Annotated in this window: 51 protein-coding genes and 2 other annotated features (1 of these 53 cut by a window edge); of the genes, 45 read left to right on the top strand and 6 right to left on the bottom strand. The window is 32.6% G+C overall.

Annotated elements, in window-relative coordinates:
• Positions 1 to 378 precede the first annotated feature (378 nt).
• The 4 genes from COC46_RS07775 (at position 379) to tlp (ending at position 1,700) form a co-directional block, all read left to right on the top strand.
• The gene (locus tag COC46_RS07775) at positions 379 to 930 is read left to right on the top strand and encodes a TlpA family protein disulfide reductase (protein ID WP_098809172.1); all 552 of its coding nucleotides are present in this window, start codon (positions 379 to 381) and stop codon (positions 928 to 930) included.
• Positions 931 to 1,001: 71 nt separating this feature from the next.
• On the top strand, positions 1,002 to 1,139 hold the full coding sequence (locus COC46_RS07770; protein WP_098809171.1) for an FbpB family small basic protein: 138 nt from the start codon (positions 1,002 to 1,004) through the stop codon (positions 1,137 to 1,139).
• A gap of 150 nt (positions 1,140 to 1,289) precedes the next feature.
• Positions 1,290 to 1,430, top strand: coding sequence for a small acid-soluble spore protein N (gene sspN / locus COC46_RS07765; RefSeq protein ID WP_098809170.1), 141 nt, complete (start codon positions 1,290 to 1,292; stop codon positions 1,428 to 1,430).
• A 39-nt stretch (positions 1,431 to 1,469) separates the two neighbouring features.
• The gene (gene tlp / locus COC46_RS07760; RefSeq protein WP_098809169.1) at positions 1,470 to 1,700 is read left to right on the top strand and encodes a small acid-soluble spore protein Tlp; all 231 of its coding nucleotides are present in this window, start codon (positions 1,470 to 1,472) and stop codon (positions 1,698 to 1,700) included.
• A 53-nt stretch (positions 1,701 to 1,753) separates the two neighbouring features.
• Here tlp and COC46_RS07755 read toward each other — a convergent pair whose 3' ends face one another.
• Positions 1,754 to 3,040: a glycosyl hydrolase family 18 protein gene (locus COC46_RS07755; protein WP_098809168.1), complete on the bottom strand. Its 1,287-nt coding sequence runs from the start codon at positions 3,038 to 3,040 to the stop codon at positions 1,754 to 1,756.
• Positions 3,041 to 3,186: 146 nt separating this feature from the next.
• Positions 3,187 to 4,080 carry a prohibitin family protein gene (locus COC46_RS07750; protein WP_098809167.1) on the bottom strand — a complete coding sequence of 298 codons (894 nt, stop codon included), beginning with the start codon at positions 4,078 to 4,080 and terminating at the stop codon, positions 3,187 to 3,189.
• Positions 4,081 to 4,363: 283 nt separating this feature from the next.
• Here COC46_RS07750 and COC46_RS07745 point away from each other — a divergent pair, with 283 nt between their 5' ends.
• Positions 4,364 to 4,786, top strand: a complete 423-nt coding sequence (locus COC46_RS07745) for an acyl-CoA thioesterase (protein WP_098809166.1) — start codon at positions 4,364 to 4,366, stop codon at positions 4,784 to 4,786.
• 94 nt (positions 4,787 to 4,880) lie between these two features.
• Here COC46_RS07745 and plsY read toward each other — a convergent pair whose 3' ends face one another.
• The gene (gene plsY / locus COC46_RS07740) at positions 4,881 to 5,483 is read right to left on the bottom strand and encodes a glycerol-3-phosphate 1-O-acyltransferase PlsY (RefSeq protein ID WP_098809165.1); all 603 of its coding nucleotides are present in this window, start codon (positions 5,481 to 5,483) and stop codon (positions 4,881 to 4,883) included.
• A gap of 196 nt (positions 5,484 to 5,679) precedes the next feature.
• Between plsY and COC46_RS07735 the strand changes: the two genes are divergently transcribed.
• From COC46_RS07735 to COC46_RS07685, 11 genes are all read left to right on the top strand, one after another.
• Entirely contained in the window at positions 5,680 to 6,354 is a 675-nt protein-coding gene (locus COC46_RS07735) for a response regulator transcription factor (RefSeq protein WP_098809164.1), read from the top strand.
• Positions 6,355 to 6,357: 3 nt separating this feature from the next.
• Positions 6,358 to 8,154 (top strand): sensor histidine kinase, encoded by a 1,797-nt coding sequence (locus COC46_RS07730; RefSeq protein WP_098809163.1) that lies wholly within the window; start codon positions 6,358 to 6,360, stop codon positions 8,152 to 8,154.
• 81 nt (positions 8,155 to 8,235) lie between these two features.
• The gene (locus COC46_RS07725) at positions 8,236 to 9,432 is read left to right on the top strand and encodes a S1C family serine protease (RefSeq protein WP_098809162.1); all 1,197 of its coding nucleotides are present in this window, start codon (positions 8,236 to 8,238) and stop codon (positions 9,430 to 9,432) included.
• A 104-nt stretch (positions 9,433 to 9,536) separates the two neighbouring features.
• Complete coding sequence (locus COC46_RS07720) at positions 9,537 to 9,947, top strand: CoA-binding protein (RefSeq protein ID WP_098809161.1); 411 nt, start codon at positions 9,537 to 9,539, stop codon at positions 9,945 to 9,947.
• A gap of 552 nt (positions 9,948 to 10,499) precedes the next feature.
• A complete protein-coding gene (parE, locus tag COC46_RS07715; RefSeq protein ID WP_098809160.1) occupies positions 10,500 to 12,473 on the top strand; it encodes a DNA topoisomerase IV subunit B in 1,974 nt (657 codons plus the stop codon).
• Positions 12,473 to 14,905, top strand: coding sequence for a DNA topoisomerase IV subunit A (gene parC, locus COC46_RS07710; protein WP_098809159.1), 2,433 nt, complete (start codon positions 12,473 to 12,475; stop codon positions 14,903 to 14,905). Before parE ends, parC begins: the two co-directional genes overlap by 1 nt.
• Before the next feature lie 318 nt (positions 14,906 to 15,223).
• Positions 15,224 to 16,402 (top strand): branched-chain amino acid ABC transporter substrate-binding protein, encoded by a 1,179-nt coding sequence (locus tag COC46_RS07705; protein WP_098809158.1) that lies wholly within the window; start codon positions 15,224 to 15,226, stop codon positions 16,400 to 16,402.
• 141 nt (positions 16,403 to 16,543) lie between these two features.
• Positions 16,544 to 17,527: a branched-chain amino acid ABC transporter permease gene (locus COC46_RS07700; RefSeq protein ID WP_098809157.1), complete on the top strand. Its 984-nt coding sequence runs from the start codon at positions 16,544 to 16,546 to the stop codon at positions 17,525 to 17,527.
• Between the two features lie 9 nt (positions 17,528 to 17,536).
• The gene (locus tag COC46_RS07695; RefSeq protein ID WP_098809156.1) at positions 17,537 to 18,805 is read left to right on the top strand and encodes an ABC transporter permease subunit; all 1,269 of its coding nucleotides are present in this window, start codon (positions 17,537 to 17,539) and stop codon (positions 18,803 to 18,805) included.
• A gap of 16 nt (positions 18,806 to 18,821) precedes the next feature.
• Entirely contained in the window at positions 18,822 to 19,592 is a 771-nt protein-coding gene (locus tag COC46_RS07690) for an ABC transporter ATP-binding protein (RefSeq protein ID WP_098809155.1), read from the top strand.
• An 18-nt stretch (positions 19,593 to 19,610) separates the two neighbouring features.
• Positions 19,611 to 20,318, top strand: a complete 708-nt coding sequence (locus COC46_RS07685) for an ABC transporter ATP-binding protein (protein WP_069032386.1) — start codon at positions 19,611 to 19,613, stop codon at positions 20,316 to 20,318.
• A 349-nt stretch (positions 20,319 to 20,667) separates the two neighbouring features.
• Here the strand turns inward: COC46_RS07685 and COC46_RS07680 are convergent, their stop codons facing one another.
• Complete coding sequence (locus COC46_RS07680; protein WP_098809154.1) at positions 20,668 to 21,096, bottom strand: hypothetical protein; 429 nt, start codon at positions 21,094 to 21,096, stop codon at positions 20,668 to 20,670.
• A 212-nt stretch (positions 21,097 to 21,308) separates the two neighbouring features.
• Positions 21,309 to 21,488, top strand: a binding site (T-box leader).
• An 81-nt stretch (positions 21,489 to 21,569) separates the two neighbouring features.
• Here COC46_RS07680 and COC46_RS07675 point away from each other — a divergent pair.
• From COC46_RS07675 to ileS, 5 genes are all read left to right on the top strand, one after another.
• Positions 21,570 to 22,955 carry a glycine--tRNA ligase gene (locus COC46_RS07675; protein ID WP_141550879.1) on the top strand — a complete coding sequence of 462 codons (1,386 nt, stop codon included), beginning with the start codon at positions 21,570 to 21,572 and terminating at the stop codon, positions 22,953 to 22,955.
• Between the two features lie 127 nt (positions 22,956 to 23,082).
• On the top strand, positions 23,083 to 23,805 hold the full coding sequence (locus tag COC46_RS07670; RefSeq protein WP_098809152.1) for a Bax inhibitor-1/YccA family protein: 723 nt from the start codon (positions 23,083 to 23,085) through the stop codon (positions 23,803 to 23,805).
• A gap of 103 nt (positions 23,806 to 23,908) precedes the next feature.
• Positions 23,909 to 24,103 (top strand): NETI motif-containing protein, encoded by a 195-nt coding sequence (locus COC46_RS07665; protein ID WP_098809151.1) that lies wholly within the window; start codon positions 23,909 to 23,911, stop codon positions 24,101 to 24,103.
• Between the two features lie 63 nt (positions 24,104 to 24,166).
• Positions 24,167 to 24,409, top strand: coding sequence for a DNA alkylation repair protein (locus COC46_RS07660; RefSeq protein ID WP_098809150.1), 243 nt, complete (start codon positions 24,167 to 24,169; stop codon positions 24,407 to 24,409).
• A gap of 120 nt (positions 24,410 to 24,529) precedes the next feature.
• Positions 24,530 to 24,774 (top strand) — a binding site (T-box leader).
• 53 nt (positions 24,775 to 24,827) lie between these two features.
• Positions 24,828 to 27,908, top strand: coding sequence for an isoleucine--tRNA ligase (gene ileS / locus COC46_RS07655; protein WP_098809176.1), 3,081 nt, complete (start codon positions 24,828 to 24,830; stop codon positions 27,906 to 27,908).
• A gap of 319 nt (positions 27,909 to 28,227) precedes the next feature.
• Here the strand turns inward: ileS and COC46_RS07650 are convergent, their stop codons facing one another.
• On the bottom strand, positions 28,228 to 29,433 hold the full coding sequence (locus tag COC46_RS07650) for a cytochrome P450 (protein WP_098809149.1): 1,206 nt from the start codon (positions 29,431 to 29,433) through the stop codon (positions 28,228 to 28,230).
• Positions 29,434 to 29,682: 249 nt separating this feature from the next.
• Here COC46_RS07650 and COC46_RS07645 point away from each other — a divergent pair, with 249 nt between their 5' ends.
• The 19 genes from COC46_RS07645 (at position 29,683) to COC46_RS07555 (ending at position 47,355) form a co-directional block, all read left to right on the top strand.
• A complete protein-coding gene (locus tag COC46_RS07645; protein WP_098809148.1) occupies positions 29,683 to 30,228 on the top strand; it encodes a GNAT family N-acetyltransferase in 546 nt (181 codons plus the stop codon).
• A 74-nt stretch (positions 30,229 to 30,302) separates the two neighbouring features.
• Entirely contained in the window at positions 30,303 to 30,953 is a 651-nt protein-coding gene (locus COC46_RS07640) for an HAD family hydrolase (RefSeq protein ID WP_098809147.1), read from the top strand.
• Between the two features lie 1,009 nt (positions 30,954 to 31,962).
• The gene (locus tag COC46_RS07635; RefSeq protein ID WP_098809146.1) at positions 31,963 to 32,736 is read left to right on the top strand and encodes an SDR family oxidoreductase; all 774 of its coding nucleotides are present in this window, start codon (positions 31,963 to 31,965) and stop codon (positions 32,734 to 32,736) included.
• 36 nt (positions 32,737 to 32,772) lie between these two features.
• Positions 32,773 to 33,522 carry a 2-phosphosulfolactate phosphatase gene (locus COC46_RS07630; protein ID WP_098809145.1) on the top strand — a complete coding sequence of 250 codons (750 nt, stop codon included), beginning with the start codon at positions 32,773 to 32,775 and terminating at the stop codon, positions 33,520 to 33,522.
• Between the two features lie 52 nt (positions 33,523 to 33,574).
• Positions 33,575 to 34,828, top strand: coding sequence for an acyl-CoA dehydrogenase (locus COC46_RS07625; protein WP_098809144.1), 1,254 nt, complete (start codon positions 33,575 to 33,577; stop codon positions 34,826 to 34,828).
• 99 nt (positions 34,829 to 34,927) lie between these two features.
• The gene (locus COC46_RS07620; RefSeq protein WP_098809143.1) at positions 34,928 to 36,544 is read left to right on the top strand and encodes a long-chain-fatty-acid--CoA ligase; all 1,617 of its coding nucleotides are present in this window, start codon (positions 34,928 to 34,930) and stop codon (positions 36,542 to 36,544) included.
• A 110-nt stretch (positions 36,545 to 36,654) separates the two neighbouring features.
• Positions 36,655 to 37,221: a TetR/AcrR family transcriptional regulator gene (locus tag COC46_RS07615; RefSeq protein ID WP_098809142.1), complete on the top strand. Its 567-nt coding sequence runs from the start codon at positions 36,655 to 36,657 to the stop codon at positions 37,219 to 37,221.
• An 89-nt stretch (positions 37,222 to 37,310) separates the two neighbouring features.
• Positions 37,311 to 37,712 (top strand): acyl-CoA thioesterase, encoded by a 402-nt coding sequence (locus COC46_RS07610; RefSeq protein ID WP_098809141.1) that lies wholly within the window; start codon positions 37,311 to 37,313, stop codon positions 37,710 to 37,712.
• Positions 37,713 to 37,742: 30 nt separating this feature from the next.
• Positions 37,743 to 38,810 (top strand): phosphotransferase family protein, encoded by a 1,068-nt coding sequence (locus tag COC46_RS07605; RefSeq protein ID WP_098809140.1) that lies wholly within the window; start codon positions 37,743 to 37,745, stop codon positions 38,808 to 38,810.
• Positions 38,811 to 38,834: 24 nt separating this feature from the next.
• Positions 38,835 to 39,614 carry an enoyl-CoA hydratase/isomerase family protein gene (locus COC46_RS07600; RefSeq protein WP_098809139.1) on the top strand — a complete coding sequence of 260 codons (780 nt, stop codon included), beginning with the start codon at positions 38,835 to 38,837 and terminating at the stop codon, positions 39,612 to 39,614.
• Between the two features lie 22 nt (positions 39,615 to 39,636).
• Positions 39,637 to 40,617: a quinone oxidoreductase family protein gene (locus tag COC46_RS07595; RefSeq protein ID WP_098809175.1), complete on the top strand. Its 981-nt coding sequence runs from the start codon at positions 39,637 to 39,639 to the stop codon at positions 40,615 to 40,617.
• 52 nt (positions 40,618 to 40,669) lie between these two features.
• Positions 40,670 to 41,848, top strand: coding sequence for an acyl-CoA dehydrogenase family protein (locus COC46_RS07590; RefSeq protein WP_098809138.1), 1,179 nt, complete (start codon positions 40,670 to 40,672; stop codon positions 41,846 to 41,848).
• A 28-nt stretch (positions 41,849 to 41,876) separates the two neighbouring features.
• Positions 41,877 to 42,635 carry a 3-oxoacyl-ACP reductase FabG gene (gene fabG, locus COC46_RS07585; protein WP_098809137.1) on the top strand — a complete coding sequence of 253 codons (759 nt, stop codon included), beginning with the start codon at positions 41,877 to 41,879 and terminating at the stop codon, positions 42,633 to 42,635.
• Between the two features lie 19 nt (positions 42,636 to 42,654).
• The gene (locus COC46_RS07580; RefSeq protein WP_098809136.1) at positions 42,655 to 43,104 is read left to right on the top strand and encodes a MaoC family dehydratase N-terminal domain-containing protein; all 450 of its coding nucleotides are present in this window, start codon (positions 42,655 to 42,657) and stop codon (positions 43,102 to 43,104) included.
• Positions 43,101 to 43,505 (top strand): MaoC/PaaZ C-terminal domain-containing protein, encoded by a 405-nt coding sequence (locus COC46_RS07575; protein WP_098809135.1) that lies wholly within the window; start codon positions 43,101 to 43,103, stop codon positions 43,503 to 43,505. Before COC46_RS07580 ends, COC46_RS07575 begins: the two co-directional genes overlap by 4 nt.
• A gap of 136 nt (positions 43,506 to 43,641) precedes the next feature.
• A complete protein-coding gene (locus tag COC46_RS07570) occupies positions 43,642 to 44,448 on the top strand; it encodes a hypothetical protein (RefSeq protein ID WP_098809134.1) in 807 nt (268 codons plus the stop codon).
• Positions 44,449 to 44,751: 303 nt separating this feature from the next.
• Positions 44,752 to 45,816, top strand: a complete 1,065-nt coding sequence (locus COC46_RS07565; protein WP_098809133.1) for an undecaprenyldiphospho-muramoylpentapeptide beta-N-acetylglucosaminyltransferase — start codon at positions 44,752 to 44,754, stop codon at positions 45,814 to 45,816.
• Positions 45,817 to 45,918: 102 nt separating this feature from the next.
• Positions 45,919 to 46,749, top strand: coding sequence for a GNAT family N-acetyltransferase (locus COC46_RS07560; RefSeq protein WP_098809132.1), 831 nt, complete (start codon positions 45,919 to 45,921; stop codon positions 46,747 to 46,749).
• Between the two features lie 153 nt (positions 46,750 to 46,902).
• Positions 46,903 to 47,355, top strand: coding sequence for a dCTP deaminase domain-containing protein (locus COC46_RS07555; protein ID WP_098809131.1), 453 nt, complete (start codon positions 46,903 to 46,905; stop codon positions 47,353 to 47,355).
• Positions 47,356 to 47,588: 233 nt separating this feature from the next.
• On the opposite strand, the gene COC46_RS07550 is transcribed toward COC46_RS07555, so the two are convergent.
• Entirely contained in the window at positions 47,589 to 48,986 is a 1,398-nt protein-coding gene (locus COC46_RS07550; RefSeq protein ID WP_098809130.1) for a peptide MFS transporter, read from the bottom strand.
• A 688-nt stretch (positions 48,987 to 49,674) separates the two neighbouring features.
• Here COC46_RS07550 and rsgA point away from each other — a divergent pair.
• The 5 genes from rsgA to COC46_RS07525 all read left to right on the top strand — a co-directional run.
• The gene (rsgA, locus tag COC46_RS07545) at positions 49,675 to 50,721 is read left to right on the top strand and encodes a ribosome small subunit-dependent GTPase A (RefSeq protein WP_098809129.1); all 1,047 of its coding nucleotides are present in this window, start codon (positions 49,675 to 49,677) and stop codon (positions 50,719 to 50,721) included.
• Positions 50,722 to 51,488: 767 nt separating this feature from the next.
• Positions 51,489 to 52,226: a cell wall-active antibiotics response protein LiaF gene (liaF, locus tag COC46_RS07540; protein ID WP_098809128.1), complete on the top strand. Its 738-nt coding sequence runs from the start codon at positions 51,489 to 51,491 to the stop codon at positions 52,224 to 52,226.
• Positions 52,223 to 53,239, top strand: coding sequence for a sensor histidine kinase (locus COC46_RS07535; protein WP_098809127.1), 1,017 nt, complete (start codon positions 52,223 to 52,225; stop codon positions 53,237 to 53,239). Before liaF ends, COC46_RS07535 begins: the two co-directional genes overlap by 4 nt.
• A gap of 11 nt (positions 53,240 to 53,250) precedes the next feature.
• Positions 53,251 to 53,889 carry a response regulator transcription factor gene (locus COC46_RS07530; protein ID WP_098809126.1) on the top strand — a complete coding sequence of 213 codons (639 nt, stop codon included), beginning with the start codon at positions 53,251 to 53,253 and terminating at the stop codon, positions 53,887 to 53,889.
• Positions 53,890 to 54,014: 125 nt separating this feature from the next.
• Positions 54,015 to 55,149, top strand: partial view of a DEAD/DEAH box helicase gene (locus COC46_RS07525; protein WP_098809125.1) — the 5' end (the start) only. Its footprint extends 2,066 nt past the window's final position; 1,135 of the gene's 3,201 nt are visible here — the first part of the coding sequence; its start codon is at positions 54,015 to 54,017; its stop codon lies beyond the right edge, outside the window.

The following is a 55,149-nucleotide window of genomic DNA, read 5'->3' as shown; positions in this document are numbered from 1 at the left end:
TCGCAAATAAAAATCGGTTATTGCAATTAAATCTGTGGAAACGTAAATAAAAATCGGTAATCGCAATTAAATTTGTGGAATCGCAAATAAAAATTGGTTACCGCAATTAAATTTAAAGAATCACAATAAAAATTCTGATAATCGCAATTAAACTGCCAAGAGCGATGAAATTTAATCAGAAAGGTAATAAGAATTTTAAATAAATCACGAATTAATAGAGCGTTCATGTAAAAAATATAAAAAGTGGAGCTAAATGGATTCTTTTAAAGAAAAAATAAGTAAACTAAGCAAGATTAACATAGAAGACATAAGCGAGCTTGTTCCACTTTTGTATTTATTATGGTTAAATAGAGATAGTTCATTAAAAGGGTGATTTGTATGAAAAAAGTAATTCCTTTGCTTATCCTTTTGGTTGCATTAGGATATTCAATTTTTCAATTATATGACAAAAAAGAAGAAGAGAAAAAAGTCAGTAATAAAAATGATGCGTATATAGCTTCAATTCAAAAATTAGGTGTTCAGGTTGGGCAGCAGGCACCTGATATACAATTGATGACTTTAGATGAGAAAAAGGTTAATTTATCTACGTTTAAAGGTAAAAAAGTAATCTTAAACTTCTGGGCAACTTGGTGTCCACCATGTCAAGACGAGATACCGGCATTAGAGAAATTTCATAAAGAGCATAAGGATATTGAAATGATCGGTGTAGCGGATTATATTGGTGAGAAGAAGGACTTAAATTATATTAAAAACTTCGTTAATAAAAACGGAATGAATTATCGAATTTTAATTGATGAAAACGGTGATAACTTTCGAAAATATGGTGTAATTTCAATACCTACTACATATTTTATTAACCCAAATGGTGAAGTAGTGTTTAAGCAAATTGGACCATTAACTGAAAAACAATTAAATGCATTTTTAAAATAAGAAAAATTTACTAAAATGTAAGAAAACTCTTTTTTTTGGCAATACTAACATAAAAAGAAGAGGTGATTGTTATGAGAAAGAAAAGACATAAATCGTTTCAGGAATTAATAATTGAAAATAAAAATTCTTTATTAAATGATGAAGAGGCTTTGAATAAAATATATGATCGTTTAGAAGAACGTTTAGAGAGAAAAGCTAAAGCAGAATAAAGTATTCAGACAGTTGAAAACTCAATTTTTGGGGGCTTTGTCTTACTTGTGAGAAGGAAATATTTCCTTCTTTTTTTTGCCATAATCTTTTTTATTTCCATTACATATTTAAAGCAACATAACCAATACTATCGCTAGGGGGGCGATAATATGGGAAATCCACAAAAACATCCTAAAGATTTTGTACCAAATCATGTTGGAACTCAAAACAAAGCAGCTGGTGGGAATAAAGGGAAACAAATGCAATATAAAGATCCTACTGGAAAACAACCGATCGTAGATAACGGGTAATATTCAAATTAAAACACAAATTTTGAATTGGAGTGATTAATGATGGAATACCAAGCTAAGCCAGATGATCGTAGTGATAATGCAGAAAAGATTCAAGATATGATTAATAATACGAGGGAAAATATGAAAGAAGCAGAGGCTTCGATGAAGTTTGGCAATGAACAGGATCGTCAAAATGCATTAGCGAAGAACCAACGTCGTGAAGAAGCTTTGTCAGCATTAGAAAGTGAACTAAAAGACGAGCAAGCATTTAGTAATACAACTGATTGATTAAAAAAGAAGCTAGGTATTCTGAGTTTGACTCATAAATACCTAGCTTTCTTTTATGCTCTTTTTACGATGTTAAAGTTAGCTTCAAGTAGCTCCCAATTTTGAATAAACGGTAAACCTAATTTCCAGTATGCGATACCTCGAATATTTTCTTCTTTTATTAAGTTAAATTTGGCTTGAATTGATCTTGCATCTTCGAACCAAACTTCATGTTTTTGACCATTTGATTCTGTATATCTGAAATGAGGAGCTCTAGCTTTGGTATCAAAAAGGATTTCGTTTGTCATTTGAATAGCTAAATTTGTAGCTGCTTCAGCACTTAATGCTTTTGCCATAGTTCCTTGCTTAAACGGTACTTTCCAGTCGAATCCGTATAAATTTTGTCCCATTATTATTTTGGGTACGGGGATTACTGACTTCGCATAGTTGATTACTTTACGGACTTGATCAATCGGTGATACGGCCATCGGTGGTCCGCCTTGCCATCCCCAGTCATATGTCATAATAACAACGAAGTCTACAACTTTACCTATGTTCGCGTAATCATGAGCTTCGTAAAATCTTCCTTTTTGAGTTGAACTTGTTTTAGGTATTAAAGTTGCACTCAATAAGAATCCTTGAGGAAGTCTTGATTTTAACTTGTTTAAAAAATTGATATAAGCTACACGGTCAGTTGAAGCAACGTCTTCAAAGTCTATATTTACTTCTCTAAAACCGTATTTATTAGCCGTACTTATAATTGTATTGATCAGTTTATCTTGAACTGCTGGACTTTGTAATATCGAAGTTGCGAGTGATGTTGAAAACTGCCCATTTTCAAGATTAGAGACAACCATCATATAAATACAGCGATTATCCTTTGCGATTTGAGGAATGTTTCCTAGAGGTGGTTCTGTTAGCGTACCATCACTTTTTGCATCAAAGCTAAAATGGGCTAAATAGGTTAAAAATTTACTTTCTTTCCGTGCGGATTCCTCAAGTGCTGGTTTAATTGGATCCGAAGTAGGTTGTAAATAACCAATGGATTCAATATTTCTTTTTTTTCTTGGTGGAAGATGAAGTTTTTGACCAATATTTAATGAAGCATATGGACTAATTCCACTTAAGGTTGCAATTTGACTACCTGACACACCATATGTTAAACCTAACTCAAATAAATTATCACCAGGTTGAACAAAATATTCGTTACCTGTAGTTGGTACAACAAGCGATTGACCCTTTATTATTTTATAAGGAGCTACTAGAGCATTAGAGTTAATGAGTGCTTGGCGTTCAACTCCATAAAAATCTGCAATACTCATTACTGTTTCTCCACTTTTTACAACATGAATTTGCATCAAGTCTATCTCCTTTCATTAAACGTTGATATTCGTCACTAATAAATATATGCCAAAGAGTTTGGATTAGAAGAGAATAGGTGGAAAAGCAAAGTGAAATCGATTTAAAAAGAAAAAACCTAGACATTGGCTAGATTTTTCCTGAAAATTTATTTTGTTGTTTCTTTGTTGTTATTTGGATCAAGTGGAAATTGAATAATATTTGAGTCGCTACCTGAGACAGTAGGAAGTTTTCCATCCCATTTTTCTGCCTTTTTATATTCAATTAAGTCTTTAGTTAAAGATTGCTGGATGACTTTGTTAGCTTTAGCTTGCCCTTGAGCACGGATTAGCTGTGAATCAGCATCAGCTTTAGCTTCAACTTTTTTCTTTTCTGCTTCTATTCTAGCTGTCTCAAGTTCTATTTTTTTACGGTCATATTCTTGGGCGGCTTGAACACGTGCATCAATTGCTTCCTGCGTTTTTGCATCAGGCTTTGGCGTTCCTAGTGTTAAGTTTTCAACAAAGAAACCAAGAACTTTTACATCATCTTTAAAAATTGTTTCAATATCTGCTGCGGCATTACTTGATTTCTCACCGTATAATTGTAAAACCGTATATTTTGATACAGCAATTCGTGCTGCATCTTGTAGACGTTTTTTCAAATATGTATCTTCAATTTCCTCAATTGAAATCGGTCCAAATTCGTTAAACATTGAAACTACTTTTGTAGGATCGATTTTATATGAATATGACAAATCCATTTCAATCCGTTTACCATCAGAAGTAGCCAAGGCAGCGTCTTTATATTCTACAGTGCGTAAGCGAATTGGATATTCAGTGACTTTATCAAACAGACCTACAAAATTCCATCCTTGTGACAATGTATTTTTTTGAATTCCGCCATTTGGAGAATAAACGACTCCAACATAACCAGGGGTAATCTTTTCAATAAAAAAAGTAGGGATTGTAACGATTAATATTAATGCGACTGCAGCAATAATACCCCCTATAACTTTACGACTAAAAAATGAATTCCTTTTTTCATTTGGAAGATTTTCCATTATTTTTGTCCTCCTTTTCCTTCATTATGTTTTTTACTTTTACAGATTTTTCACCGATTCTTTCAAAGGTAGGTGAAAGGAGTAGCCAAATTCCGAATAAAAAAAGAAGGATAATTATGATTGAACCGATTATTACCTTCAAGAACATCTACCTCCCAATGATAAAAAGTTAGAAGATTATTAAATCGTTATAAGAAAATTATAACATTTAGGATAAGTTAAAAAATAGAACAATTATTAATTTTTTGGTAAAGTATTCTGTAGAAGAATACGAGGTGAAATTATGTATATATCAGAGAAACTAGTAGAAGTAAGATATGCTGAAACAGATGCGATGGGTGTTGTGTACCATGCAAATTATTTAGTTTGGTTTGAAATAGGAAGGACTCAATTAATAAAAGATTTAGGCTTTAATTATGCAGAAATGGAATCACAAGGAGTAATTTCTCCGGTTATTGATTTAAATGTATCATACAAGAAAAGTCTGCGATACGGTCAGACTGCTAAAGTTAAAACGACAATTAAATCTCTCACACCACTTAAAGTGATTTATGAATATGAAATTGTTAATGAAGAAGGGGAAGTTTGCTGTATTGGAAATTCGACACATGTCCTTGTTCATAAAGAATCATTTAGACCGATTAAATTTAAGAAAATGTTCCCAGATTGGTATGAAGCATATGAGAAAGCGATGGAACAGGTTTAAGAGATTAAATTTAAGTTAACAAAAAATAGAATACATTAGAAAATAAAAAGATTAGAGATGGAAGATAGAATCTTTAATCTCTAATCTTTGATTTTTAAAATTTTACTTTTGGTTCTGTTTTATCTTTAATTCTTTTTATATTTGGACGATGTTTATATACTACAAAGATTGTTAGTACGATCAAAATATAGGTGAGTATGTAGCTATTATCTTTTATTAGTCCTGTGTATTCCATAATATAAGCTAATATTGTGCCAATAAAGGCCGTTAACATCGACGAAAGTGATACATATTTTGTAATTTTTAAAGTAATCGCAAAAACAATGATTAGGGCAACAAAAAGTAATGGAGATGCATATAACAGAATCCCAGCTGAAGTTGCGACCGCTTTACCACCTCTAAAACCGGCAAATATTGGATACATATGACCAATTACAGCAATTAAGCCGATGATTAAAGGATGAATTCCATTGTAATGGAATAATACTGGTAATGAAGCTGCTAATGTTCCTTTTAATATATCTCCTAGTGTAACAATAATACCTGCTTTTTTACCTAATGTGCGGAATGTATTTGTCGCACCTAGATTTCCGCTACCGTGTTGACGAATGTCTACTCCGTAAAATATTTTTCCAACCACTAAACCGAATGGAACAGATCCGATTAAATAGGCTAGTACTATAATGACCAAGCTCATGTTCTAGCTCCTTTTCAAACAATAATAAATTAGTGCAGTATCATACCATTTTAGCACAATTTTAAGCGAATATATAGATAGATAAGATAGAATATTGATCGATGTGCAGGTTAAGGACAAAGAAAGGTGAAAGAAGCTCTTTTTTTATATTCTATGCTAATCTCTTTATTATCATATTTAATGGAAGGAAAAAATTATGAATCCGACAGTTTTAATAATTGAAGATGAAAAAAGATTAAGAGAAATCGTGAAAGAATATTTTGAAAACGATAATTTTACTGTAATCGAAGCAGAGGATGGACAACAAGGTATAAATAAATTTAATGAAAATCAAGTCGATTTAATCATATTAGATTTAATGCTTCCAAAAATTGATGGATGGGAAGTATGTAAGTTAATTAGGGAGCAATCAAGTATTCCGATTATCATGATCACAGCCCGCTCAGAAGAAGAAGATCAATTACTTGGTTTTGATCTTGGAACTGATGAATATGTGACAAAGCCATTTAGCCCTAAAATTCTTGTTGCAAAGGCAAAAAGTGTACTTAGAAGAACAGTTGACCAGAAAGAAGACGATAAAGAATCTAAGACGATATGTGGAATAATGATTAACATGTCATCAAGGACAGCTATGATTAATAATGAAATATTACAATTGACTCATAAAGAATTCGAGTTATTGTGTTATTTAATTGATAATAAAGGCATCGTTTTAACGAGAGATCAATTATTGAATAATATTTGGGGCTTTGATTATTTTGGTGATGGTAGAACGGTTGATACTCATATTAAAAAACTTAGACATAAATTAGGAGACAAAGCAAAGCATATAGCAACGGTTATAAGAGTAGGCTATAAATTTGAGGAGTAGAAGATGAAAAAGAGTATAGTCCGTAAACTTTTTTTATCCATCACTTTATTATTAGTTATTTTTTTATTAATTGTATTTGTCGGTCAATCGATCTTCATGCAATCTTTCTATACGAATAAAAAAGTTAATATTGTAACAGACGAACTAACCCAATTTGCAAAAGGGTATAAAGCGGGTAAGTTTAATAAGAATCAGTTCCAAAAAGAACTACAAAAACTATATTCGAAGTACAATACAACTTTAGCAGTTTTAGATAGAAGAGGGGTATTAAAAGCTGAGAATAATTTTGATTTAACTGTACTTACAAATGAAGGAAAAAAGGTATATGTACCATTAAATAATCTATTATATTCAGATCAAATAGATAGTATTTTAAGACTGAATATTAAAGAAAATTCACGAATTACAATCCGTGGATATATTCAAGATGATTATTTTATTCCGCTCTATATAAAAACGAATATGGGAGTTTGGCAGGAGGAAAATCAACCTTCAAATCCAGTTCAATTATCAACTAAAAATAGTATTCAAGAAATGGTGAATATTGAAATTAAAGGTAAAGTAATTAATTTACATTTACCAATTGCTAACCAATATACTTATTCTGCTCAATTGAACTCACTTATGGGTGCTATAACGGATTGGACTAAAAGTAATGAAGATTTTTCAGAATATACCGAAGCGGATTTTCCACTAATTTATCGCTATTTTGATCGAGCAAATGGATTGGAAAATAAAGTTTTTATATACCCAATTAGTACAAATGATGGTTCTAAAGAAGTTATTTTTGCGATTACATCACTTCAACCAGTAAATGAAGCAATGTTTGTTTTAAAAGATTTTTATATTTACGCTTTTATCATTGCTTTATTACTAATCGTGATTGTTTCTTTTTATTATTCCAAAATGATATCTAAGCCATTATTGAAAATGAATGCTGTTACAAATCAATTAGCAAAGTTAAATTTTAACGAGAAAATCGATATTCAATCAGATGATGAAATTGGACAATTGTCTAATTCGATTAATTCCTTATCTGAAAATCTAGCTAGTACAATTGAAAATTTACAGCAAGTAAATTCAAAATTATTGAAGGATATTGAAAAAGAGAAACAATTAGAGCAAATAAGAAAAGAGTTCATCAGTGGGGTTTCTCATGAGCTAAAAACCCCATTAAGTATTGTACAAAGTTATGCAGAAGGATTAAAAGATGGATTAAATATTGAGAAAAATGGTTATTATGCAGATGTAATCCTTGAAGAAGTTGATCGAATGAACGGGTTAGTCGTAGATATGCTCGAGCTTTCTAAACTTCAATCAGGAACATACACACTTAGAAGTGAACCATTCTTAATCGTAGAGTGTATCGATCATGTAATGATCCGGATGTTTGAAAATAGTAGCAATAATAATCGTTGTAAGTTGAATTTTAATTTAGATGAAGATACGTTAGTAATTGGTGAGAAAAGAAAAATTGAACAAGTAATCATTAATATCCTTTCAAATGCAATTCATTATGGTAATCCGGGTAGTGTAGTAAAAATTAGTTTATTGGATAAAGGAGATCATGTAAATATTGCTATTTTTAATGAAGGAAATCCAATCCCAGATGATAAGATTGATAAAATTTGGAATCGCTTCTATCGTATTGATGAATCAAGGAATCGGCAAAATGGTGGAACTGGTTTAGGTTTATCAATCGTAAAAACTATTCTTGATTTACATCATTCAACTATTAAGGTTCATAATAAAGAAGATGGAGTCGAATTTATTTTTAATTTAAAAAAATATTTAAAATAGGTCTAAAAGTTCACAGCAAATACACATGAGTGGGTTAAATTAATATCAATAAAACATACCTACATATTGGAGGAAAGAATTATGGGATATTATGATGAAACAGATTTATATGATGAAAATCAAAATAATCATAAAAGACATAAGAGAAGTAGACGTGGAGGTTATCCGCTTGTAACAGGCTTTATTGGAGCAATTATCGGAGCAGTAACCATTTCAATCGTATCACCAGATATTTTTAACTTAACGAATAAGCCAAACTTATCGAATGAGACGACACCAGTGCCAACACAAGTAATAAATGTATCACGTGAAGACTTAACCACAACAATTCAAAATGCACGAAAGTTTGTAGTAGGTGTAAATAATTATCAATCTTCAAATCCATTTTCAATGGAAACAGAGGAAGCCGGATCAGGTTCAGGTGTTGTTTATAAAAAAGTAGGGAATAAAGCCTTAATAGCTACAAATAACCACGTAGTTGCTGGTGCAAAACAATTAAAAGTAAAAATGGCAGATGGTCAATTAATTGATGCTAAACTTGTAGGAACAGATGAATTATTAGATTTAGCTGTTGTCGTAATTGATGCGAAATATGTAGCGAATATCGCTAAATTAGGTGACTCAGAAAAAATTAATGTAGGTGAAACAGCTATTGCAATTGGAAATCCACTAGGGTTTTTAGAAAGTACTGTAACACAAGGTATTGTAAGTAGTAAAGCTCGAGAAATACCTCAAGATATCGATGGTGATGGTGTTGCTGATTATCAAACTCAAGTAATTCAAACAGATGCAGCGATTAATCCTGGTAATAGTGGTGGTGCATTAATTAATGCTAAAGGTGAAGTAATTGGCATTAACTCTAGTAAAATTGCTGAACAAGCTGTAGAAGGGATTGGATTTGCGATTCCAATGAATATTGCAAAACCTGCTTTAGATCAAATTGAGAAGTTTGGTGAAGTAACTAGACCAGTTATGGGTGTAGGTTTAAAATCACTTGAAGAAATTCCTCAATTTAATATCGAAGAAAACTTAAAATTACCTGGATCAGTTACGAAAGGTGCAGTTGTAACACATGTGGATCCAAATACACCTGCTGCTAAAGTTGGTATGAAACAACTTGATGTAATTGTAGCATTAGATGACAAACCTGTATCTAATGTAATTTCGATTAGAGAATACTTGTATTCAAACAAAAAAGTAGGAGATAAACTTAAGATTACTTACTACCGTGACGGTAAATTAAAGGATACAACATTAACATTAGCGTCTAGTCAATGATTGACAGGTAGCTGATTTTAGAAATATGATAAAAGAATAAAAATAAATAAGCGAAAAGTAAAAACTTTTCGCTTATTTATGTAAATTGAAAGGGTGATTAGTATATGAGTAAATACCCATCAAGAGAAGAAATTGGACAAATTTTAAAATCGAGTAAAGTAATCGCAGTTGTTGGCTTATCAGGTGACCTATCTAAAACGTCTTATATGGTAAGTAAAGCAATGCAAGATGCTGGTTATAAAATTATTCCAGTAAACCCAACAGTTGATACTGTATTAGGTGAAAAAGCTGTAGCAAGTTTAACAGAAATAAAAGAAAAAGTTGATATTGTAAATGTATTTAGAAGACCAGAACACCTATTAACTGTAGCACAAGAGTTTCTAAAAATTGATTGTGATGTATTCTTTGCCCAACTTGGTATTGAAAACGAAGAAGCATATCAATTGTTGAAAGAAAATGGTAAGACTGTCATTATGGATCGTTGTATTAAAGTAGAACATGCAATGACAAGATAGGCCGTTAAAAAAGCTCACTGTTTCAGACTGCCCGCCAAACGCTCGGTTTCTTTGTCGCTTAAAGAGACATGTGATGTTCATTACAGTTTAGGTAATTCTGCTTCTCACAAAGCTTTCGTGTAGCGAATGAAAAGCGCTTGCAATCAATTTGGAAATCAAATTTTTAAACTTACTTCTGGCTCACTGTTAATCAGTGAGTTTTTTTAACGGAAGAACTAAAAGGGGATAATTAAAATTAAGGAATGACGAGAAATTATGTAGATCTGCGTCAAATACAAACCAAAATAGAAGGAATAGAAACGCTTTATTGCGCGATTTTTTATATTTGAATTTTATCGAGATTATTTTATCGTTTTAACCTTGAATTTTACATTTCCTTGATTTGAAATTCCTGTTTTTTTATGACTATACCTTACTTTTTTTTCATGTTCGACTTGTAAGTTAGGAAAAAAACCATTAACATGAACGATTAGAAGAAACATTTTATTTATACTATGATATAATGGAACAAATGTTCTGATGTAAGTGTTTAGTTAGAAAGGAGAAATGGTGTTGGCAAAGAATGAAACAACATATAACGAAGATGCGATACAGGTACTAGAAGGTTTAGAAGCTGTACGTAAACGACCTGGAATGTATATTGGCAGCACAGATAGTAGAGGTCTGCACCATTTAGTTTATGAAATCGTAGATAATTCTGTAGATGAAGCATTAGCTGGTCACGGGACTCAAATAGATGTGATTATTCATAAAGATAATAGTTTAAGCGTAAAAGACCACGGTCGTGGGATGCCAACTGGAATGCACAAAATGGGAAAACCAACACCAGAAATTATCTTAACTGTATTACATGCAGGTGGTAAATTTGGACAAGGCGGCTACAAAACAAGTGGTGGTCTACATGGTGTTGGTGCATCAGTTGTAAATGCATTATCTGAATGGTTAACAGTTGAAATTCACCGTGAAGGAACGATTTATAAGCAACGTTTTGAAGAAGGTGGGAAACCAGTCACTTCATTAGAAATCGTTGGAAAAACTAGACGAACTGGTACAACGATTCATTTTAAACCAGATCCAACTATTTTTAGTACAACAAATTTTAACTTTGATACTTTAAGCGAAAGACTCAGAGAGTCTGCCTTTTTATTAAAAGGTTTAAAAATTACAATTAAAGATGAACGCCATGATGCTTTCGAAGAGTTTTATTATGAAAACGGTATCGAAGCATTTGTAGCGTATTTAAACGAAGAAAAAGAAGCATTACATCCAGTTGTCTTCTTTGAAGGACTACAAAATAATATTGAAGTTGAATTTTCGTTCCAATTTAATGACGGTTATTCAGAAACGATGCTTTCTTTCGTAAATAATGTTCGTACAAAAGACGGTGGTACGCATGAAGTTGGTGCAAAAACTGCTTTAACACGAGCATTTAATGAATATGCAAGAAAAGTAAATCTTTTAAAAGAAAAAGATAAAAATTTAGATGGAGCGGATATCCGTGAGGGTTTAGCTGCAATTGTATCTGTACGAATTCCTGAAGAGATACTTCAATTTGAAGGACAAACAAAAGGAAAATTAGGTACAAGTGAAGCAAGGTCAGCTGTTGATTCAGTTGTTTCTGATCAACTAGCTTATTTCCTAGAAGAAAATCCGGATATTGCAACTTCATTAGTTAAGAAATCTATAAAAGCATATCAAGCTAGAGAAGCTGCGAGAAAAGCACGTGAAGAAGCAAGAAGTGGTAAAAAGAGAAAGCGTTCAGAAACTTCATTAAGTGGTAAGCTGACTCCAGCACAGTCACGAAATCCGCAGAAAAATGAATTATACCTAGTTGAGGGTGATTCAGCCGGTGGTAGTGCAAAACAAGGTCGTGATCGACGTTTCCAAGCTATCTTGCCTTTACGTGGTAAGGTAATCAATACCGAAAAGGCTAAATTAGCGGACATAATGAAAAATGAAGAGATTAATACAATTATTCATGCAATTGGTGCAGGAGTAGGTAGTGATTTTGAAGTTGAAGATGTTAATTATGACAAAATTGTTATTATGACCGATGCGGATACAGATGGTGCGCATATTCAAGTGCTATTATTAACTTTCTTTTACCGCTACATGAAGCCATTAGTAGAGGCTGGTAAAGTTTATATCGCCTTACCTCCTTTATTCAAAGTAAGTAAAGGTACTGGGAAAAAAGAAGTAATTGAGTATGCTTGGTCAGAAGTAGACTTACAAGATGCAATCAAAAAAGTCGGTAAAGGATATATGATTCAGCGTTACAAAGGACTTGGTGAAATGAATGCTGACCAACTTTGGGATACAACAATGGATCCAGAAACTAGAACGCTTATTCGAGTGAAAATTGATGATGCTGCAAGAGCAGATCGTCGTGTAACTACTCTAATGGGTGATAAAGTTGAGCCTAGACGTAAATGGATCGAATCAAATGTAGTGTTTGATTTAGATGAAGAGGATAAAATTTTAAACAATGAACAAGTTGAAGTTGAAACAGAAGGGAGCGATATCTGATGCAATCATCGGAAAAGCTATATAATATCCCTTTAGAAGACATATTAGGTGACCGTTTCGGTCGTTATAGTAAATATATTATTCAAGAGAGAGCATTACCTGATGCTCGTGACGGTTTAAAGCCTGTACAACGACGTATTTTGTATTCTATGTATGTTGAAGGTAACGTCCAAGATAAGCCTTATCGTAAGTCTGCTAAAACAGTCGGAAATGTAATTGGTAATTATCATCCTCATGGTGATACTTCTGTTTATGATGCGATGGTACGTCTAAGTCAAGATTGGAAATTAAGAAATGTATTAATTCAAATGCATGGTAATAACGGTAGTATTGATGGCGATCCACCAGCAGCTATGCGTTATACCGAAGCACGATTATCAGCAATTGCTAATGAACTGTTAAGAGATATTGATAAAGAAACTGTTGATTTTGTGCCTAACTTTGATGATACAAGCATGGAACCAGTTGTTTTACCATCAATGTTCCCTAACTTACTAGTGAACGGTAGCACGGGAATTTCCGCAGGCTATGCAACTGATATCCCTTCGCACCACCTTGGAGAAGTCATCGATGCGACGATCATGCGTATTGAAAATAAAAACTGTACAGTGGATGATTTAATGACTGTAATCCATGGACCTGATTTCGCTACTGGTGGGATTATTCAAGGTGTAGATGGTATAAAAAAAGCATACGAAACGGGTAAAGGGAAAATTATTATTCGAAGTCGTGTTCATACTGAGGATTTACGTGGTGGGAAACAAGCTTTAATCATTACAGAAATTCCATCAGAAGTAAATAAAGCGAATTTAGTTAAGAAAATTGATGAAGTTCGTCTTGACCGAAAAGTAGATGGAATTACGGAAGTACGTGATGAAACAGATCGCACTGGGATGCGTATTGTTATCGAACTTAAAAAAGATGCAAATAACGAAGCAATTTTAAATTATTTGTATAAAAATACAGAGCTCCAAATACCTTATAACTTTAATATGGTTGCGATTTATAACCGTACACCAAAACAAATGTCTTTACCTGCAATTCTTGATGCTTATATTGAACATCAAAAAGAAGTGATTACAAATCGTTCAAATTTTGATTTAAGAAAAGCAAAAGCTCGCCAACATGTTGTAGAAGGATTAATGAAGGCTTTATCAATTTTAGATGAAGTGATCGCAACAATTCGTTCTGCAAACGATAAACGAGATGCGAAAGATAAGTTAATTGCTCAATTTGAATTTACTGAACAACAAGCTGAAGCGATTGTTATGTTACAGTTATATCGTTTAACAAATACAGATATTACTGCATTACAAGAAGAAGCAGATGAGTTAGATAAAAAAATTAAGCAACTTGAAGCAATCTTAAACAGCGAAGCAAAATTATTATCTGTTATTAAAACAGACTTAAAGAAACTCAAATTAAAGTATGCTGACGACCGACGCTCAACAATTCAGGCAGAGATTGAAGAAATTAAAATTGCACGAGAAGATATAATCGCTCAAGAAGATGTGATTGTGACTGTGACAAGTGAAGGCTACGTTAAACGTACAAGCCCGAGATCTTATTCAGCTTCAAATGGTAAAGATTACGGTATGAAGGAAGGCGACCGTTTAATTTATCAAATAGAAAGTACAACAACAGATACGCTCATTTTATTTACATCAAAAGGTAATTATTTATACTTACCAATTCATGAAATGCAAGATATCAGATGGAAAGATATGGGGCAACATGTTGCCAATATTATTCCAATTGAGCGAGACGAGGCAATACTTTCTGCTACAGTCGTAAATAATTTTGAAGAAAATAAAGATTATATTTTATTTGTAACTAAAAATGGCGTTGTAAAACGTACGAGTATTCAGCAATTAAAAGTACAACGATATTCTAAACCACTTGTAGGTATGTCAATTAAGTCAGATGATTCGTTAATTTTTGCTGGTGTCACTTCAGAATCTAGTCGTGTGTTGATGGCTACAAATTTAGGGTACACATTGTTGTTTAATATAGAAGAAATCAGTACTCAAGGTTTAAGAGCCGGTGGAGTTAAAGGAATTAACTTAAAAGATCATGATTTTGTTGTATCTGCTGACATTATTAGTGATGAAGTGAAAGAAATATTCTGTGCAACACATCGAGCAGCCATAAAGAAAATGAAAATTGATACAATCCCTCAAAGTTCTAGAGGTACACGTGGTGTTAAAGTGCTACGAGATTTAAAAAATAATCCTCATTTATTAATTGGTGTATACGCCGTAAATGAAAATGATATGTTTGCATTATTAAGTAAGTCCGGTCAATTTGAGACAGTCGATCCTGCTGGTTTAAGAAATAGTGACCAATATAGCAATGGCTCATTTATAATGGATACAGACGATTCCGGTGATATCAAAACAATTATTCGATACAAAAAAGAAGAAAATAATTAAAAAAAGACCTATTCCATGTATATTGGGATAGGTTTTTTTGTCGAATTTGTCGAAAAATGTACAAATGATACTAGAAAACTATTTTTTGGGGATTAACCAAGAAGAATACATTAAAATTTTCTAATTTTGTATTTTGAAAATAAGGAATAAATGCTTTTAATGATTTTTTTATGGTAATAATTACCTAAAATAAGAATTAATCGACAAAATTGTCGAAATATTTTGAATCAAAAGAACTTGTCTAACGAAAAAATATAGCTTACTATTTTCTTAAGAATTTTAAATTTTCAAAAAAATAAGTTTTTAGGGGGCGTACATATGGTTTTAAAGAAAGGGTTTGCAATTTTGGCTTCAGTCTCGTTAACAGCAGGTATATTAGCTGGCTGTGGTAATAGTTCAAAAGATGGCGATCAAGTCATCAAAATTGCGACTAATACACCATTATCTGGTAATAATGCAATTTTAGGTGAGTCCATTAAGCTTGGAGCTCAGCTTGCATTAGAGGATCAAAAAGCAGCATTCAAAAAACTAGGCTTTGACTTAAAACTTGTTCCTTATGATGATCAAGGGGATCCAAAGAAAGGTGTAGCAAATGCTGAACAATTAGCTGCAGACAATAAAATCCTTGGTGTTGTAGGACATTTAAATTCTGGTGTAGCAATTCCTTCTTCTGTAAAGTATGAGAAAGACCATATCGTAATGGTATCTCCTTCAAATACTGCAAATGAAGTAACTGATCGTGGCTTAGGAGTAGTAAACCGAATTTGTGCTCGTGATGACTTCCAAGGTCCAGCTGGTGCAAATTTTGCTATCAATACTTTAAAAGCTAAAAATATATTTATCATTCAAGATAAAACACCTTACGGAACTGGTTTAGCGAATGAATTCAAAGCAGCTGCTGAGAAATTAGGCGCTAAAATTTTAGGTGAAGAGGGGATCTCAATCGGAGATAAAGACTTTAACGGAGTATTAAATAATGCGATTGCGAAAAAGCCAGATTTAGTATTCTTTGGAGGTCTATATGCTGAAGGAGGAATGTTATTAAAGCAAGCTCGTGAAAAAGGATTAAACATCCCATTCATGGGTGGAGACGGAATGGACTCTTCAGGATTAGTTGATATCGCTGGAGATGCTGTTAAAAACTTCTACTACACTTCAGTAGCTGGTGATACTTTAAAAACAGATAAAGGTAAAGCTTTTGCTGATGCATACAAATCTAAATTTAATAAAAACATCGAATCTTTTTCATCTTACGGATATGATTCTGCTGGCGTATTATTAGAAGGATTAAAAAATGCAATTAATGAAAACGATGGTAAAAGTCCAACACGTGAACAAGTTGAAAAAGCAGTACGTGCGATCCAAGATTATGATGGTGTAGTAACTAAGGTTGGCTTCGACGATAAAGGGGACAACAAATACGCTAAAGTATTTATCTATACGTTTAAAGAAGCTAAATATCCTGGTACTCAAGAAGGCGAAGTTACTAAACCTTAATTAGTAAAAAAACCAACCAGAAAAAGAAAAGAGTATCCCGTATAACGTGATACTCTTTTTCTCTCAATAAAGTGAGAAAATTGTAAAATTTTGGAAGTTAGTAACAAATTAAACTTACAATCTTTATAGGAGGTCTTATACATGAATGAAGTAATCCAAACACTACCTCAAGTACTAATAGACGGTCTTGTATTAGGAGCAGTTTACGCAATCGTTGCACTAGGTTATACGATGGTATACGGGATATTGGAACTAATTAACTTTGCACATGGTGAAATATTCATGGCGGGTGCATTCATTGGTACTGCTGTATTAATTACTTTTACTGGTTTAGGTCTATTAAGTAGTTTACCAGCAATTATCGTGTTAGCAATCGTTTTAATTATAGCATCTTTAGCAACTGGTTTCCTCGGAATGGGGATTGAGCGAGTAGCTTATCGACCTTTGCGAAAGGCACCAAAGTTAATTACATTAATTACAGCAATCGGTATTTCATTTTTACTTCAAGATATCGTACGTTTTATTGCTGAATTAAAAGAAGGAAACTACATTATTACTGGCCCATCACTATTTTCAGGACAACACCAAATTAAAACTAGCTCAATTCTTTCTTCATTTGAAAATGCACAAATAAAATCAGCATCAATCATTATTTTAGTCGTTGCAGTTGTAATGATGATTTCATTAGATTACTTCATCAATAAAACAAAATGGGGTACAGCAATGCGTGCAGTAGCACAAGATCGTGAAACTGCATCATTAATGTCTGTAAACGTAAACAAAGTTATCTCATTAACATTCTTTTTAGGATCGGGATTAGGTGGTGCAACTGGAGTGTTATTCGCTTTACAGTACAACACAATTGATCCGTACATCGGTTTTATTTTAGGCTTAAAGGCATTTACAGCTGCAGTATTAGGTGGAATCGGAAATATCCGTGGTGCAATGTTTGGTGGTTTATTAATCGGTGTGATCGAAGTGTTTGCAGCAACAAATTTATCAACTTTAACACATGGTATTTTCCCATCAGAATATAAAGATGTATTTGCATTTGGTATTTTAATTCTAGTTCTAATATTCAAGCCAGAAGGTTTATTAGGTAAACCTGTAGCTGAGAAAGTGTAGGTGAATTAGATGAAGAATTTATTAATGGGTCTAAAACAATCAAACAAACTACAAGGAATTTTCTTAGGAGCCTATATAGTTGTTACATCATTAGGATTATTTCTTCTACAAGAATCCGTAACGGCATTTCTATTAATCCTGTTTTCTTTATACTTGTTATATAAAACTAATTTTCAAGTTAAATTAAAATGGAGCATTGCAATACTAGTTTTAACAGTCATTATGCCATATGTAGCATCACAAGGTACAGCATTTGAATCATATATGGGTGTAGCGACTTTAGTTGGAATCTATGTCGCAATGGCACTTGGATTAAATATAGTTGTTGGCTTAGCTGGTTTATTAGATTTAGGATTCGTAGCCTTCTTTGCAATCGGTTCATACACTTATGCAATTTTTTCTACTAAACAAGTAACGAATTTCTTACATTTTGATTTTCTTCCTTTTTCAGGAAACTCATTCTGGGCATTTATTATTATAGGTGGAATTATTGCAGCTATTGCTGGCGTATTATTAGGTATCCCAGTACTTCGAGTGAAAGGTGATTATTTAGCAATTGTAACACTTGGATTTGGAGAAATTATTCGTATTGTATTTAATAACTTAGATAAACCAGTAAATATTACTGGAGGAGCGCAAGGTATATCATCTATTCCAGCACCTACTATTTTTGGTTTAGAGATTAACAGTTCAGGGCATTTTTATTATGTGGTGCTAGTTGTATTAGCTATCGTTATTTTAGCAGTTACTAGATTACAAGATTCTAAGCTTGGACGATCTTGGAAGGCGGTACGTGAAAATGAAATCGCAGCACAAGCGTCTGGTATCCATTTAGTTCGTACGAAATTAATTGCATTTGCAATTGGCGCATCTTTCTCAGGAATGATGGGTGTAGTATTCTCTGCAAAGCAAATGTTCATTGACCCTACAAGCTTTACATTGCTTGAATCAATCACGATCCTAGTAATGGTAATTTTGGGCGGAATGGGTAGCGTTCCAGGCGTAATTCTTGGAGCAGCACTTGTTACAATTTTAAATTTACAAGTTTTAACAGAAATAACAAACTATTTAAACCAATTAACATTAGATGGAGTAATTAATTTACCACCAGCTCTATCACCTTCTAAAATGCAGCGAATGATTTTCGGGCTAATTTTAGTACTAGTAGCAATCTTCAGGCCTAAAGGATTAATGCCTGCCAAAAATAAGATTGTTCCAAAAGAAGACGTAATCGATCAAACAGTAGTCGACGAAAAAACACGCTCAGTTTCACTTTAGGAGAGGAGGTTAACAAATGTTAAAAACAACAAATTTAACGAAAAGCTTTGGTGGGTTAACAGCGGTTAATAATGTAAATATCGAAATTAAAGAAGGCTCAATTACAGCTGTAATTGGACCAAATGGTGCAGGAAAAACAACATTTTTTAATATGATTACGGGTGTATACACGCCTACAAGTGGTGAAATTTTGCTAGGTAATGAGAGTTTAGTAGGGTTAAAACCTCATACGGTAAATAAAAAGGGGATTGCGCGTACATTCCAAAATATTCGTTTATTTAGTAGTATGACTGCTTTAGAAAACGTAATGGTAGGGATGCATCAGCATTTAAAATATGGTATTTTTTCAACATTATTTCATTTACCTAGCTTTAAAAAAGTAGAAAAGTCAGCAATGAAGGAAGCATATCAATGGTTAGAATACGTTGGTTTAGCTGATGTTTATAATGAAGAAGCATCTAGTTTATCATACGGTGCACAAAGACGTCTTGAAATAGCACGTGCATTGGCCTCTAAACCAAGAATCTTGCTTTTAGATGAGCCAGCCGCAGGTATGAATCCGAAAGAAACGAAAGAATTGACCGATTTAATTTTTCAAATGAGAGATGACCTAAACTTAACGATCGTATTAATCGAGCATGATATGAAGCTTGTTATGGAAATTTCAGAGTATTTATTTGTACTAGATCACGGTGAAAAAATTGCAGAAGGTAAACCACTAGAAATTAGAAACAACCAAAAAGTAATTGAAGCATATTTAGGAAAAAGTGCAGTGACTACTGCATAGTGAAAGGAGTATGAAAAAATGACGCTATTACAATTAAAAGATATTAACTCTTTTTACGGTGGTATTCAAGCACTGAAAAATATAAACATAGAAGTAAATGAAGGTGAAATTGTAACCTTGATTGGTAGTAACGGTGCAGGAAAATCCACTACACTAAAAACGATTTGCGGCCAAGTTAAACCAAAATCGGGAACTTTAATTTATAAAGGTGAAGAAATTATAAAGCTTCAATCTCATGAAATCGCTTTAAAGGGGATTGCGCATGTACCAGAAGGAAGAAGAATCTTTTCTAAATTATCTGTAAAAGAAAATTTAGAAATGGGTGCTTTCTCAGTTAAAGATAAAAAACTAATCGCAGCTCGTATGGAAATGGTATTTGACTATTTTCCTAGACTGAAAGAGCGTTTAAGTCAAAAAGGTGGTACGATGAGTGGTGGAGAGCAACAAATGCTAGCAATCGGTAGGGGACTAATGATGGGACCATCGTTACTGATGCTAGATGAGCCATCAATGGGACTTGCACCAATTATCGTTGAACAAATTTTTGAAATCATTGAGCAACTAAACAAACAAGGAATGACAATCTTATTAGTAGAACAAAACGCATACCAAGCTTTACAAATTGCCCATCGTGGCTATGTTATTCAAACAGGTGAAATTCAAATGGTTGGTGAAGGTAAGACATTAATGAATAATGAAGAAGTGAAAAAAGCATATTTAGCTTAAATAAAAAGGGGGCTATCTCAAAGTCTGGAAATCTGACTGATGATAGTCCTTTTTTAGTTGGAAAAATACTGATTTAAAACGAATGCTCTAAAAATGCATAGGGTGAGGGGATGAAGAAGCTACTCTCTTATGTAGATGGTGGTCATTTTCGAAGGGAATTGGGAAATTTAATGTAATTTTTTATATGATTTAAAAAGCATTTAAGCAAATTTGCTAGTTACTTATCTGCAGTTCGCTGTTTATTTGCACCTCTTTGGGGCTTCATTACGGTTAGACGGATTTTACGATAAAAAAAGGAGGTTCCCAAAAAAGTAGGACTTTTAGGACAACCTCTTATACATATGAAATATTATTTATTAGAAATAAATTCCGAAATTTTTAATTGTTCTTCATTTGAAGCATTGTTAATTGAAGATTGAAGTGATTCCTCTAGTAAACTACGATTCTTGTAAAAATCTTCATGTTTACTATTATAATAGTACTTCACTGCTTCTAAATCTGAGAAAAACTCTTTTCCAAGCTTTAGAAGAAATGTTACTGGAAGTCCTTCGATCACTACATTACTTACATTTTCAGAAATTTCATTTACCGTACTGTTTGAAGTTGAAATCATTTCCTCGTTTAATTCTTTAACTAGTAATTGTTCGAACCCTTTTATTTTATTGTTTCTTTTGTTCACGATTCGTTTTTTGCTCGTCTTTAATAAACGAATGGAATGATGTTTATCAAGCAAAACTGCTGAACGTTTCTTTTTCTTTATAAAAATGCTGCTACTCAAAACTAGCACTCCCTTCTGGTAGTATAGGTATATTAATAAAACAACTTTTTTATCATACCAATTAATACTCATGCTGTAAAGGTTTTATCTTTACATAAGATCTTCTCAGAATTATTCGAAAAATTCGCCGTATTTTTTTAGTATAAATGACCATAATAATATTTGACTTAATAGCAGTCACTTTGTTAAAATAACAACATATTATTTTAATACATATAACGTTGACGGAAAGAAGTAACTAAAGATTATTTTGCTTAGCGAATTGAGGATAGTGTGAGCTCAATCAAAACCTTTAGCGAAAGGCATTCCTGAGTTAATTCTTAAAGAGGACAATTTTTTTAATTGTCAACTAGGGTGGAACCGCGGGTGCATATACAGCTCTCGTCCCTAGGCTGAAAATGCCTAAGGATGAGAGCTTTTTTATTTCATTCTTGCATTTTCAAAACACAATTGAAAATTGGAGGCGAATGAAAATGTCAGAAAAATCAATGGAAGTCGTTGTAAGTCATGCTAAACACAGAGGATTTGTATTCCCAGGTTCTGAAATTTATGGTGGTTTAGCAAACACGTGGGATTATGGTCCACTTGGTGTTGAATTAAAAAATAATGTGAAAAAAGCTTGGTGGAAAAAATTCGTACAGCAAAGTCCATATAATGTTGGTTTAGATGCTGCGATCTTAATGAATCCACGTACATGGGAAGCTTCAGGTCATATTGGTAACTTTAATGATCCAATGATCGACTGTAAAAATTGTAAAGCTCGTCATCGTGCAGATAAATTAATTGAAAATGCTTTAGAAGAAAAAGGAATGGAAATTATCGTTGATGGTCTTCCTTTCACAGAAATGGCTAAATTAATTGAGGAACATAAAATTGCTTGTCCTGATTGTGGAAGCCATGACTTTACAGAAATTCGTCAATTTAACTTAATGTTTAAAACATTCCAAGGTGTTACTGAATCAAGTACGAACGAAATTTTCTTACGTCCTGAAACAGCTCAAGGTATTTTTGTAAACTTTAAAAATGTTCAACGTACAATGAGAAAGAAAGTTCCATTTGGTATTGCGCAAATCGGTAAAAGCTTCCGTAACGAAATTACGCCAGGAAATTTCACGTTCCGTACTCGTGAATTTGAACAAATGGAGCTTGAATTCTTCTGTAAGCCTGGTGAAGAGCTAGAGTGGTATAACTATTGGAAAGAAACTGCAAATAAATGGCTTTTAGCTTTAGGTATGAATGAAGAAAATCTTCGTTTACGTGAGCATAGTGAGGATGAATTATCACACTATAGTAATGCGACAACTGACTTTGAATATAAATTCCCATTTGGTTGGGGCGAACTATGGGGCATCGCGTCTCGTACGGATTATGATTTAAAACAACATATGGAATATTCAACAGAAGATTTCACATATCATGATCCAATTACAAATGAAAAATATGTTCCATATTGTATCGAGCCATCATTAGGTGCAGACCGTGTTACATTAGCATTTTTAATTGATGCTTATGAAGAAGAGGCATTAGAAGATGGTACTTCTCGTACTGTAATGCGTCTACATCCTGCATTAGCACCGTATAAAGCAGCGATTTTACCATTATCTAAAAAATTATCTGAGAATGCACAAGAAGTATTCGCTGCTTTAGCAGAAGACTTCAATGTTGACTTTGATGAAACTGGTTCAATTGGAAAACGCTATAGACGTCAAGATGAAATTGGTACTCCTTTCTGTATCACATATGACTTCGAATCGATTGAAGATGGAAAAGTAACAGTTCGTGACCGTGACACAATGGAGCAAACTCGTGTTGCAATTACTGAACTTCAATCATTCTTAGCAAATAAAATTAAATTTTAATTTAATTATTTGAAATCAGGTGTCCTTTTGGGCATCTTTTTTCATATATTTTAGTAAAGCTTGTTTAAAGTTTAATAAATTTACTAAAAATGGTAAAATAAAGGTATAAAATAAAGGAGGACTTTAAATGAGGAGTTCAAATCCTATCTTAAATTCTGAACGATTAACGAAATCAAGTCATTCTGCAAAAACGATGACATTAGGTGGAACAATTGGTAAAACAATCATAGCTTTAATTTTACTTATCGCAACAGCAGGATACTCTTTTTATTTAACTGCTACTGGAACACTTAATTCCAAAGTGTTCATTGGATGTTTAATCATTGCATTAATTCTAGGTTTAGTAACATCTTTTTCTCCTAGAATTGCGCCCATTACAACGCCAATATACGCAGCAGTTGAAGGGATTTTAATTGGTAATATATCAGCTGTTTATGAAGCAACTTATGGGATGATTGTACTACAAGCGGTGCTATTAACAATTGCTATTATTGCAGGAACATTAATCTGTTATGCTACTGGACTTGTTAAAGTAACGCATCGTTTTAGATCGATTGTTTTAGGATTAACAATCGGTGTGTTTTTGTTTTATTTACTAACGATGGTCCTTCAGTTATTCCATGTTCCAATTCCATTTATGCATCAATCTGGTCCAATTGGAATCTTTGTAAGCTTGGCAATTCTAGTAATTGCTTCACTAAATTTATTCTTAGACTTTGATTTAATTACAACAAGTGTAAAACAAGGCGCACCAAAAGAATTCGAGTGGTATTGCGCATTTGGTTTATTAGTAACAGTCATTTGGGTTTATATAGAAGCACTTCGATTCCTATCAAAGCTTCGAGATTAAAAAATTTAGTCATTTTAACCTTACTCTCAAATGAAAGTAAGGTTTTTTACTATAATTTGATTATGATTAGCTAGAATATCATTTTTAGAAAGTAGGGAAATAGATGAGTAAGAAAAAATTTGAAGTTTTTGAACATGAAACAATTAATGACTGCTTAGAAAGAATGCAAAAAGAAGGTTATACACCTGTTAAAAGGATGGAAGTACCAATATTTTCAGAGCAGATGGTAAATGGTAAGGTTGAAATTGAACCGACCGGAAGAAAAATCGTATTTGAAGGAAAATTAAATTCAAATTAATATGAATAAAGATAGTAATTTAATGGAATAGTAACCTTATATGAATAATATGAGGTGAAAACTATGCATAAATTAGCATGTCCACGCTGCAAAACAAACAAAAGTAGATTTTATTTGATAGAACAAAATCCAAAAGCTGTTAAATTAAATGCTCAAAGCGGAGATGTTGAACTAGAAGAGTATGTCTCAGGTGGCCTAGATCCATTTTTTGTTCCTTATAAAGGTCCAGAATATTTAGTTCAATGTGGAGCATGTGGTTTAATTGAGCAAAGTGTAATGTTTGAAAAAACTGCTGATTCACTGTAATAATTGTACACATAGTTGTAAGATTTATCCATATTAGTGAATGGTTTAAATAAAAAAATTAAGATAACTTTGACTTTTTCAATGTCGATGGATATAATAATTAACAATTAAAGCACACAAATTAATTCAATGACGAGAAAAGTAATTTTCGATACTGTTCTACAGAGAGCCGGGGAAGCTGAAATCCGGTGAATAGTACTTAAATGAAGATCCTCTCCGAGAAGTCAAACTGAAACTAAAGTAGGTTTGAACGGGTGTCTACCGTTAAAAGGAACGCGTATGATTGTACGTGACTTAAGTGCTATTGAAGAACGGACTTTTTTCAATAGAATTAGGGTGGTATCGCGGTTAAACCCGTCCCTTATTATAGGGGCGGGTTTTTGTGTGCTTTAAAAAAATTAGAGAGGCGATATCAATTATGAAAGAATCTGTTCAAAATCGTGAAAAAAGAATCAGTGAATTTTGGTCAAAAAATAACACATTTTTAAAATCAATTGAACAAAGAGAAAATCATCAATCCTTTGTTTTTTATGAAGGCCCCCCAACTGCAAATGGACTGCCCCATGTTGGTCATGCATTAGGTCGCACAATAAAAGACGTTGTAGCGAGATATAAAACAATGGCTGGTTTCCAAGTTATTCGTAAAGCTGGATGGGACACACATGGTTTACCTGTAGAACTCGGTGTTGAAAAAACGCTAGGAATTTCAGGTAAAGCGGAAATTGAACGTTATGGTGTAAAAGCCTTTCTCGACAAATGTAAAGAAAGTGTTTTTACTTACGAGAAACAATGGCGAGATTTTACTGAGCAATTAGGTTATTGGGTTGATATGGATGATCCATATGTAACATTGGATAATTCTTATATTGAAAGTGTTTGGAATATTCTTGGGACAATTCACGAAAAAGGATTACTTGTAAAAGGACATCGTGTTTCACCATATTGCCCTAGCTGTCAAACTTCACTAAGCTCACATGAAGTAGCGCAAGGATATAAAGACGTTAAGGATTTATCAGCAACCGTTAAGTTTAAATTAAAAAATGAAGAAAATGTATCTCTACTTGGATGGACGACAACTCCGTGGACACTACCAGCTAATGTAGCGTTAGCTGTAAATCCAAAAATGGAATATGTTCGCGCAAAAAAAGGTGAGGAAGTATTTATACTTGCAAAAAGTTCATTAGATAGAGTATTAAAAACTGATTATGTCATATTATCTGAATTTCTCGGTGCTGATTTAATCGGGGTCAGCTATTTACCACCATTTAATTTTGTAACTGTTGAAGTTGGCCATAAAGTAGTTACCGCAGAATTTGTTACTGAAAATAGTGGTACTGGAATAGTTCATATTGCACCAGCGTATGGTGAAGATGACCATCGAGTTGTTCAAGAAAATGGTTTCTCTTTTGTGAATGTAGTAAATGAAAAGGGCCAATATACCGAAGAAGTGACAGATTTTCAAGGTCGATTTGTTAAAGAGTGTGATGTAGATATAGTAAGGTATTTAGCTGAAAATGAATTATTATTTAGTAAAGAAAAGTATGAGCACAGCTATCCTCACTGTTGGAGATGTGACTCACCTTTACTCTATTATGCAAATGAAAGTTGGTTTATCAAAACTACAGCATTAAAAGACCAATTTATTAAAAATAATAATGAAGTAACATGGCATCCAGACCATATTAAACATGGCCGGTTCGGTAATTTTTTAGAACAAATGGTTGATTGGAATATTAGTCGAAATAGATATTGGGGTACGCCATTAAATGTTTGGGAATGTGATACATGTAATCATCAATTAGCTCCAAAAAGTATAAAAGAATTATGTAGCCATTCGGATAAAGAAATTGCGGACTCAATTGAATTGCATAAACCTTTTGTTGATGAAGTCTATCTAAATTGTCCAAAATGTAATGGGAAGATGAAAAGGACTCTAGAAGTAATTGATGTCTGGTTCGATAGCGGCTCAATGCCATTTGCTCAGTATCATTATCCTTTTGAAAATAAAGGTAAATTTGAGAAACAATTCCCAGCTGATGTAGTAATAGAAGGGATCGATCAAACAAGAGGATGGTTCTATAGTTTACTTGCAGTATCTACTCTATTTACTGGAAAAGTACCATACAAGCGTGTATTATCTTTAGGTCATGTACTAGATGAAAATGGACAAAAAATGTCAAAGAGTAAAGGTAATGCACTTGATCCAGTAGAATTAATACAAGAATATGGTTCAGATTCATTAAGATGGGCTTTATTAGTAGACAGTGCACCTTGGAACCCTAAGCGTTTTTCTGAAAGGGCAGTTCAAGAGGCAAAATCAAAACTAATTGATACATTCGACAATGTTTATAGTTTCTACAGTTTATATGCAAATTTAGATGGATTTAACCATGAAAACCAATATGAGTACAAAGTAAATACGTTGGATAAATGGATTATTTCACGCTTGCATAGCACAATTAAAAATGTAGATAAATTTTTGGAGGAATATCAATTTACGAATGCCGCTAGAGACATCGCTAAAATAGTAGATGAAGTTAGTAATTGGTACGTAAGAAGGTCAAGAGAACGTTTTTGGTCAAATGGAATGAATCAAGAAAAGGCAGCGGCTTACTTCACACTGTATGAAGTTTTAACAAGGGTAAGTCAATTATTAGCACCGTTTACACCATTCATAGCAGAAGACGTATATATTAATTTAACAAACGAAAGTGTTCATTTATCTAATTTCCCAACTTGTAATGAAGCACTGATCGATAAGCAGTTAGAAAAAGAAATGGATGCAGTTCTAAAAGTTGTAGAGCTTGGAAGAAGCATCCGAAATGCCAATTCTTTAAAGATTAAACAGCCTTTAGCTAGCTTAACTCTAATTAGTAACAATGATGTATTCGATTGGGATCTATATAAAGAAATTGTTTTAGATGAGTTAAACGTAAAAGCATTCCAACAAAAAAATAACGAAAATGATTTTTCAATTTTAAAAATGAAATTAGATTTTAAAAAATCAGGAGCAAAATTTGGAAAGCTTTCAAATTTAGTTAATCAATCACTGCAAAAATTAACAAATGAAGAAGCGAATAAAGTTATTGAAACCGGATATGCTGAAATAACGCTTGATTCAGGTGAAACAGCAAAAGTAGATACCCAAGATATTTTAATCGAAAAAAGTGCAAAAGAAGGATTTGCAACTGCGACAAATGGTGAATTCATCGTTACACTTGATACATTACTAACCGAAGACCTTGTTCAAGAAGGTACCGTTAGAGAACTAATTAGATCAATTCAAGAATATCGAAAAGAATTAAATTTACCGATTAATATGCGTGTAGACATCGGAATTAAAGCCAATACAGAATTTATTGATATTATTGAAAAGTTTAAAGAAATGCTTGAGGAAAACTTATTAATGAGGAATCTCATAGTTAAGAATCAAGTCAATGGAAAAGAAATTCAATTTGGTGACTTTCAAGCTGAAATTGAATTATTTGCTTCAAATTAGAATAAGGTAAGAATTGATAGGTAGAGAGAAAGAAACCCCACAAAGTATGTAATTTACTTGTGGGGTTTTGTGTTTATAAAAGAGTTTGATTTAATTTCCGCTCGTTTCAAGAAAATGTTTTTCAGATTTAATCATCATATCGAATGGACTTGGCAAAAAAAGAATGCCAAATGACGCACTAAAGTACTTTATGAACAAATATAACTGTTTTATGAACGAAAAAATGTACTTTATGCACGAAAATTACTGTTATATGAACAAAATTCAGTACTTTACGTACGAATTTTATATTGAATAGTAAAAGTAGCTCTCTATTGAATCATTGAATACTCGCTTCAATATTTAAGCTTTCAAAACCACGAAAAGCAACATTTGCCCGACGAGTTGGCTCCTCTATGAGAACAGGATTATATAAATGTCTAGTCAGTTTTTCAATTGCGATTTGTCCTTCTAATCTAGCTAATGGGGCACCTAAGCAAAAATGTGGGCCAGTAGAAAAGGATAAATGTTTTATATTCTTTCGAGTAATATCAAATATTTCTGGGTTATTTGTGACACTCGGATCGTAATTGGCACCACCTAAGGAAACCATAAAGTAATCGCCTTTTTTTATTGAATTACCAGCAAATTCAAAATCCTCTCTAGCCCATCTGGATGTAAAAATAACTGGTGATTCGAATCTTAAAATTTCTTCGACCGCTGAAGGAATTAATGTTATGTCATTTTTTAAAAGTTCATATTGGTCCGGATGTTTTAATAATAAATAATATCCATTCGTAATTAAATTAACAGTTGTTTCATGACCGGCAATTAATAAAAGAAGACAACTTGCAATCATTTCATCTTCGCTTAATTTATCACCAGATTCCTCTGCAGCAATTAAATGACTAATTAAATCCTCTTTTGGTCTACTTCTTCTCTCAGTAATAAGACTTCTGAAATAATTAGAAGCATCAAGAATATCTTTAGTGACTAATTCTAAATCTTCAATTGTTGTGTTAAAATCAATAAATTTAATAAATGCATCTGACCAATTGCGAAATAAATCTCGATCATCCTGCGGTACACCTAATAAGTCAGTTATGACAAATACAGGTAATAAATATGAAAAGTCACTTATTAGTTCATGTGTTGATTTTCCCTTCATATTTGCAATTAAATAATCAGCAATTTCATTTACCGTACCGCGTAAATTTTCAACCATTCTTGGAGAAAAGGCTTTGTTCACAAGATTTCTTAATCTTGTATGATCAGGTGCGTCTCGAAAAAGCATCATTTTCTGATTTAATGAAATTGCTGGCATAACACTTTTTGGTACTTGTTCTGGTGGGGTAACTTTAGTTGCTTCTTTAATAAAACGAGGATCTTTTAAAACTTTCTCTACTTCTTTATAACCTGTTATTAGCCAACCAGTTCTTTGAAAAAGCTCTGTGTAAAGTACAGGACTTATTGTTCGAGCGTTTTTAAAATACGAATAGGGGTCTTTGTAAAAATCCTGTGGATTAACTTTTAATTGATTGTTCATTTAACTTTGCTCCCTTATTAGTGAATGAGTCTATTTATTTCTATTACTGTGAAATTGGATTATTCCCAATTTCTGGATATCATAAAAAAAGGATACTTTTGATTAGAATGACATACATGAGTCTATAGATATAAAAGTAAATGAGCTTAATTGAAAAAAATTAAGAAAAATAGATTATGACTATGGTAAAATAAGGTACTTTAAAAAATTAAGATGAGTTTAAGATAATGATTAGGGAGGGGTAACGTGATGGAATTTCCAGTTTTAGAAACAGAAAGATTATCTTTAAGACAAATTACACATAAAAATGTTGATGAGATTTTTTCAATCTTTTCAAATGAAGAGGTAATTAAGTACTATGGTATGGATCCCTTTACTGAAAAAGATCAAGCTGTCAAAATGATTGATTCTTTTCAAACTAGATTTGAAAATCTGCAAGGAATGCGCTTTGGAATCGTTGAAAAAGAATCAAAAAAATTAATCGGTACAATTGGTTTAAATAATTTAGTTTTACACTCCAGAAGAACTGAAATTGGATATGATTTATTACCTGAATTTTGGAGAAAAGGATATATGTCAGAAGCAATTAAGGAAATTACATCATATTGCTTTGAAAAACTAGGGATTTTTCGAATTGGAGCCAATATTTTTCCGGATAATACAGCCTCATCTACTCTAGTTGAGAAGGTAGGTTTTAAAAAAGAAGGATTGTTGAGAGGCTATTTAGTACAAAATGATCAGTCTTATGATTTAAACGTATTTTCTCTGATTAAACCTGATTGGGAAAAGTATTAATAGATTTATAGTGTTATTAACTAAAAAGAGTTAAGACTAGTATTTTAAGCACTTAAGAAAAAAGGAGAAATGAAATGATAAAAGCGGTAATATTTGATTTTGATGGGTTAATAGTTGATACTGAGTCTGTTTGGTTTGAAGCGTATAAAGAAGTCCTACTTCGATATGATGTAGAGTTAACACTTCAAAAATTTTCAGAGGTTGTAGGGACGAGTGATGAAGTTTTATTTAACTATATCGATTCGAATTTAAAAGAACCAATTGAAAAAGAAATGATCGAACAACTGGCTAAAGAACTAGTTGATGAGAAGCTCCTAGAACCAGTACTTAGAGAAAGTGTAGAGGACTATTTAATCGCAGCAAAAAACGCGGGATTACATATTGGTTTGGCTTCTAGCTCATCAAGAGAATGGGTAGAAAGCTTTTTGAAAAAATTAAATATATACGAGTACTTCTCTGTTATTAAGACAAAAGACGATGTAACAAAAGTAAAACCAGATCCAGAATTATATTTAAAGGCAATTGAGGAAATAGGAGTGCAAGTAACTAAAGCGATTGCATTTGAAGATTCGCTGAACGGATTAATCGCTGCAACGAAAGCAGGATTACATTGTGTAATTGTTCCAAATAGTGTTACTTCACATTTAGAGTTTGAGAATCATAGTTTAAGATTATCATCAATGGCTGAAAAATCACTAGTAGATGTTATTAAACATTTTAACTAAATAAGAGTGGTGTTTGAAGATTAAAGAGGGTGCCGTGTCTAACACTCTCTTTTTTTATGGGGAATTTGGTATAGTCAGAACTGCAAATAAGACTTAGAGAATCGCAAATAAATGAAGGTTTGGTGCAAATAAACAGTAAATTGCAATTAAAATCCGAAAATAGCAAATAAAATTGTCCCAATCGCAATTAAAATTTGATAATCGCAATTATTTTTGTAAAACAGCAATTAAAACCACGTGAATCGCAAATAAGATAGGAAATTACCCATACCTGTTACGGTATTAAGACGTAATAATTGTTCAACAATAAATACGATCAAATTGAAAACTAGCAAATTTGTTTTAAATCGAGAAAAAAATGATGAATTCACCTAAATATTCATAAAAAAGTTCGATTAAATCTACTTGAAATGAAAGAAGATGTTTAGATACCCTCCCTTAAATGTAGTTTTTAATACATGGATGAACGTTTATTAAGGGTTTTTCGAGAATCTTTTAAAAGTAATCGAACAAAAAACAATTTAGTTTAATTTTTTCAGTTATTCTGAAGTCTTGAATAACTGTCAATAGCCAAGCATCGTCATAATTTGTGTGAATAATTTATATCTTCATTTTATAGATCGCACTTTACCAAATTTCAAATCTTTAAAGAAATTTCAAGGTAATTAGCTAGATTAGTATTTTTTCTTCTATCTTAATTATTTCTTGACTCCATATAAAAATCCGTTTGGTTGTAAAAATCTTCATTGATTGTATGAAATATTTTAATGATTTTTCATGAGCAGATGTGGTGAAGGAAATCAATTAATCAACGAAATTCTATAATAGCAAATTAGTTTGATAAAAATTTGATGATGTTTATTATTGAATATTCAGAATTTATCCAGTATGATCAAATTAACAAACATACCGACTGGTTAGTATCTGAGTGTTTGTTTAAAAAGTAGTTAAAGTTCCTAGTAGATAGATAGTCCTGATCCATTCAATACATATTATAGGAGGACATGAGATGCACGTAAAAGAGTTATTTGATTTAACAGGCAAAGTAGCAATTGTAACTGGAGGTGGACGAGGTCTAGGTGAACAAATAGCCAAAGGATTCGCTGAAGCAGGTGCTAATATTGTTCTTTGTTCCAGAAATGTAGAAGCTTGTCAGGAAATAAGTGAAGAATTGAAAAGTCTAGGTGTTGAATCTTTAGCCATTAAATGTGATGTAACAAACAAAGAGGATGTACAAAGAGTAGTAGACGAAACGAAAGAGAAATTCGGTCGTATTGATATTTTAGTTAATAATAGTGGTGCCTCTTGGGGAGCTCCTGCCGAAGAAATGCCATTAGAAGCATGGAATAAAGTAATGAATGTAAATGTCACGGGTACATTTTTGATGTCCCAAGCAGTAGGAAAAATCATGTTAGAACAAAAGGCTGGAAAAATAATAAATATTGCTTCAATTGCTGGTTTAGTAGGTACGAATCCAAAAGTTATGAATGCTGTTGGTTATAGCGCAAGTAAAGGTGCCGTAATCAGTTTTACGAAAGATTTAGCAGCGAAGTGGGGTCCAAGTGGCATTTTTGTAAATGCAATAGCACCTGGATTTTTCCCGACAAAAATGTCTAAAGATGTAATTTCTCATGGAACTAGTGAAATACTAGAGTCTATTCCACTTAAGAAATTTGGAAATGAGGATGAGCTAAAAGGGGCAGCTTTATTTTTAGCAGCACCTGCCTCTAATTATGTTACAGGATCTGTTCTAGTAGTTGATGGTGGAGCATCAATTGTGTAATGTTTCAAACTTCATAATTAAAAAGGAGTTTTGTAAATGGGCAAGCTTCATCTTTTGATGAAAAAAGAGGAAATAGATGATCGAAAACTAAACGATGAAAAGTTAGTAGTCGTTTTTGATGTTTTACTTGCTACTTCAACGATCACAGCGGCATTAGCCTTTGGTGCTAAAGAGGTAATTCCTGTTATGAATGGACAAGAAGCCGTTCAATTCGCAAACAAAAATATGGGCAAAGAATTTATTTTAATTGGCGAATATGAGGGAAAGACAATTGAGGGGTTTTTAGCTCCAAATCCATTGGATTTAAAGGGAATTGTGACAGATCAATCAATTGTTTTATCAACAACAAATGGAACGGTTGCATTAAAAAAATCCCAAAATGCAAAGAGGGTATATGCTGCATCCATTTTGAATGCAAACGCAGTTGCAAACCATTTAAGTCTAACTTATAAAGATGAATCGATTATTTTAGTTTGTTCAGGAACGTCAGGACAATTTAATATGGAAGATTTTTATGGAGCCGGCTATTTTATCGATTGTTTATTAAATGAAACATGCCATTTAGATTTGTCTGATTCAGCTAAATCAGCACATTATCTTTATTTGGGGATGAAAGAAAAAAGTAATGAAATTTTTGCTGAGTCAAATGTAGGGAAACTGTTAATGCTTTATGGATTTGAAGAGGAAATAAAATTTGTAAGTAAAAAAAGTATTTTTAATGTTGTACCAATATTTGAAAATGGTAAAAGTGTTGTTAATGCCCAAACTTCAGAAAAAACTATCTAAATATTGATCTATCAAATTACGTAAAAACGAAATTAGTGAAAGGGATGATTAAATGGATTTTTCATATTCACCGAAAGTGCAAGAGCTTCGGTCAAAATTAACTAAGTTTATGGAAACATATGTTTATCCTAGTGAGCGAATATACGAGGAACAGTTAAATGCACAAGAATCTCGATGGAGTGATGTCCCCCCAATAATGGAGGAGTTAAAGCAAAAAGCAAAACAGGCAAACTTATGGAATTTATTCTTACCAGAGAGTGATCTAGGAGCAGGATTAACGAATTTAGAATACGCTCCATTATGTGAAATTATGGGACGATCAATGATTGGACCTGAAGTATTTAATTGTAGTGCTCCAGATACAGGGAATATGGAAGTATTAGAAAGATATGGTACGAAAGAGCAGAAAGAAAAATGGTTAGTACCACTTTTAAATGGTGAAATTCGCTCATGCTTTTCTATGACAGAGCCAGATGTCGCTTCTTCTGACGCTACAAATATTGAGGCTAGTATTAGAAAAGATGGTGAGTATTATATCATCAACGGTCGAAAATGGTGGTCATCAGGAGCAGGTGATCCTAGATGTAAGATTGCAATATTCATGGGTAAAACGAACCCGGATGCACCAAAATATGAACAACAATCTATGATTCTAGTACCGTTAAATACACCTGGTGTAAAAATTGAAAGAGTATTACCAGTTTTCGGTTATGATCATGCACCACATGGACATGCAGAAATTTCATTTACAAATGTCAGAGTACCCGCAAGTAATATTTTATGGGGAGAGAACAAAGGCTTTGCTATTGCACAAGGTAGATTAGGGCCAGGTCGGATCCATCATTGCATGAGATTAATAGGAGCTGCTGAAAGAGCACTTGAAGAAATGTGTAAGCGTGTTCAAATACGAGAAACATTTGGCAAACCGATTGCTAATCAAGGTGTGGTGCAAGAATGGATTGCTAATTCAAGAATAGAAATTGAACAAGCTAGATTACTTACATTAAAAGCTGCATATATGATGGATACTGTTGGTAACAAAGAAGCAAAAGCGGAAATTGCAATGATAAAAGTTGTTGCGCCTTCGATGGCTTTACGAGTGATTGATCGTGCAATTCAAGCTTTTGGAGCTGCCGGAGTATCGGATGATTATACTTTAGCTGCTCAATGGACAAATGCCCGAACGCTTAGACTAGCTGATGGTCCAGATGAAGTACATCGTGCACAGTTAGCAAGATTCGAATTAAAAAAACACGCTCCAGAAAAAAACTTCTCTTCAGTAAAAACGAAAGTAGATCAAACTTAAAGACAGAAAGAGTCGGTTTGAAATGAGACTAAAAGATAAGAACTTAATTTTAAAAAATAGTTTAAAACAATATATATGATAAGAAATGGAGAGTTAATGATGTCAACAAATAAAGTTTGGTTATCTCACTATCCAGAATATATTGCAAAAGAACTATTAATACCAGAAAAAACAATTCCTGAAATGTTTAATGAAACTGTCGAAAACTATCCTAATCATTCATGTCTATCATTTTATGGTAAAAGAAATACATATAAAGAAGTACACTCTGCAGTTATGTCCTTTGCGTCTGCTTTACAGAAAAACGAAGTTCAAAAAGGTGACCGTGTAGCAATCATGCTGCCAAATTGTCCTCAATATATTATTTCATATTATGGAATCCTTACTGTTGGTGGAATCGTAACGCAAATAAATCCAATGTCAGTTGAAAGAGAGTTAATGGAATTATTAAACGACTCCGGAGCTGAAACGATTGTTGTGTTAAACATCTTTTATCCGATCGTGAACTCTATAATGGACGAAACGAGTCTACGAAAAATTATTGTTGTGAATTTAGCAGATACAGAAGAAAGCGGTGACTCATGTATTACATTTGAAAAATTTTTAAAAAGTGGTGATCAAGACGTGATACCAGTCATGATTGATTCAAATGAAGATGTGGCAATTCTTCAATACACAGGCGGAACAACAGGTCGTTCAAAAGGAGTAATGTTAACCCACCGAAATCTATACGCAAATATTATGCAACAAAGTGAATTTTTTAAAGGTGCATTTGATCCAGGGCGTGAGCGGGTTTTGTCAATTATACCGTTTTTTCATGTTTATGGAATGAATGTATGTATTAATTTAAGTGTATTTATGGCAAATGAAATTATTATGTTACCGCGATTTGAAATACAAGAGGTTTTAAATACGATAAAAAATGAACAACCAACGCTGTTCCCAGGTGTTCCAACTATGTATGTTGCATTAATCAATCATCCAGAATCTGAAAAGTATGATATAGATGCAATAAAATTATGTAATAGCGGTAGTGCTCCTATGCCTGTAGAATTAATGAAACAATTTGAAAACAAGACGGGTGCGACAATTTTAGAAGGTTACGGTTTATCTGAAGCTTCTCCAACTACACATAGTAATCCAGCATTTGCTAAAAGAAAGCCTGGCACCGTGGGCATCCCATATCCATCAACTGATTCAAAAATCGTTGACTTAGCAACCGGTATAAATGAGGTTCCTGTTGGTGAAATTGGTGAACTCATTATTAAAGGTCCACAAGTAATGAAAGGGTACTGGAATTTGCCAGAGGAAACAGCCAATACACTTAGAGATGGCTGGTTATATACTGGTGATATTGCAAGCGTTGATGAAGATGGATATGTTACTATTTTAGATCGAAAAAAGGATATGATTATCGCAAGTGGCTTTAATGTCTATCCGCGAGAAATAGAGGAAGTAATTTATGAGCATCCTTGTGTAAAAGAGGCAGTTGTAATTGGTGTTCCTGACACTTATAGAGGTGAGACTGTTAAGGCAGTGATTGTATTAAAAGAAGGTAACCATCTTACTCTAGAAGAAATGAAGGAATACTGCAAAAGTAAATTAGCGACATATAAAGTACCTCGAATGATTGAGTTTCGAAATGAACTACCTAAAACGAATGTTGGAAAAATTTTAAGAAGAGCGATTAGAGAAACCGAGAGTTCGATCAAGTAAAGGTAAGGTTAATAAGAGATGCCCTTTTGTTTAATCAATTAGATTATTATAAAATTTTCCGTTTACTATGATATAATTCTATTGAATTTTTAAGATTGCGAGGACATCTAATGAAACAAAAAATAAAGGAACACTCAATACAGCTATTTGACAAAAAAGGATTTACAAGTACATCCATACAAGATATCGTCGAATCAATTGGAGTTACTAAAGGAACTTTTTACTATTATTACACAAGTAAAGAACAGCTTCTTATGGAAATCCACCTTCAATTTATTGATGAAGTATTAAATGAGCAGGAAGCAGTGATCAATGACTCTGAGAAAAGCTTTTCAGATAAACTTTTTGATGTAATTTATTTAAGTTTATTAGATATTAAAAAGCAAGGTCCAAGTGCAAAAGTGTTTTATAGAGAAATGAGACATTTAAATCCCGAAAGTTTAACTGAAATTAAGGCAAAGAGGGATTTATATCGATTTAATATTGAGAAGCTACTAAATGATGGAATTAAAAATGGTGATTTAAGAGCAGATTTAGACGTACCGATCGTTTCGTTCGGCATTTTAGGTGTAATGAACTGGAGCTATGAATGGTATAATCCAGAAGGTACCAAAAATGCATTTGAAATTGCGAAGTCATTCCAAGAAATGATATTAAAAGGGATTAATCTAAAATAAGGAGATTAATATGTATCTCCTTCTCCCCAACATACCGACCAGTTAGTATTGTGTTGTAACTAAATTATAGGATAAAGGCAGGTAGTTTTATGGAAAAATTTACAGTTACCCCAAGATTTTGTGAAACCGATGCACTTGGTCATATTAACAATACTAGTTACTTCATTTATTTAGAAGAGGCGCGAATTAAATTTTTCGAATCGCTTGGTTACTCTATGAATCTAAATGATTGGAAGTTTATATTAGCTTCTACAAAATGTGATTTTATTAATCAAGGTCATTTTAATCAAAAAATGTCTGTTTCAAGTTATATTTCTAAAATAGGAAATAAAAGCTTTCATCTTGAACATGAAATTCGTTGTGAAGAAACAAAAAAATTGATCGCTACCGGTAATGCAATCATTGTATTTTTTAATTTTAAAGAGCAACAAAGTGAAGTAATTCCTGAGTTATTTAGAGAACAGTTAGAGAAGCATTTAGTTATTAAATAAACTGAATTTTCTTAATAAAGGAGGGGTAAAATGACTGAAAAAGTAGAGTTAGAAACGATTCAAGTTCGGAAAGGTGAAGAGTTAGATCGTTTAGTTTTACGTGAGTTTTTAGATAAAAATATTGATGATCTTCCAGATGGAGAATTAACAATTCGTCAGTTTTCAGCAGGTCATTCAAATTTAACTTATTTACTTAAAATCGGTGAGTGGGAAGTTGTGTTAAGACGTCCACCACTTGGACCTGTTGCTCCAAAAGCGCATGATATGAAAAGAGAATTTCGTATTCTGTCAGAAATACATCCTCATTTTTCGGCTACACCTAAGCCAATTTTATATTCAGAAAACGAATCAATCATTGGTAGTCCATTTTTCATAATGGAAAGAAAAAATGGTCAAGTATTTGACTCATCGTTCCCCCCACATTTGAACGTAACAATTGAAGATCGTAAAACGATATCAAAAGTAATGGTAAATAAGCTAGTTGAGTTACACTCCATAGACTATACAAAAACAAAACTCCTAGAAATAAGTAAACCTGAGGATTTTATGGAAAGACAAGTTAACGGCTGGATTGGACGATATAACAGGGCAAAGACTAGTGAAATCGCCGAAGTTGATCTCCTAATGAGTTGGTTAATCAATCATGTACCAAAAAAACATGAATCAACAATTATTCATTATGATTTTAAATTAAATAATTCCATGTTTAGTCAGGATTTGAAAGAAATGATTGGACTATTCGATTGGGAAATGACAACAATCGGTGATCCATTAGCTGATTTAGGAGTAGCTTTATGCTATTGGATTCAAAATGATGATCCAGACTTATTAAAATATGGATTAGGTAAACCACCGGTTACGATTCAAGAAGGATTTATTTCTAGAAATCAATTCATTGAGGAATATGCTAAGAAAAGTGGTAGGGATTTATCAAACATTAATTACTATTTGGCTTTTGCGTATTTTAAATTAGCAGTTATTGTTCAACAAATTTACTATCGATTTAAAGCCGGACAAACAAATGACCAGCGTTTTGGAAAGTTTAATCAATTCGCAGAGAATTTAATTAGGATTGGGAATGATTTAGCAGTTAAATAGATTCATATTAAAGGAGTGTAGTATATGGGTAATCAACATTTATTAGTGGAAGTTCAGGATCGGATTTTAACTTTAACATTAAATAGACCAGAAAGCTTAAATTCTTTTAGTTATGAAATGTTGAACGGGATTACTGAAGCATTAAATCAAGCTAAAAATAATCCTGACATAAAAGTAATTGTACTATCTGGTGCTGGTCGATCATTTTCAGCAGGTGGAGATGTTAAAACGATGGGTAATGTCTCTCCGAATGCTGTATACGAGCATATTGGTATATTAAATACAGTTATTAAAACAATTCGTGAAATTGAAAAGCCAGTAATTGCGTCAGTTCATGGCTTTGCAGCTGGTGCTGGTTTTAACTTAGCTTTGGCATGCGATTTAATTATCGCAGCAGATAATAGTAAGTTTGCTTTAAGTTTTTCTCAAGTTGGATTAATTTCAGATGGTGGAGGTTCATATTTCCTACCAAGGTTAATTGGCCCATATTTAGCAAAACAGTTTTTCTTTACTGCAGAACCAGTTCCAGCAAAACGAATGTATCAGTTAGGTGTTGTAAACACAGTTGTGCCAGCTGAGAATTTGTCTGAAGAAACAGTTAAATTTGCAAATAAATTGGCCGCTGGACCTGGAAAAGCAAATGGCATGATGAAAAAACTGATTGATCAATCATTTACGTCAACGCTAGATGAAATGCTTGAACTTGAACGAATTACACAACCATTAATGGTAGCAACAGAAGACCACCAAGAAGGTGTTGTTGCATTTAAAGAAAAAAGAAAAGCAATTTTTACGGGGAAATAAAAACCTTAAAGGGGAGTTTACGATGCAATCAATTCAATTTAAACAATTTGGCGGGCCAGAAGTATTAGAAAAAGTTGAACTTGAAAGACCAGTCCCAAAAGGTAAAGAAGTATTAATTGAAGTGCATGCAGCAGGTGTTAACTATGCAGATACAGCACGAAGAGAAAACCAATATGTCGTTAAAACTACTTTGCCATATGTACCTGGTGCTGAAGTCGCGGGAGTCGTAGTAGAAATTGGAGACGAAGTGACTTCTGTTAAAATTGGTGATCGGGTTGTTTCAATGCTGGAATGTGGTGGTTATTCAGATTTCGCAATAACAGATGAACGTTCAATCATTCATTTACCGAACGAAATGGATTTTAAAATAGCTGTTGCTTTACCTGTACAAGGATTAAGTGCTTACCATATTTTAAAAACGATGGGTAAGTTAGAACCAGGTGAAACTGTGCTAGTTCATGCAGCGGCCGGAGGGCTAGGAACTTTAGCAGTGCAATTAGCGAAGCTTTTTGGAGCCAAAAAAGTGATCGCAACAGCAAGTACAAAAGAAAAATTACAATTAGCAAAAGAGATGGGTGCGGATGTATTAATCAATTATACAGAAGAAGGATGGGATCAAAAAGTACTTGAAGCTACAAATGGAAAAGGTGTAGATGTTGCACTTGAGATGGCTGGTGGGGATGTATTTTATAAGACATTGAAATGTTTAGCTTACTTCGGTCGATTAGTCATTTATGGAGTAGCAAGTAATCAGCAAAGTAATTTTTATCCTTCATCTTTAATGGCAAAAAATCAATCTGTCATCGGATTTTTCTTACCTCCACTTTTAAAAAGGAAAGCGTTAATAAAACAAAGTCTAGATGAATTATTTACTTATTTAGCTGAAGGAAAACTAAAAATCACGATAGGTGAGGTATTTCCATTAAGTGATGCGGCAAATGTACATACAATACTACAATCAAGAAAAACTGTTGGAAAAGTTATTTTAGAACCAAGAAAATAATGCGTTTTTGCAACGAAACTATTTTGAACATAGCGAAACGGGGGAATTTTACATGCATTTACGCCTGACTGATGAACAAAAAATGATTCAAAAAACAATTCGGAAATTTGTTGAAAAAGAATTAATACCTTTAGAGAATGAGGTACTAAGAAATAAACGTGAAGGCAGACCCGGTTTAGATCCTGTTGTTGAAAAAGAGCTACAATTAAAAGCAAAAAAAGCTGGCTTTTGGGGAATAAACACACCTACAGAGTATGGTGGTGCTGATTTAGGCCAAATGATGCTTGCGATCATTTATATGGAAATATCAAAAACATTTGTTCCATTTAAATTTGGTGGTTTTGCAGATAATATTTTATTTTACACTAATGAGGAACAAAAAAAGAAGTATCTTATACCAACCATTAATGGTGAAAAAAAATCATGTTTTGCAATGACAGAACCTAATGCGGGGTCAGATACTCAAAATATTAAAATGACTGCCGTAAAAGATGGGAACGAATGGGTATTAAACGGTGAAAAAACATTTATTACAGGTGGAAACGAAGCAGATTTTGTAATGGTCATTGCGATTACGGATAAAAAAAGGCATCAACAAACTGCTGGTAGAGATGGTGTAACATGTTTTATTGTCGACCGAGATATGGGATGGAAGTCGGAGTTTATCCATACAATGGGCGAATGGGGACCAGCTGGATTAGTATTTGATAATGTCCGTGTCCCAGAAGAAAATATTTTAGGTGAATTAAATGGTGGATATAATTTAGGACTTGAATGGATTGGGTTTGCAAGATGGATCGTAGGGGCAAATGCGGTAGGGGCTACTGAACGATTATTACAAATGGCAATTGACTATTCAAAAGAAAGAGAAACATTTGGAAAACCAATTGCTGAGCGACAAGCGATTCAATGGCAAATAGCAGATTCAGCTGTTGAAATCGAAGCGGCAAAATGGCTAGTATTAAATGCAGCGTATACGCTCGATCAAGGTGAGGATAACAGACATTTAGCATCGATGGCAAAACTATATGGTTCAAATATGGGAAATCGTGTTGTTGACCGCGTACTACAAATACATGGTGGCATCGGTTATACAAAGGAGCTTCCAATTGAAAGATGGTACCGTGAAGCAAGGCTTTGGAGAATTTATGATGGTACCGACGAAATTCAGCGATTAATCATTTCGCGAAATTTATTAAAAGGACATGTTAAATTAGGACAATACGTATAAATTAGAAAAACGATAAGGAGTGAGGGGAATGGAAGGTAGATTTGAAGGAAGAGTAGCCTTTGTTACTGGAGGCAGTCGAGGAATTGGAAAAGGAATCGTAGAATTATTTGCAAAAGAAGGAGCAAAAGTCGCCATAATTGATGTGAATGAAGAAGCACTTTCACAAACAGCATTAGAATTCAAACAATATGAAATCTATACAAAAGTCGCAAATGTAACAAATGCTAATGAAGTTGCAACAGCTATGAAAGAAGTATGTGATACATTTGGTTCATTAGATATTGTCGTCAATAATGCAGGAGTTATTCGTGACAATTTATTATTTAAAATGACAGATTCAGATTGGGATACTGTGATGGATGTACATTTAAAAGGTTCTTTTAATGTCGTACGTGCTGCTCAGGCTTATATGGTGAAACAAAAATATGGAAGAATTATTAATATTTCTTCAACTTCAGCACTTGGAAATCGTGGTCAATCAAACTATGCTACTGCAAAAGCTGGTTTGCAAGGATTAACGAAAACACTAGCAATTGAACTTGGCAAATATGGAATAACATCAAATGCTGTAGCACCAGGGTTTATCGAAACTGAAATGACAAAAGAAACAGCACAACGGATCGGTATTACATTTGAACAACTCATTGAGGCAAGTTTAAGCCAAATTCCGGCTGGAAGAACAGGAAAACCAGAGGATATCGCGAATGCAGTTGCCTTCTTTGCGGATGAAAAATCTTCTTATGTAAATGGTCAGGTTTTATATGTTGCTGGAGGGCCTAAAGATTAATAAAAAAGAGGTGAATGATATGTTTAAAGCATTTATAGGCAAACGCTCTAAATCTGTAAAAAATACGGTGGAACGTGGTGCTGTAAAAAAATTCGCAGAGGCAATTGGTGATTTACATCCGATTTATGTTGACGAAGAATATGGAACTCAATCTAGATACGGACATAATATTGCTCCACCAACATTCCCAAGAGTATTTGATTATGGGAAAATTGACAATTTTAACTTACCTAATGTAGGGCTTATCCATGGCGAGCAAACATTTGAATACAAAAGGCCACTTTTAGTTGGCGAAACACTGAATTGTTATACGGAAATAAAGGACTATTACGAAAAACGTGGTGGTCATGGTTTTATGGGTTTTCTAGTCCTATCAGATAATGGCGAAGATCAGGCTGGTAATATCGTATTTACAACTAAATCAGTTGTTATTATAACGGAAGAGGTAAGGAAGGTGCTAAGTGTATGACAGTGTTATTAGATTTGCAAATTGGTGACTCATTAAAACCAGTCATGCTTGAACCGGTAACTCGTATTGATTTAATTAAATACGCAGGGGCCTCTGGTGATTTTAATCCTATTCATACAATTGATGAGGAAGCAGAAAAAGCTGGATTACCAGGAATAATTGCACATGGCATGTGGACGATGGGGAATTTGGTAAAGCTTTTTTCAGATTTTTATGAATTTGGCTATATTGAAAATTACTCGATTCGATTTAAAAATATGGTATTTCTAAATGACGTAATCACATTGAGTTCAATGCTTGAAAAAATTGATGTAAGCACTCTCCATTTTAAAGTAAATGCAAAAAATCAGAATGATGTAACTGTACTTACTGGTAAAATTTTATTTAAATTATATGAATGATAATGGTTGTGAAAGGGACTTCTAATAGATGTCCTTTTTGTTTTTTTAACAATATTAGGTATGTTAATTTTGCATTAAAGAGGATTTGGAACCAGTGGATTTACACATAATATTAAAAACGAGAGAGGTGAGATGAATGGATCTTTCATTTGATAAATTATTAGAGCAGTTTGATTTGAAAAGAAATGAACACCAAAAAAATATGCATAAAGTTAACAAAAGAATAGATGAAATAGAATCTCATATGGAAGAAATTAAAAAGCAGTTACATAATTTTGACCATCAAATCGTTCATTTAGATAAGGAATTAAAAAGCACTTTATCAATGATAAATAATGAAAACGAATCACAAACACATCATAATAAGGAACATGATAGAGGACATCACAAGCAAAACGAACACAACAAACAACATGAGGAGCATCAACATCAAAAGCACCTTCCTGATCATCCTAATTGGGCTCAAAATCTTATTCATAATGTAGAAGAATTTTCAGCAAGTATTTTTGAACCTAATCATAAAAAGCATAAAGAACATGACGAACAAAACCAACAAAACGAACCAAATCAACATAACCTACATGACGAGGAACATACAAATCACTCCAGAGTAGCTAATAGGAAAAAGTATAATAATCAAAATACACAAGATATTAATCAATATTCAGCAAGCACAATGGACGAAAGTCAATCGACTTATTCAACATTGGGCACGACGAGTTTAAATCAAAAGAATTATTCTGAATTAACCTCATCATATATTGATCACAATTTTGAACAAGATCAAAGTGAAAATAGTTATGAAAACAAATCTAGTCAAAAGACATCAGAACAATTATTAGAAACAAATTTTTCTGATTTATCCGTTGATGATTGGGAAGACTCGACCACCAATTTATCAATGTCAGAATGGTTTGAAGTAGATCCTAATAGTAAAAGATGAATATAATAAAAATGCGTTACTTCTTTACTATTGAAGTAACGCATTTTTATTTTTTAGAGGAATTACTTCATATTATGGTGAATTTATCAAAGATATATTTCAAAGATAGCATTTATTACTATAAAGGTTCATAAAGATAAATTGATGAGTTTAATAAAGAATTTTCGAAATGGTAGACATTAAAAGACAGGGCGACATTTTCTAAGAACTTTAGGTACTTTTGATAATAATATTGGTTTTGTGAAAATTTTTGCTAAAGTTAAATAGTATGAAAAGAACTTATGTAAATAGATAGGAGTTATTATGTCTAAAAAAACAATCGTATTTACTGGTGGTGGCTCAGCAGGGCATGTAACACCAAATATTGCCGTTATTAATGAGTTAAATAAAAATGAATGGGATATTCATTATATCGGATCAAAAAAAGGAATTGAAAAGGAGCTTATTAATAAAATTGCTTTACCTTATTATGGGATCTCAAGCGGGAAATTAAGACGTTATATTGATTTTGAAAACATCATTGATCTTTTCCGTGTTGTAAAAGGCTGCTTTGACGCAAGAAAAGTTTTAAAAAAACTGAAGCCGAGTTTAGTTTTCTCAAAAGGTGGTTTTGTTTCTGTACCGGTCATAATAGCTGCAAGTACATTAAAAATTCCGATTTTTATTCATGAAAGTGATATGACGCCAGGGTTAGCAAATAAAATTTCACAAAGGTTTGCTACAAAGATTTTCACTTCATTTGAAGAAGCAAAAAATTATTTTCCAAAAGATAAAACTATAGTGATTGGTTCACCTATTAGAAGGGAGCTATTAAATGGCTCAAAGAAAAAAGGGATAGAATACTTAAATTTTAAGAGTTATATTCCAATTTTAACGATCATGGGCGGAAGTTTAGGAGCTAAGAAAATAAATGAAACTGTAAGAGATTCTTTACAGGATTTAACGAAAAAATATCAGATTGTTCATTTATGTGGGAAAGGCAATGTTGATGAAAGTTTAAAGAATATGGAGAGATATAAACAATTTGAATATGTACACGAGGAATTAGCTGACCTGTTGGCTGCATCTCAAGTCATTATTACACGAGGTGGGTCAAATGCAATATTTGAGTTTTTAGCGCTTCATAAACCGATGTTAATCATACCGCTTACGAAAAATCAAAGTAGGGGAGATCAAATTTTAAATGCAAAATCGTTTAAAGAGAAAGGATATGCATTAATGTTGGAGGAAGAGGATTTAACGATAAAAACACTTCAAGAATCGATCGAAGAACTTCAAAATAAACAAGAATTATTTATACAAAATATGAAATCTTCAAATCAAAGTAATGCACTTGAAGTATTGATTGAACAAATAAATAGAAATTGATCGTTTTAAAGCATTCTTCAAAATAAAGGAAGAAATGCTTTTTTGTTGAATAATTTTATATGAATCAACCCATTGAAATATGTGTAGAAGAAGGTGTAGGCATTGATTACAGAAAAACAATTAAACGAAATTAAAATATTACAAGATGAATGCGAAAAATATGATGAAATAACTTTAAAATTAAATTGGGAAATGTTAAGGAATCGAGCGAACAATGTAAAGGAAGATTTCTTTTATTATGAGCAGGATCAATTAGTTGGATTTTTAGCAATCTATTCTTTTGGTGAAAAAGTTGAGATCTGTGGAATGGTTCATCCGAATTTTCGCCGAAAAGGAATTTTTTCTGGTTTATTAAATGAGGCACTGAATTCAATATCAACAGTTAATACCACTTTATTAAATGCCCCTGAAGCTTCTGCATCAGCAAAGGAATTTATTAAACATCAAAAGAATTGTAATTATTCTTTTTCTGAATATCAAATGGTTTGGAAAAACAAAAAAGTAAAAGAATTTACACCAATTGTAAACTTTACGAAAGCTGGTCAATTAGATTTTCCATTTATATCAAACTTGGACGTTGTTTGTTTTGGATTTGAAAAAAGTGATGCAGAAAAATACAATTATCGCATTTTAAATGAACCAGATCGTGCATTATTTATAATAGAAGTAAATGATGAAAAAATAGGTAAAATGAGTTTACTTCGTGAAAATAAAGAAAGTTGGATTTATGGATTTGCAATACTTCCTGAATTCCAAGGTAAAGGATATGGAAAGAATGCCTTACTTCAAGTAATCCGAAAAGAAAATGAGATTGGAAATGAAATACATTTAGAAGTTGCACTAGAAAATAGCAATGCGAAGAAACTATATATTGACTGTGGTTTTAGTCAATACAATACTCAAGACTATTATAAAATTGAAAGTAGTAAGTAAATTATGTATCTATTTAGTAAGCTCTTTAATACAATAAGGTAGTCTTACAAATATGGCTGCTTTGATTTCTTTATGATTGGTAAAACATATTAAGAACATTTATCATGATCTATGTTACACTAGTATAGGATAAAATGGTAAAGGGTGAAAGGTTTGGAAAAAATAAGAGGATTTGAAGTAGCAAAAGGATTTGAGAACTGTGGAGTGAATCTTCCTAAAAGAGCAACTACTCATGCAGCTGGTTATGATATTGAATGTATTGAAGAGACAATTATTAATCCAAACGAGATAAAATTGATTGCAACTGGCTTAAAAGCTTATATGCAAAGAGACGAATTTTTAGCATTATTTGTACGTTCTTCTACACCGTTAAAAAAAGGTTTAATGAAAGGAAATGGGGTAGGGGTAATCGACTCAGACTACTATAGCAATCCTTCAAATGATGGGCATATCATGATGCAATTAATAAATGTATCAAAAGAACCAGTCATTATTCAAAAAGGTGAAAGAATTGGACAAGCTGTTTTCCAAAAGTTCTTACTAGCTGATGCTGATTTTGCAGGTGAAGAAAGAGTAAGTGGTTTTGGAAGTACTGGAAATATGTAAATAAACATAAAGAAGTCTGCATTAAAAAATGCAGGCTTTATTTTTATTGATGTACTGATATTACGAAGCTAGTGCCATTATAAATTGTTGTTTTAACTTTTACATGAAAATGGTTAATTTTACCTATTTTGAATATTCAAATAGTGTAAATATGATTAATAGCAGAATGCATATAAAACAAAAAAACAGTGAGTAAAATTTACACACTGTTTTTGTATTTTCTTTATTAAAATTTAGTCTAACATTTTAGCAAGTTTCGGAGATAAAGCTAATAAAATTAATCCTAAACCTACTGAAATAGCTCCAATATATAGGTAAATTTCAAGCATACCAAGTGTTGAAGTTAATGCAGCTAATTGACCAGCAAGTAAGTTTGCAAAGAAGTTTGCTGATAACCAAACACCCATTAATAATGAAGCTAGTTTTAATGGTGCATATTTACTTACAGCTGATAGTCCTACTGGGGAAAGAACTAACTCACCAACAGTATGGAAGAAATATGTCATAAACATGAAAAGCATATTTGCTTTAAGTGTTATACTGTTTGGATCTGAACCAGTTTTCATAACCGCTAAAATTGTAAATATAAAACCAACGCCTAATAACATGATACCCATTGCCATTTTTGCAGGTATGCTAATGTTTTTACCTGAACGGCTTAATTTAATCCAAAGTGCTGAAACAATCGGTGCTAATAATACGATTAGTAATGGATTAATTGATTGGAACCAAGAAGTTGGAACTGTGAAATTACCAATTGAACGATCAATAAATTTATCTGTATATAGTGTTAAAGAAGAACCAGCTTGTTCGAAACCAGCCCAGAAAAATACTACGAATGCTGCAAGAATAACAATAACTGTTGTACGTTGTTTTTCTTTCTTTGTTAAAGGAATTGTCTTATCAACTGAAGAGTTGTTCTCTTTCATTGCTTTAACATTTGGTTTAGTACCTTTGTCACCTAAATACTTATTACTTAATACATTGAACACAATTTGACCGATAATCATACCAATTGCAGCAGCAAGGAAACCATATCTGTAACCATATTCCATGATTTTACCAGCTGAATCTTTTACTGCAAATAAATCATCAGTTAAAAATCCAACTACAAGAGGTGCTACAAATGCCCCTACGTTAATACCCATGTAGAAAATTGTAAACGCAGCATCACGTCTTGGATCGTTGTCTTCATATAATTCACCAACAAGAGTAGAGATATTTGGTTTAAAGAAACCATTACCAATTATAATTAGAGTAAGACCAATATATAACCCTGTTGTATTATTCATTCCAAATAAAGAGATATTTCCTAAAGCCATTATTATACCACCAATTGTAATAGCGGTACGTTTTGCTACGTAGTTATCTGTTAACCAACCACCAATAATTGGAGTGAAATAAACTAAACCCGTAAATAAACCATATAAACTTAATGCAAAACTTTCACTAAATCCAAGACCACCAGCAATTACAGATTTTGTTAGATAAAGTACTAAAAGTGCACGCATTCCATAATAGCTAAAGCGCTCCCAAGCCTCTGTTGCAAAAAGTAAGTAAAGACCAGGTGGGTGTTTCGTTTTCTTTTTTTGCTCGTTTGATGAAACGTTTTGTTTTGTTGCTACGCTCATTCAAATTCCTCCCTCTTATGTACTATTCTGTGTAATTCTCTGTATGAATATTTATTGTCGCCAATTCATATACTATTCTGTCAATTTAGTATAAAAAATAATTTTCGAATTCTACAAATTTCGACAATTTAAGCTAAAAAAAATTCTAACTTTTTTTCAACAGCACAATTTTTACTAAATCTTTATCTAAATCCCCCAAAATTCATCGGAACTGATTTACTATTTTAGTATAACACAAAACAGCGTAATTCTGTAAAGTTTTTTATATTGTCAGACAAATCTTACAATACTGATTTTTCTTATTAAACAAGTATTTTGTGACTTTGTCTAATGACCAGTTTTAGTGAAGTCTAAATGCAAAGACTTATATTTAAATAATAATAAGTTTTTGAAATATTTCAAGGGTTTTTATTATTTTTTATTTTAATATTAAAGAAGTTTAATTAAACAAAAAAATGGGAATTGTCAAAAAATGTCGAAAATATAAACAGAAAGTTTGGTCGTTTTTAATATTCAATTAATTCGTATGGACGGTTTTCTAAATTTTGGATATACTAAAAGGACTTAATACGAAACGGAGTGATGAATTATGGGAAATTTAATTAGTTTAGTTAAAGAGAAGGTAAATATGAAGGGACAAAAAATGGAGTAAATCTTCATTATTGTCCTTATACAATTGGAGGACAAAATGAATTTAAAACAATTAGGTTGGAAAGAATCGTTCGGTGAGTTAGATCAAACTACTGTTGTTGCTAGAGTTATATCTGAACAAAGACAAATTTATAAATTACATGATGGAGAAAATGAATTAACAGGTGAAGTTTCAGGGAAATTTCAATTTCAGGCAAAAGTAAAAAGTGATTATCCATCAGTTGGAGATTGGGTTTTAATTGAACCTTTAAAAGGTGAAAACAAAGCAATAATTCAAAAGGTATTACCAAGAGCTAGCCAATTCTCAAGGCAATCTGCAGGAGACAAAACAGAAGAACAAATTGTAGCGGCAAATATAGATTACGTATTTTTAGTAATGGCATTAAATAATGACTTTAATATAAGAAGATTAGAGCGCTACTTACTTGTTGCATATGATAGTGGAGCTAATCCAATTATCGTTTTAACAAAAAAGGATTTATGCACTGACCTACCATCCAATATTGCAGCAGTTGAAGAGATTGCATTTGGCGTACCAATTTATTCTGTAAATAGTACAAATGGAGAAGGTATTGAAGCACTGAAACAGCTCATAACAGAAGGGATGACTGTTTCTTTACTAGGTTCTTCAGGTGTTGGTAAATCTACATTATTAAACGCATTAATTGGAGAATTAAAACAAATAACTGGGGAAGTTCGTGAAGGTGATGATCGTGGTAAACATACTACAACACACCGTGAATTATTTTTCTTACCTTCTGGCGGAATGGTGATCGATACACCTGGTATGCGCGAATTACAGCTTTGGGGTGGAGAAGAACATATCAGTTCGACATTTACAGATGTTGAAGATTTAGCAAAATCATGTAAATTCTCAGACTGTACACATGAAAATGAACCAGGATGTGCAGTCAATCAAGCAATCGAAAACGGCGAGTTAGATTCCCAAAGACTAACAAGCTATCGCAAATTAATGAGAGAACTGGCATATGCAGAACGAAAACAAGACGCCTCACTTGCTAGACAAGAAAGAGAAAAATGGAAAAAAGTCAGTAAAATGATGAATACTAAATCGTATAAATAAAAGGGAAGAGGCTGACCCAAAAGCCCTGTTTGATTAAAAAAAGTCAAATTATAAACGCAAGAATGCTGTTAAATCAACATTCTTGCGTTTTGTTTTTTTTATTTTAAGGCTGAAATCAAAAACAAATTTACAAATGCTGTTTTCCATTTTTTAGTTAATTCCATTGATCAAATATGTAAAAGGTAATATCATTTTATTCATAAACATTTTTTCGAAATTAAAAGTTTATTTCAATATGTTGAATAAAGTTGATTGGAGCAGATGATGAGAAGACTCCTGTGGGAATAGCGGGATAGGTGAGACCCCACAGGAGCGAACGCGACGAGGAGGCTCAGCGCACGCCCCACGGAAAGCGAGCGAAGCCACTGAAAAACCCTATGATTTTTGAAAAAGTCCGATTTCAAAAAATCTCCATCCCCACTTTTGTCTCTATATTGGGTTAAAAAGTATTGTATCATTCCCACTTTAGCTATATAAATCAAGGTTTTTATGGGAATTGATTTTTCATAAAAAGTAAATTTTGATTAAAATTTACTTTTTCAGTGGCCTCAAGCAAGCATCCTGTAGCGGAAATCAACTTCATATACTTAATAAAAAATAAAATTACATATTTAAAAATAGAATATCAGTCCTAAGACTGAGATAAGTCAATACTTAAGTTTGTATCAAAACTAATAAAAAATAGATAAACTACATAGTAGAATAGTTAATAACAAAAGCTTTCAATTGCTATTAACAAGCTAGTTTAGTGAATAGAGGAGAGCTATATGAAGCGTTTTAGACGACTGTCTAGCAATGAACTAACCGGATTATTATTCATAATTGCAGGCATAGGGTTATTATTTGATTTATTTTACAATCCTTTTGCAATTATCGCAGCTGGAGTAGGCATTTACTTATTTCAATATGGGGCAAAAAAACGTAAAGTTTACCCATCTACTTCTGCAAATATCGCGTTCTTTGGTGGTATCATTTTATTCATCAGTAACGTATTTCAATTAAAATCGATTCTAGGTGTTCTATCATTTATCGTAATCTATGTTGGATATTTAATATTCGTCAATTCGAAATCTAATGAAAGTGTAATTGTTCCAAACATTGTTGAATCAACAAATACAGGTGTCTTTGAAACAAAATCTATCATTTTAAATCGATTTTTTACAAATATCCATTTAAAAAATGATTCATTTGAATTAGAAGATGTAGATTATTACTTTGGAATTGGAGACGTCATAATCGATCTCACAGATTCATTTATTCCTGAAGGAGAGACGGTGTTAGTCTTAAATGGAATCATCGGTAATATAACTTTGTATGTACCGTATGACTTAGAAGTGTCAATACAACATTCTACTTTATTTGGCAAAGTAAATATTCTTAAAAATAAATTAAACGGGTTTAACAAAAATTGTAAGTTCACTTCTAATGATTATAAAGAAGCTTCAAGAAAGTTGAAAATTGTTACTTCTTTAGCGATTGGAAATATAGAGGTGACAAACAAATGAAAATCGATAAGGGTATCTTTTTATCAATTTGTCTTGCCGCATTTACATCAAGTATTTTAATTTGTGGAATTGTTTATTATTTCATAGATCACACGTTACTTGATAAATTAATTTTGTATAAAATTGGTAATTTTCCATTAATATTAATTATATTTGTAGCAATTTTAATTATTTCAATTGTTTTTAGTACAGCTGTTCTTAGCACTATTCGTCATAATGAAAAAGCGTTATTGCAAGGAATAGTAAAGGCAGAAAATGGACTATATCATAAAGAATCAGAGGATTCAATTCGGTCAATTGATAACGAAATCGAATTACAGCTTAAAAAAATTTCAAAACAAATTGAAGAATCAAGAAAGACAGTTCAAAAATTAGTCGATGAAAAGAAACTGATCGAATCTCAAACAATTGAAGATGTTGTAACGAAAGAGCGACATAGACTTGCTAGAGAACTACATGACTCCGTTAGCCAGCAATTATTTGCAATCTCAATGATGATTTCTGCCATAAATGAACTCGGTGAAACTACTTTTCAAGAACAATTACAGTATATTGAAAAAATGGCGATTAATGCTCAATCAGAAATGCGTGCACTTTTATTACATTTAAGACCAGTTCAGTTAGAAGGTAAAAGCTTAAAAGAAGGTGTTGAAAAGCTTCTAACTGAATTAACGAATCGTCAAGCTCTTCAATTAAAATGGAAAATCGACGATATTTCACTTTCAAAAGGTGTAGAAGATCATGTATTTAGGATTATTCAAGAGGCATTATCAAATACTTTAAGGCATGCAAATGCAAAATCTTTTGAAATTCGAATTCGAAAAATTGAAGATTTTGTCTTAGTTCGAATGATTGATGATGGTATTGGTTTTGATGTCGAGAACCGCAAAACTGGTTCGTATGGATTGCAATCAATAAGTGAACGTTCATTAGAAATTGGTGGAACGGCAAAAATAGTAAGTATTCCAAATAAAGGAACCCAGATTGAAGTAAAAGTTCCGGTAATTGAATAGAGGTGTGAGCTATGATTAAAGTTGTTTTAGTAGATGATCATGAAATGGTCCGTATGGGTGTTTCTACATATTTAAGTACCCAATCTGATATTGAAGTGGTTGGTCAAGCAAGCAATGGAAAAGAAGGCGTTCAACTTGTGTTAGAAAAACGCCCTGATATTGTTTTAATGGACTTAGTTATGGAAGTAATGGATGGTATTGAAGCGACTAAACAAATTATTTCGCAATGGCCAGAGGCAAAGATTATTATTGTCACAAGCTTTATTGATGATGAAAATGTTTATCCAGCAATTGATGCAGGCGCAATTAGCTATATGCTTAAAACATCTAGAGCTAGTGATATCGCCAATGCGATTCGTACAACAAATAGTGGTGGTTCAGTTTTAGAGCCTGTCGTTACTGGTAAAATGATGAACAGAATGAGAAAATCTGTACAACGTGAATTACATGATGATTTAACAGCAAGAGAACAAGAAGTACTTCACTTAATGACAGAAGGGAAGTCGAATCAAGAAATTGCCGATGCATTATTTGTATCATTAAAAACAGTAAAAACGCATGTGAGTAATATTTTAACAAAATTAGAAGTAGGAGACCGAACTCAAGCCGTGATTTATGCTTTTAGACACGGGATTGTCGAACAAAAATAAATCAATTCAAAAAAGAAGCCAATGGCTTCTTTTTTAGTTAAATTAAGATGTGAAGCAATTTTTTAGATTAATCTATAATTAATGGTAAAATAGTAGGGAAGTTTTATTTAGGAAGGAGCAGTTAGTTGGATATAAAATTAAATCATAAAATCATAAAAGAACGCTGCGGTACAGTCTCCTTCAAAAGGGGAGACTCTTTTTATCGCGCAAATAAAGTAATTTTCCAAAAGAATAATGAAAATGCTTGTACAGCAACAGTTATTGGAAGTGAAGATTTTACTGTTCATATCATTAAAGAAGAAAATGGTGAATTTTATTCCAATTGCACTTGTCCCAAACTAGCCTCTATTAAAACAGAATGTCAGCATATAGCAGCTGTTTTAATTTCAATTTATGAGCGTCAGAAAAAAGATGAATTTACGTCGGATCTAGCTGTTTTTAGAAAAAATTCTAAACCGAATACATCAAATGGAATATTAGAGCTATTTCATGAAAAAACAACATTCCGTAAAAGTGCTCAAATAAGGCATTTTGACAATCGCCAATTAATTGATTTCGAGTTTATTTGCGAAGTAGTTGAATTGAATGATGAATATAAAATGCTTGGAATCGGAATGAATTTTGGCAGGAATAAAGTTGAGAATTTACGTAAGTTTTTAATGGACGTAAAAGAAGGAAAACCGAGTAAAATAGCAGCAGAATTTATTTTTGACCCTAACATACATTGCGTCCAAAATGAAATTAATCGTATTTGGGAACTTTTAATAAAGTTACTAGATGATGAAAAAATGTATAGCGTTACTTCAAACGTGAAAAATGAATATTTATTCATTTCACCATCCATTTGGAGTCAATTGATTAATTTACTAACTGTTACTGAAAACGTCAAAATAATTGAAAATGGTATTACATTTAATGGAATTTCATTTACCGAAGAACAATTACCATTGGAATTTGAAATAGAGTATTTAAAAGAACAGTACTTATTAACTGCAAAGGGACTCGACCGATTAACGATATTTGAAGCCTATTCTTCTGTTTTATATCGTGGGAAACTATTCAAATTAGAAATAGAGGATTTTAATCGTCTTATTGAATTAAAGTATATTTATCATCATTCAGACTCTGAAAAAATAAGTATTTCAACAGATCAAATCCATCTTTACGTTGAAAATGTAATTCCAGGACTAAAAAGACTTGGTAAAGTACAAATACCTAAAATATTATCAGTACAATATTCAAATACTCCTCTAACCGCAA

The organism is Bacillus sp. AFS041924 (genome assembly GCF_002577195.1).
Taxonomy (GTDB): domain Bacteria; phylum Bacillota; class Bacilli; order Bacillales; family Bacillaceae_G; genus Gottfriedia.
Note: the sequence above shows the minus strand (reverse complement) of the source record. Positions and strands in the feature narration are given on the sequence as shown.

What these genes read in the sequence shown, in the direction of transcription:
- COC46_RS07775 (WP_098809172.1), top strand. Translation starts at nt 379, where the DNA reads ATGAAAAAAGTAATTCCTTTGCTTATCCTTTTGGTTGCATTAGGATAT.
- COC46_RS07770 (WP_098809171.1), top strand. Translation starts at nt 1,002, where the DNA reads ATGAGAAAGAAAAGACATAAATCGTTTCAGGAATTAATAATTGAAAAT.
- sspN (WP_098809170.1), top strand. Translation starts at nt 1,290, where the DNA reads ATGGGAAATCCACAAAAACATCCTAAAGATTTTGTACCAAATCATGTT.
- tlp (WP_098809169.1), top strand. Translation starts at nt 1,470, where the DNA reads ATGATGGAATACCAAGCTAAGCCAGATGATCGTAGTGATAATGCAGAA.
- COC46_RS07750 (WP_098809167.1), bottom strand. Translation starts at nt 4,080, where the DNA reads ATGGAAAATCTTCCAAATGAAAAAAGGAATTCATTTTTTAGTCGTAAA.
- COC46_RS07745 (WP_098809166.1), top strand. Translation starts at nt 4,364, where the DNA reads ATGTATATATCAGAGAAACTAGTAGAAGTAAGATATGCTGAAACAGAT.
- plsY (WP_098809165.1), bottom strand. Translation starts at nt 5,483, where the DNA reads ATGAGCTTGGTCATTATAGTACTAGCCTATTTAATCGGATCTGTTCCA.
- COC46_RS07735 (WP_098809164.1), top strand. Translation starts at nt 5,680, where the DNA reads ATGAATCCGACAGTTTTAATAATTGAAGATGAAAAAAGATTAAGAGAA.
- COC46_RS07730 (WP_098809163.1), top strand. Translation starts at nt 6,358, where the DNA reads ATGAAAAAGAGTATAGTCCGTAAACTTTTTTTATCCATCACTTTATTA.
- COC46_RS07725 (WP_098809162.1), top strand. Translation starts at nt 8,236, where the DNA reads ATGGGATATTATGATGAAACAGATTTATATGATGAAAATCAAAATAAT.
- COC46_RS07720 (WP_098809161.1), top strand. Translation starts at nt 9,537, where the DNA reads ATGAGTAAATACCCATCAAGAGAAGAAATTGGACAAATTTTAAAATCG.
- parC (WP_098809159.1), top strand. Translation starts at nt 12,473, where the DNA reads ATGCAATCATCGGAAAAGCTATATAATATCCCTTTAGAAGACATATTA.
- COC46_RS07705 (WP_098809158.1), top strand. Translation starts at nt 15,224, where the DNA reads ATGGTTTTAAAGAAAGGGTTTGCAATTTTGGCTTCAGTCTCGTTAACA.
- COC46_RS07700 (WP_098809157.1), top strand. Translation starts at nt 16,544, where the DNA reads ATGAATGAAGTAATCCAAACACTACCTCAAGTACTAATAGACGGTCTT.
- COC46_RS07695 (WP_098809156.1), top strand. Translation starts at nt 17,537, where the DNA reads ATGAAGAATTTATTAATGGGTCTAAAACAATCAAACAAACTACAAGGA.
- COC46_RS07690 (WP_098809155.1), top strand. Translation starts at nt 18,822, where the DNA reads ATGTTAAAAACAACAAATTTAACGAAAAGCTTTGGTGGGTTAACAGCG.
- COC46_RS07685 (WP_069032386.1), top strand. Translation starts at nt 19,611, where the DNA reads ATGACGCTATTACAATTAAAAGATATTAACTCTTTTTACGGTGGTATT.
- COC46_RS07675 (WP_141550879.1), top strand. Translation starts at nt 21,570, where the DNA reads ATGTCAGAAAAATCAATGGAAGTCGTTGTAAGTCATGCTAAACACAGA.
- COC46_RS07670 (WP_098809152.1), top strand. Translation starts at nt 23,083, where the DNA reads ATGAGGAGTTCAAATCCTATCTTAAATTCTGAACGATTAACGAAATCA.
- COC46_RS07665 (WP_098809151.1), top strand. Translation starts at nt 23,909, where the DNA reads ATGAGTAAGAAAAAATTTGAAGTTTTTGAACATGAAACAATTAATGAC.
- COC46_RS07660 (WP_098809150.1), top strand. Translation starts at nt 24,167, where the DNA reads ATGCATAAATTAGCATGTCCACGCTGCAAAACAAACAAAAGTAGATTT.
- ileS (WP_098809176.1), top strand. Translation starts at nt 24,828, where the DNA reads ATGAAAGAATCTGTTCAAAATCGTGAAAAAAGAATCAGTGAATTTTGG.
- COC46_RS07650 (WP_098809149.1), bottom strand. Translation starts at nt 29,433, where the DNA reads ATGAACAATCAATTAAAAGTTAATCCACAGGATTTTTACAAAGACCCC.
- COC46_RS07645 (WP_098809148.1), top strand. Translation starts at nt 29,683, where the DNA reads ATGGAATTTCCAGTTTTAGAAACAGAAAGATTATCTTTAAGACAAATT.
- COC46_RS07640 (WP_098809147.1), top strand. Translation starts at nt 30,303, where the DNA reads ATGATAAAAGCGGTAATATTTGATTTTGATGGGTTAATAGTTGATACT.
- COC46_RS07635 (WP_098809146.1), top strand. Translation starts at nt 31,963, where the DNA reads ATGCACGTAAAAGAGTTATTTGATTTAACAGGCAAAGTAGCAATTGTA.
- COC46_RS07630 (WP_098809145.1), top strand. Translation starts at nt 32,773, where the DNA reads ATGGGCAAGCTTCATCTTTTGATGAAAAAAGAGGAAATAGATGATCGA.
- COC46_RS07625 (WP_098809144.1), top strand. Translation starts at nt 33,575, where the DNA reads ATGGATTTTTCATATTCACCGAAAGTGCAAGAGCTTCGGTCAAAATTA.
- COC46_RS07620 (WP_098809143.1), top strand. Translation starts at nt 34,928, where the DNA reads ATGTCAACAAATAAAGTTTGGTTATCTCACTATCCAGAATATATTGCA.
- COC46_RS07615 (WP_098809142.1), top strand. Translation starts at nt 36,655, where the DNA reads ATGAAACAAAAAATAAAGGAACACTCAATACAGCTATTTGACAAAAAA.
- COC46_RS07610 (WP_098809141.1), top strand. Translation starts at nt 37,311, where the DNA reads ATGGAAAAATTTACAGTTACCCCAAGATTTTGTGAAACCGATGCACTT.
- COC46_RS07605 (WP_098809140.1), top strand. Translation starts at nt 37,743, where the DNA reads ATGACTGAAAAAGTAGAGTTAGAAACGATTCAAGTTCGGAAAGGTGAA.
- COC46_RS07600 (WP_098809139.1), top strand. Translation starts at nt 38,835, where the DNA reads ATGGGTAATCAACATTTATTAGTGGAAGTTCAGGATCGGATTTTAACT.
- COC46_RS07595 (WP_098809175.1), top strand. Translation starts at nt 39,637, where the DNA reads ATGCAATCAATTCAATTTAAACAATTTGGCGGGCCAGAAGTATTAGAA.
- COC46_RS07590 (WP_098809138.1), top strand. Translation starts at nt 40,670, where the DNA reads ATGCATTTACGCCTGACTGATGAACAAAAAATGATTCAAAAAACAATT.
- fabG (WP_098809137.1), top strand. Translation starts at nt 41,877, where the DNA reads ATGGAAGGTAGATTTGAAGGAAGAGTAGCCTTTGTTACTGGAGGCAGT.
- COC46_RS07580 (WP_098809136.1), top strand. Translation starts at nt 42,655, where the DNA reads ATGTTTAAAGCATTTATAGGCAAACGCTCTAAATCTGTAAAAAATACG.
- COC46_RS07575 (WP_098809135.1), top strand. Translation starts at nt 43,101, where the DNA reads ATGACAGTGTTATTAGATTTGCAAATTGGTGACTCATTAAAACCAGTC.
- COC46_RS07570 (WP_098809134.1), top strand. Translation starts at nt 43,642, where the DNA reads ATGGATCTTTCATTTGATAAATTATTAGAGCAGTTTGATTTGAAAAGA.
- COC46_RS07565 (WP_098809133.1), top strand. Translation starts at nt 44,752, where the DNA reads ATGTCTAAAAAAACAATCGTATTTACTGGTGGTGGCTCAGCAGGGCAT.
- COC46_RS07550 (WP_098809130.1), bottom strand. Translation starts at nt 48,986, where the DNA reads ATGAGCGTAGCAACAAAACAAAACGTTTCATCAAACGAGCAAAAAAAG.
- rsgA (WP_098809129.1), top strand. Translation starts at nt 49,675, where the DNA reads ATGAATTTAAAACAATTAGGTTGGAAAGAATCGTTCGGTGAGTTAGAT.
- liaF (WP_098809128.1), top strand. Translation starts at nt 51,489, where the DNA reads ATGAAGCGTTTTAGACGACTGTCTAGCAATGAACTAACCGGATTATTA.
- COC46_RS07535 (WP_098809127.1), top strand. Translation starts at nt 52,223, where the DNA reads ATGAAAATCGATAAGGGTATCTTTTTATCAATTTGTCTTGCCGCATTT.
- COC46_RS07530 (WP_098809126.1), top strand. Translation starts at nt 53,251, where the DNA reads ATGATTAAAGTTGTTTTAGTAGATGATCATGAAATGGTCCGTATGGGT.